The organism is Polaribacter sp. Z014 (assembly GCF_023555435.1).
Taxonomy (GTDB): Bacteria; Bacteroidota; Bacteroidia; order Flavobacteriales; family Flavobacteriaceae; genus Polaribacter.
The window spans coordinates 346,027-403,697 of the sequence record NZ_JALCZP010000001.1 but is presented as its reverse complement, the minus strand read 5'-3'; the positions used below and the strand labels follow the sequence as shown (position 1 = coordinate 403,697).

Here is a 57,671-nt window from a genome sequence, read left to right as displayed (position 1 = left end):
AGCAAAATGTTATGCTTTTATCAAAAGAAGAGGGTATGTAATTCCAGAAGATGTTAGAGCGGTTGTTTTTGATATTTTACGTCACAGAATAGGTATTACGTATGAAGCGGAAGCAGAAAATGTAACGTCTGTAGATATTATCAATTCAATTATTAATGAAATTGAAGTGCCATAGAAAAAAGTTGGCAGTAAAAACAGTTGCAGTTGGCAGTTGCTTACTCATGTTTTAAAAAAACCGATTCAATTACACGCTTCAACAATTAAACAATTACACGTTGCAAACTAAGGAGATACTTAAAAAAGTTCGTAAAATAGAAATTAAGACAAAACGTTTGTCTAATGATATTTTTGGAGGTGAATACCATTCATCTTTCAAAGGACGTGGTATGACTTTTTCTGAAGTAAGACAATACCAATTTGGCGATGATGTTAGAGCAATTGACTGGAATGTTACCGCCCGTTATAACGAACCTTATATAAAGGTTTTTGAGGAAGAACGCGAGTTAACCATGATGCTTTTAGTAGATGTTTCTGGTTCTGAATTATTTGGTACATCCACCCAGTTTAAAAAAGATACCGTAACAGAAATTGCTGCAACATTAGCTTTTTCTGCTACACAGAATAACGATAAAGTAGGTTTAATTTTATTTTCTGATGATGTAGAGCTTTTTATTCCTCCTAAAAAAGGAAAAGGGCATGTTTTAAGAATTATTAGAGAACTGATAGAATTTAAACCGAAAAGTAAAAAAACCAACATTGCTGCTGCTTTAAAATTTTTATCTAGTGTGATGAAAAAAAGAGCAATTGTTTTTATGTTATCCGATTTTATGGATGATGATTATGAAAAAACATTAAAAATTGCAGCTAATAAGCATGATTTAACAGGAATAAGAGTCTTTGACAAACATGATGAAGAAATTCCTAATTTAGGAATGGTACCTATGTTAGACTCAGAAACTGGCAATGTACAGTTGATAAATACGGCATCGAAATCTGTAAGAACAAGTTACAAAGCAAATGCTTTACGTTTAACTGATTATTATATAAACATGTTTAAAAGAAGTGGCGCAGGTACTGTTAACACCAGAGTTGATGAAAACTACGTAAAAAAATTATTAGGTTACTTTAAACATAAAGGAAGATAGTAACGCAGTTACCCTTAAAAATGAAAAAACAACTATTCTACATACTACTATTCGTTTCAACCATAAGTTTTGCACAAAAACCATTGGTAAGAGCAGAAATCGACACCACAAATATTAGAATTGGTGAGCAGTTTAAGTTAAAGATTACCGTGGATGACACACAGAATGTAATCATGCCTAAGTTGCATCTAAAAGGTCTAGAAATTATAGATTCTACCAAAGTAGACACTGTAAAAAACTCCTTAATAAGAAAGTATATTTTAACCGGTTTTGATAGTGGTGCATTTTACATTCCGCAACAACAGGTATTTATAAAAAACCAGGCTTTTTTAACAGATTCTTTATTAGTAAATGTAGCAACAATTGCCATTGACACCACCAAGGTGAAGAAATTCCCTATTAAATCTATTAAAAGTGAACCATATACTTTTGACGATTTCAGAATATATGTTTATATCCTTTTAGCCGCCTTAGCCATCATTGGTTTCTGGATTTATTGGTTTGTAATCAGAAAAAGAAAAGAAGAAATAGAAGAAGATACTTATAAAGCAATGCCGCCTTATGAAGAAGCTATTTTTAGACTAAATGAATTAGACGAAAAATTATTGTGGCAAAACAATAAAGTAAAAGAATATTATAGTGAATTAACAGAAATTGTTCGTGGTTACATAGAGCGAGAGCTACATGTGCCTGCCCTAGAAAAAACTACAGATCAGGTTATAGATATGTTAAAGGATTTTAAAGATGCAGAAACGATTCAAACATCAGAAGATACTATTAAAAAGTTAAAAGGTTTATTACAAGAAGCTGATTTAGTAAAATTTGCAAAATCGAAACCTTTAGCCTTAGAAATCGAAGAAGATAGAAAAGACGCACAAGATATTGTGAGTAATTTAAAACCTAAACCAATTATTGAAGAAAATGATGAATTGGAGTAATTTTGAATTTCATAGTCCCGAATTTTTATGGCTGCTCATATTAATTCCATTAGTAGCCGTTTGGCACTTTTTTATCCGTAAAAAAGATACCGCAGTCTTAACAATGCCAAGTATAAAAGGTTTTAATACAGATTCACTTTTATCTAAATTAAAACCCGTCTTATATCTTTTAAGATTACTAGCATTAGCTGCAATTATTGTTGCTTTAGCAAGACCTAGAAATGTTTCTGTTAGTAAAAAAACAAAGACCAATAAAGGGATAGATATTGTTATGGCAATTGATGTTTCTGCAAGTATGCTTGCCAGAGATTTAAAACCAAACAGACTAGAAGCTCTTAAAAAAGTAGCTATCGATTTTGTAGACAGAAGACCCAATGACAGAATAGGAATTGTAGTTTATGCAGGAGAAAGTTTTACCCAAACGCCAATTACAAGCGATAAAGGAATAGTAAAACGTACTATTTCTGAATTAAAATGGGGACAATTAGAAGGAGGAACTGCCATAGGAATGGGCTTAGGTTCTGCAGTAAACAGATTAAAAGAAAGCACTGCAAAAAGTAAGGTAATTATCTTATTAACGGATGGTGTAAATAACTCTGGAAATATAGATCCTAGAACAGCTACAGAATTAGCAAAAGAATTAGGAATTAAAACCTACACCATAGGAATCGGAACCAACGGAATGGCAGATTTTCCGTGGAGTAGAGATCCAAGAACCGGTCAATTAAACTTTAAAAAACAACAAGTAGAAATTGATGAAGATTTATTAAAAGAAATTGCCACAGAAACACAAGGAAAATATTTTAGAGCAACAGATAATGAATCTTTAAAAGAGATTTATGATGAAATTGACAAGCTCGAAAAAACGAAAATAGAGGAATTTAAGTATTACAATTATCAAGAAAAATATAGAATTTTTGTCTTTTTTGGATTAGGATTCTTATTACTAGAGTTTTTGTTGAGAAACACCATTTTTAAGTCGTTTATTTAAAATGTTGTGTAACTGATGAATTGTTTAATCGTGTAATTGTAAAAGACGTTATTAATTCATAAAACTAGGAAGTTTAAATTTAAAAAAAAATGGAAACATTTATGTATTTAAAAGTACAAATTAACAGTTACACTTTTAAACAATTAAACAAAAAAAGATGTATGTATTTTCATTTGAAAAACTAAAGGTTTGGCAAGAAGCTATAGACTTCTCTGTTGAGGTTTATAGTATCACTAAAAACTTTCCTACTGATGAAAAATACGGAATTACAAGTCAATTAAAAAGAGCGTCAAATTCAATTTCAGCAAATATAGCAGAAGGTACATCTAGAATTACAAATAAAGACAAAGCACATTTTTCAACAATAGCATTTAGCTCAACAATGGAAGTTTTAAATCATATTATTTTATGTCATAAACTTCAATTTATAAACGAAGAAATTTATAATGACTTGCGTAAGAGAATTTATAAAATATCTAACATGTTAAACGCTTTACGCAAAGCACAATTAAAACCTGTGTAAAAAGGTGTAATCGTGTAATAGTTTATTTGTGTAACCGTGCTCACTCAGGTTTTACAAGCAACAATTACACAATTCAACAGTTAAACAATTAAACAATGTATCGTATAGAAGAACCAATTTATTTTTCCCTTTTAATAATCATTCCAGCAATGATTGTTGTTTTCTTGTTGGTTTTATGGTGGAAAAAAAGAACGCAAAAGAAATTCGCTGATTTAGATTTAATACAAAAATTAGCGCCAAATTCATCCACATTTAAATCCGTTTTAAAACTGGTATTTTTACTGTTAGGAATCACTTTTTTAGTAATAGCTTTAGTAAACCCAAAAATGGGAACCAAACTAAAAACGGTAAAAAGAGAAGGTGTAGATATCGTTTTTGCTTTAGATGTTTCTAAAAGTATGTTAGCAGAAGATATTGCTCCAAACCGATTAGAAAAAGCAAAACAAATTATCTCTAAAACGATAGACAAATTAGGCTCAGATAGAGTTGGTATTATTATTTATGCAGGAAATGCGTATCCTCTTTTACCAATAACCACAGATCATGCGGCAGCAAATATGTTTTTGCAAAACGCCAATCCAGATATGGTTTCTAGCCAAGGAACCGATATCAACGGAGCATTAGAACTAGCAAAAACATATTATAATAATGATGACCAAACCAACCGTTTTTTAGTCATTATTTCCGATGGTGAAGATCATCAAGAAGAAACTAAACAAGTAGCACAAACATTAACAAACGAAGGTATTAAAATCTACACCATTGGTGTGGGTACAGAAAATGGAGGACCAATACCAATGCGCGTAAATGGCTCTATGATTGGCTATAAAAAAGACAATAAAGGAGAAACAGTAATTACCAAGCGCATGCCAGACATTTTAGAAGGTATTGCAGATGCTGCAGACGGACAGTATATTGATGGTAATATAACAGAAAAGCCAGTTTCAGTAATTGCAGATATTATTGCAAATGCAGAAAAAAGCGAATTCGAAACCAAACAATTTTCCGATTACAAGGACCAATTTCAATGGTTTTTAGCAATTGGCTTACTATTCTTGCTTATTGATATTTTCTTATTTGATAAGAAAACAAAATGGTTACGAAAAGTAGATTTGTTTGATGAAGAAAAAACGAAGAAATAATAAACTCTGTTATTCCGAGGTACGAAGTAACCACTTAATTTAAAAAGACTAATTTCTTAAATACTTACATCGTTTTACATAGAACTACTTTTATAAAGAGCCGATTAATATTTTAATCGGCTCTTTATTTTTATTTATTTCCTAAAAACAGTGTATTTTATATTCTAAAAAGGATACTTCTTACCCACTTAATGGGTAAAAAATACACACTTAAAACACCTTTAAAAAGGTAACTATCTGTAAACAAGTATTTACATCAACTGGTACATTAATTGATTTCATTTAGATACAAAAGATCTAAATAATATTCAACATGAAATCTGAAACCTTTAGTTTAAAATTACATAATAATAAATTTTCTATAGAAGATAAAAAAAAATCTCCTATTAATTTTAAAGCTATTGTTACACTAGCAGGCTCATTTGTTATTATGATAGGAGCTGCCTATGCTGTTTATCTGTTACAAGATGATTTTTCTAAATTTAATATCAACAGACTAAACAACAACTTTGGTTTCCTTTTTTTTATGCTGGCCGCCGCTCTTTTTGCATTTGGAGCAATGACTTTTCTATATGATATATACCTATACTTTAAATACAAACCAATACCATCTGTAAGTAATGAAGAATTACCTACCGTTACCGTAATTGTACCAGCTTACAACGAAGGAAAACAAGTTTGGGATACTTTAAAAAGCTTAGCTAAAAGTGATTATCCAAAAGAAAAATTACAATTATTATCTATAGATGATGGTAGTAAAGATGATACTTGGTATTGGATGCAAGAAGCTAAAAGAATTTTAGGAGACCAAGTAACCATTATGCAACAACCTAAAAACATGGGCAAAAGACATGCTTTATACCGTGGTTTTAATATGGGTAAAGGAGAAGTTTTTGTTACTGTTGATAGTGATTCTATCGTTAAAGAAGACACTCTTAGAAATCTAGTGAGTCCGTTAGTTACCAATAAAAAATGTGGAGCTGTTGCGGGTAATATTCAAGTACTGAATAATAAAAAAGCTTTATTACCAAAAATGCTAAATGTAAGTTTTGTAATGAGTTTCGAGTTTAAACGTTCTGCAGAAAGTAGTTTAAACTCCGTATTATGTACTCCTGGTGCTTTAGCCGCTTATAGATCAACTGCTGTTTTTGCTTGTTTACCAGAATGGATAGACCAAAAATTTATGGGAAAAGCTTCTGATATTGGAGAAGACAGAGCATTAACTAATATGATTTTAAAACAAGGTTACAGCGTGTTATTTCAAAAAAATGCATATGCCTATACCAATGTTCCTGAAGATTACACAGGCTTGTATAAAATGTTTATTAGATGGGGAAGAAGTAATGTTAGAGAAAACATAGCCATGTATAAATATGTATTTACAAACTTTAAAGAAGGTAGTAAATTCGGATCAAGATTGTTGTTTGTAACTCAGTCCATAAAAATGATTATGTCTTATCCCTTTTTATTTTTTATGATGTATTTTATTTTTATGCACCCTGTATTATTTATAAGCTCAACCTTATTAAGTATTTTAATTACATCAACATTTCCTGTATTATTTTATACTAAAAAATATGATTTAAAAGAAGCACTGTGGGCATATTCATACAGTATTTTATATACTTTTGGCTTATTCTGGATTACACCCTACGCAATTGCAACAGCTGGTAAAAGCGGATGGTTAACTCGTGAATTAGCTGCATAACTAAATTAAAAGCACAACATTTTCTTACTTTTTAGTTTGTAAAAAAAATTACGCAATCCATTAATTAACAGCACTATGTTAATTAATGGATTGCGTATTTGTTTATGTTGTAAATAAAAAGTTGCCTGTTTTTGAGTACTAAAAATACATTTCTATTAAAATGATAATATCTTTTTAAAAAACTCATTTTTAGAAAATCTACAAAAGATAAAAATTCTATTTTTTCAACAATTTAACCACTTCCAAATTCATCTAAACTACTCCTAATATTTTAGGATTTTTAAAACCTAAAAAAGCCTTTATTTCTAGGTATTAATAGTATTTTAGCAAAAAAAGAGTCTCTATTTTTTAGCTTATTATTTAATAAAAATAACAACTTCTTAACAAAATTCTTTTTTTGAATGACTTACTTTTGTATTGTTCTTTTGTAATTAAAAATTACAGTAAGAATGGGGGTCATAATTCCTAAAAACTAGTCTGCAAAAGTCTAGAACAGGAACCCATAAAGAAATAATCATGAAAAAATTAAAATACATACTAATTATCTTTGTGCTTTTATTTTCATCAAAAGAAATTTTAGCACAACAAGATTCTATTGCCTTGCAACGAAAAGCTAGAAAGTTATTAAGACAAGGAAACGAATTGTACAATAAAAATCAATTTACAGACGCTTCAGTTGCCTACCAAAAATCTTTAGGAGACAATGCTAACTATGATAAAGCATCTTACAACTTAGGAAATGCTTTTTATCAAAATAAAAATTTTAAAGAAGCCGTACCACAATACGAATTAACAGCAAAAACAGCTAAAGACAAATTTACAAAGGCAGAAGCGTACCATAATATTGGTAACTCCATGATGGAACAAAAACAATATCAACCTGCTGTAGATGCTTATAAAAATGCTCTTAGAAATAACCCTACTGATGATGAAACTCGTTATAATTTAGCCGTTGCTCAAAAATTATTAGAAAAAGAAAAGCAAGATAATAAAGATAAGAAAAACGATAAAAATAAGGACAAAAATAAAGATAACAAGGATAAAGACAAAGATAACAAGGACAAAAAGGATCAAAATAAAGACAAGAAGGACGGAGATAACAAGGATAAGAAAGACGATAAAGACAAAGACAGTAAAGGAGACAAGGACAAAAACCAAGATCCTAAAAAGGACGAGAAAAAAGACCAACAAAAACCGAAGCCACAACAAGGTAAAATGTCTCCGCAACAAATAAAACAATTGCTAGAAAGCTTAAATAACGAGGAAAAGAAAACTCAAAAGAAGATGAATGCTAAAAAAGCAAAAGGCAAAAAAGTAAAACAAGAAAAAGATTGGTAGTTTTAAAACTGTGTTATTGTTTATTCGTTTAATTGTTTAAGAGAATTCTATTTAAAATAAATGAAAAGTAAATTAATATTCATATTTCTATTTTTAGTAACCGTTTCTGTAGTAGCTCAAAAGGCAACTTTAACAGCAAAAGTGAGTAAAAATAAATTGGGTGTAAACCAACGTTTACGCATTGAGTTTACAATAAACAAACAAGGTGGAGACCATTTTTCTCCGCCAAATTTTACTAATTTTAAAGTAGTTGGTGGGCCTAGCCAGTCTGTAAGTCAGTCTTGGATAAACGGAAAATCTAGTTTTGCGCAATCATACACTTACATTATTAAACCCAATAGAAAAGGAGAATTAACTATTGGAACAGCAAGCATTAAAATTGATGGAAAAACAATAAAAACAGATCCTATAAAAATTATTGTTTTAGATGCAGTAGAAATACCAAAAGACCCCAATGATCCGAATTATATTGCACAACAAAACATTCATTTAGTAGCAGAAATTTCTAAATCTAGACCGTATGTTGGAGAAGGAATTTATGTTGAATACAGATTATATGTAAGTGAAAATGTTAGTGTTTATGATACAGGCGTTACAGAAGCACCACAATACAATGGTTTTTGGAACCAAGCCATTAAAATAAAGAGTTTTCCCGTAAAAATGGGAAAATACAACGGTGAAGACTATAGATATATTGTACTTCAAAAAGCCTTATTAATACCTACAAAAACAGGAAATTTAACGATAGACCCTATGAAAATGGACATTGTTATTGGGGTACCTACAGGAAGAGCTGATTTTTTTGGAAACGTAATTACAAAAAATGTTAAAAAAGAATTTGCATCAGCAAAAAAAATAATTAGCCCAAGAAGTCTTCCTTTAGAAGGAAAACCAACAAACTTTGCAGGTGCTGTTGGTGATTTTAATTTTGATGTTACTTTAAGTAAAGGAGTCTTAAAAGCAAATGAAAGTTCGCAAATAAAAGTAGCCGTTTCTGGTGATGGAAATTTAAAATTATTTGAATTACCAGAGATTACTACTCCGGTTGAGCTAGAAAAATATCAACCAGAAAGAAAAGAAAAAGTACAAGTAAGTCCTAACGGAATTTCGGGTACTGTTTCAGATTTATACACGATTGTTCCTCAGTATAAAGGAAAATATAAAATACCAAACGTTTCCTTTTCTTACTTTAATCCGGATGAAAAAAAATACCATACAATTACAACAGATGATTTCTATGTAGATGTATTAGAAGGTAAAGAATTAAAACCTGCTGTAGACACCAATGCTACGCAAAAACACGATGTAGTTTCTACAGGTAAAAACTTTAGATACATTGAAACAAAAAGCAGCTTAGAACGCTTAGATACAGATGACTTCTTTAAATCTAACTTGTTTTATATTTTATTATTATTACCATTAATTACAATTCCTATTGGTATTTTTATTGCTAAAAAGAATGAAGAAAGAAGTAATGATCTTATTGGAAATAAACTTAGAAAAGCAGAAAGATTAGCTAAGAAATATTTATCTGAAGCGCAAAAACAATTAGGTAAAAAAGAAGCTTTTTACGAAGCCCTAGAGCGTGCATTACACAATTACTTAAAAGCAAAGTTAGGTATTGAAACAGCGGATATTAGTACAGAAAAAATTACAGAAATATTAGAAAACAAAAAGATTGAACCAACAACAATTGATCAATTTATTGAAGTTTTAAAACATTCTGACATGGCGCGTTACTCTCAAATAACGAATACAGAAATGGAAGCAGAATTTGAGAGAGCAAAACAAGTTATTGTTCAATTAGATAAACAATTATAATAAAATGCCACTCACAGAGAGAACAGGTAAAATTTATTTACTCAAAAAATGAAAAGAATATTATTTTTATTATTGATAATTGCAAATTCGGTTACTGCACAAAGTGTAGATAGCTTATTTGTTTCTGCAAATAACTTTTATAAAGACGGCAAGTTTAATGAAGCTATTGCATTATACAAAAAGGTAGAAGCAAAAGAATTAGTATCATCAGAATTGTATTATAATTTAGGAAATTCTTACTATAAATTAAATAAAGTAGGTCCATCGATCTATTATTATGAAAAGGCTTTAAAATTAAATCCTTTAAATACGGATGTAAAAAATAATTTGGTGTTTGCAAAACGCTTAGCTTTAGATAATATTGAAGAATTACCAAAAACGGTATTGCAAAAATTTAATGCTAACTTTTTACAGCCACTCTCTTACAACCAATGGGCAATTGTTGCGGTTGTACTTTCTATTTTAGGTAGTTTCTTATTTTTATTATTTTATTTTGCTAAAGGTTCTTCTAAAAAACGGTTTTATTTTACCATAAGCATGATTAGTTTTATACTTTTAATTGCCGCTTTATTTATTACTTACAATCAATATAATTTTTCTAAAAAGAACATTGAAGCTATTGTTTTTGCAGAAAAAACAGCTGTTAGAAATGCACCCACTTTAAACTCTGAAGAAGTATTTACGTTGCATGAAGGAACAAAAGTATTTGTTTTAGATGGTGTAGATAATTGGAAAAAGATTAAAATTAAGGATGGTAAATTAGGTTGGATTATTGCTGACAAAATAAAAATAATAAATAATTTTTAATTAACACGTTTTTATATTTTGCTTTGTTATTTTAGCAATTCGAAAAAAATACATTTGAAAATAAAAATTGCCTTCTTTTTCTCTATCCTATTTATTGGTGTTCTTACGGCACCAACTATTATTAGTTTAGTAGATGAAAATCAAGATATTTCAATTTTCTTAAGTTTAAATGAAGAAGAAGAGGACAGTGAAGAAATAAAAACCTTTAAAGAATTAAAAGTTGTTCCAAATATTTATTTATCAGTATTCTTCAAAAAGATTCAAAAAAGAGAAATTGTAAGGTTTACTTCTAAGAACTACACCTCTTTATTTCCTAGAAAAACCACTCCACCACCCCAATTTGTGTTTTAACTTCCGCACAAAAAAAACAAAAATTTATAAAACTTAACAAAAACTCTATTTTAATCAAGAATAGAGGAAAAATATATTACATATGTTTAAAAACATTAAAAATGATTTACCTGCAAGTATTGTAGTGTTTTTCGTAGCATTACCTTTATGTCTAGGTATTGCATTAGCAAGTGGAGCACCATTATTTTCTGGAGTTATTGCAGGAATTATTGGTGGAGTTATAGTAGGTAGCCTTAGTGGCTCTAAACTTGGTGTTAGTGGTCCTGCAGCCGGATTAGCTGCAATTGTATTAACAGCCATTGGAACTTTAGGTAGTTATGAGAATTTTTTAGTAGCCGTTGTCTTAGCAGGAATTATCCAATTAATTTTCGGTTTTTTAAAAGCAGGAGTTATTGGTTACTATTTTCCATCCTCTGTAATTAAAGGAATGTTAACCGGTATTGGTATCATTATTATTTTAAAGCAAATCCCTCACTTTTTTGGGTATGATGCAGAACCAGAAGGAGCAGATAGTTTCTTAGAGGTTTCTGGAGAAAATACATTTTCTTCTCTTTTTAATATCTTTGATCACCTTATTTTAGGATCTGTTGTTATTGGTGTATTAGGATTGGCTGTAATCTTATTTTGGGATACCGTTTTAGCTAAAAAGGCTAAATTTTTCACAGTTATTCAAGGGCCATTAATTGCTGTGGTATTAGGTATTATTTTTTATCTATTAACAGGTTCTAATGAAACGTTGGCTATATCAACATCACATTTAGTAAGTGTGCCTATTCCAGAAGATCTTAACTCGTTTTTAGGTCAGTTTAGCTTCCCTAATTTCGCAGCCATTACAAACCCAGAAGTATGGATTGTAGCCTTTACAATTGCCTTAGTAGCAAGTTTAGAAACCTTATTAAGTGTTGAGGCTTGTGATAAATTAGATCCCAACAAAAACGTAACTCCAACAAACAGAGAATTGTTAGCGCAAGGAGCAGGAAACATTATTTCTGGTTTAGTTGGTGGGTTACCAATTACTCAAGTAATTGTAAGAAGTTCTGCAAATGTACAGTCTGGAGGAAAAACAAAGTTATCGACAATTTTACACGGTTTCTTTTTGTTAATTTCTGTAATTTTAATCCCAAGCTTACTTAACAAAATTCCATTATCTGTTCTTGCTGCTATTCTATTAGTTGTAGGTTATAAGTTAGCAAAACCAGCACTTTTTAAACAAATGTATAAATTAGGATGGAAACAATTTGTGCCTTTTGTTGTTACCGTGGTTGGTATTGTTTTTACCGATTTATTAGTAGGTATTGGGTTAGGTCTTGCTGTAGGAATCGTTGTTATCTTGTTAAAGAGTTATCAAAACTCTCACTTTCTTCACATTGAAGATAAAAGTAATGGTAAACATAAAATAAAAATGACTTTGGCAGAAGAGGTAACATTTTTTAACAAAGGTGCCATCTTAAAAGAGTTAGATAGTTTACCTAGAGATACATCTTTAGAAATAAACCTAATTAAAACAAGGTATTTAGACAATGATATTATCGAAATTCTAGAAGATTTCTTGCATAAAGCAAAAGAAAGAAATATTGATATAAAGTTAATCTCTAAACGTGGTATAGTAGAAAACCCAACTAGTTTTATTCATTTTTTTAACGATAGACCAAAATCAGATTTAAGTTTAAGTTAAGATCGATGAAAGAAGAAAAAAAATATAAAATTTTAGTATTATCAGATTTAAATAAATCTACAGGTAAAACTATAAAAAGCAGTATAAGTATTGCCAAAATAGTAAATGCAGATATTAACTTTTTCTATGTAAAAAAACCAACAGAAGTTGTAGAAAAAGAAAGTCAATTATCTGCAATGAGAACATTTAACAAAGAATATTTTTCTATAGATAAAACCATTAAAGGTTTAATAACACCAATTGCTAAAGAGTATCAGATAAATATAAATTATTCTTTTACCATTGGAAATTTAAAAAATGAAATAGAAAACCATATTAATGAAAACAAACCAGACATTATTGTTTTAGGAAAAAGAAAAACTAAAATAGTAAATTTTATGCGTGATAATATTACTCAGTTTATCCTTAAAAAATACAAAGGAACAATTGTTATTACTGATGATACTAATCCTTTAGAACCAAATAAAGAACTATCTTTAGGTTCATTGAATCAGACAAAATCTAAAAACGTAATTATTGAGAATATTTTAAGTTCATCTAAAAAACCTTTAACATCTTTTAAAATTTTAGACAGTTCTAGCAATTTAAAAGATGAATCGTTCTCAAAAGATAAAAATACAACTGAGTACGTTTTTGAAAAAGGAGATAATGTGGTAAAGAACATATCTACTTACTTATCAAAAAGTAGTATTAATTTACTTTTAGTAAATAGAAATCATAGCAATATGACAAAATCAAATATTAAAGAGGTAATTAACAATCTTAATTGCTCACTTATTTTAACAACATAAAACAAAATATTATGAAAGCACATACAAGAGAAACGCAAGCTACAATGACGCCTAAAAAAGCGTTAGATTTTTTAAAAGAAGGAAACCAAAGGTTTCAAAATAACCTAAAAGTAAACAGAAATCTTTTAGAGCAGGTAAACGATACTAGTGATGGTCAATTTCCTTTTGCTACTATTTTAAGCTGTATAGACTCTAGAGTATCTGCCGAATTAATTTTTGATCAAGGTTTCGGAGATGTTTTTAGTGTAAGAATTGCAGGTAATTTTGTAAATGAAGATATTTTAGGTAGTATGGAATTTGCCTGTAAACTAGCAGGAACCAAAGTAATTGTTGTTTTAGGACATACTGCTTGTGGTGCCATAAAGGGTGCTTGCGATAACGCAAAACTAGGAAACTTAACAGCACTGATTAACAAAATAAAACCCGCCGTTAATGCGGTAATAGAACCAAAAGACCCAAGCTTAAGAAACTCTAGTAATCTAGAGTTTGTAAATGAGGTTTCAGATAAAAATGTTCATATGACAATTGATAATATCCGTAGTCAAAGTCCTGTTTTAAAGGAAATGGAAGATGATGGAGAAATTACTATTGTAGGTGCTATGTATGATATTAAGGATGGTTTAGTAACATTCTACTAATTTAAAAATTAGTTCTTTAAAAAAGCCAATCCTTTAAAAGGATTGGCTTTTTTTGAAAAAATAAGTATTAAATTGTGCAACAATTATCAAACTGAATCTAAAAATTTATGAAAAAATTATTCTCAAACATAAAAGGTGATGCATTTGGTGGAATAACTGCAGGTATTGTTGCCCTACCATTGGCACTAGCTTTTGGGGTTTCTTCTGGTTTAGGCCCAAGTGCAGGTTTATATGGCGCTATTTTTATCAGTTTTTTTGCCGCCCTTTTTGGTGGAACAAGTACACAAATTTCTGGCCCCACTGCCCCAATGACAGCAGTAAGTATGGTAGTTGTAGCGGGTATAATTGCTGCAAATGATGGAGATATTACCAAAGCTTTACCCGCAATTTTAACGGTTTTTTTATTAGCCGGATTATTCCAAGTAGGATTAGGTTTAATTGGATTAGGTAAATATATTAGATACATTCCGTACCCTGTTGTATCTGGATTTATGACCGCCATTGGATTGATCATTTTACTTACACAAATATTACCAACAGTTGGCTATTACCCAAAAGAAGACATAGAATTTGTATCTCAATTTAAAGCGCAAGCAAACGAAGTAATTCTCGAAAATATCTTAAAGGAAGAGGCGGGAAAAGGTGTTTTAGTTTTAGAAAACTTTAAAGAAACTATTTCTAAAGCAGAAGTAATTACACCTATAGAAATAGAAAACGAATCTAAAATACTAGCCGCAAAAGAAACTTCTGGTGCATTAGGCGCTATTAAGGCTATTCCTAGAGCGCTACAAAATATTAATTGGCTAGAACTTATATTGGCATTAGGAACCATTTTTATAATCTATGGTTTTAAACGGATTACCACTAAAATTCCGAGTACGTTGGTTGCTTTAATTGTAATGTCTGGAATTGCAGTAGCCTTTAATTTAGATTATAAAAAAATTCAAGAAATTCCTAGTGGAATACCTTCCATTAAATGGGAAGTTTTTTCAGGCTTTTCTATCGATAATATTACTCCGTATATTTTTACAGCTTTAACATTAGCACTGTTGGGTGCCATAGATTCGCTTTTAACAAGTGTTGTTGCAGATAACATGACCAAAACAAAACATAAGCCAAATAGAGAGTTAATTGGTCAAGGAATAGGAAATAGTATTGCCGCATTATTTGGTGGAATTCCTGGTGCCGGAGCAACAATTAGAACTGTTGTAAACATTAATGCAGGAGGAAAAACTAAACTTTCAGGAATGATAGCTGGAGTTATGTTGTTAATTATTATGCTTGGTTTAGGCCCTATAGCCTCTAAAATTCCTGCTGCTGTTTTAGCAGGGATCTTAATAACAGTTGGTATTGGAGTTATGGATTATAAAGGCCTAAAAGCCATCCCTTTTTTACCAAGAGATATTAAATTTGGACCTATTCAATTAAGTTCTGAAGTATTAATAATGATTATAGTTTTACTGCTGTCAACATTCTGGAATTTAGTGTACGCTGTAGGTATTGGTTTAGTAATAGCTTCTTTAATGTTTATGAAAAAAATTGGAGATTTAACAGCAGAAAGATCTGATGTTAAGACTCTTAAAGAAGAAGCTTGGGATGATGAAATTAGTTTTCCTGAAAATTTAAAAGAAGAAGTTTTTATAAAACATATAAAAGGACCTTTATTTTTTGGATCAACTAGCGATTTTCAAGCACTTTATCTTCAAATTCCCGAAACTGCAAAAACTGTAATTTTACGTTTAGGTAGAATGCAATATATGGATCAATCTGGGTTATATGCTATGGAAGATATGCTACAAGATTTAAAGAAAAAAAACATTGAAGTTTTATTCGTAGAATTGTTACCACAACCAAAATACATGATGGAAAGGATTGATATTATTCCAGATTTTATTCCTAAAGAACACATTTTCGAAACTTTTGAAGCATCGGTAAATTGGATTAAAAAAAATATATAAAATAATATTTAAAGCTTAAAAAATATGGATTTAGATAAGGTATTCCAAAACAATGAGGATTGGGTAAAAAAGAAATTATCTGTTAATGAAAATTACTTTGAAGAATTAGGAAAAGGACAAAATCCTGAATTATTATATATTGGCTGTTCAGACAGTAGAGTTCCTGTAGGAGAGCTAATGGGAGCAAAACCCGGAGAAGTTTTTGTGCACCGTAATATAGCCAATATGGTTATTAGTATAGATTTAAATGTAATGTCTGTTTTAAATTATGCAATAGATCATTTAAAAGTGAAACATGTTATTGTATGTGGGCATTATGGTTGTGGTGGTGTTAAAGCTGCTATGCAATCTTCTGATCTGGGTATATTAAACCCCTGGTTAAGAAACATTAGAGATGTATATAGAATTCATTCTAAAGAACTTAATTCTATAAAGGATGAAAAAACAAAATACGAACGATTAGTAGAGTTAAATGTAAAAGAACAGTGCGTAAACTTAATTAAGACTGCTGCAGTACAAAAAGCATTTAGAGATCGTGGTTTAAAGGTACATGGCTGGGTTTTAGATATTCATACAGGGAAATTAATAGATCTCAAAATCAATTTTGAAAAATATTTAGAAGACATAATGCAAATTTATCATTTAGATTAAAAATAACCCCCAAGGGAAATTCCTTGGGGGTTATTTTTAACTTTACTTTACTATATGTAATAACCGAAAAACTTTTATACAGGTTTTTCTTCCTTAATTATTGAAGGGAAAATAGTTGGTGCCACTTTTTTTACTGGGCCATATAAAATAGATTCTTTTAATGTTTCCTTTTCTATAAAAGGGATTGTATCATTCATTTTTCCGAAGAAAATAAAAACAACGCTCAATATTAATCCTATTTTTAGTGCTCCAAAGACACCTCCTAATATTTTATTTATAATTCCTAGAGAAGCAAAATCTGCTATTTTAGTCAATGCTTTTCCAAGAAGTGCAATTACCACAATTATAATTACAAAAGTAATAGCAAAAGAGGCTAAAGAAATATATTCTGGTTTCCAAGAAACATACTCTTTTAAAAAATCGGAAGCAAAATAAGAAAAATGGATTGCTCCATACACACCCACTATTAGCGCTACCAAAGAGGCTATTTCTACAAACAAGCCTTTTAATAATCCTCTTACAAAACCAAAAAGCAACAAAGATGCTATTATAATATCAAAAATATTCATTAAATTAATTTCCCCAAACCTACATAATTTTTTGTCAATTTAAAAATGTCGGTTGTATCTTTACCACTTATAAAATAATAAGATGCCAAAAATAATGACCTTAAAAGAAAAGTGGGATTTGTTAGTTAGCAAATTAACCAATCAATTTGCAGATGGAGATGAATTAAATATGGATGGAATTATCTATCTAATTGGCGTACAAGAATTAGGGCAAGGAAAAATAGAATTTAAAAAAGACGAAAAAGTAAACTTAATGCATATTGCTATTTGTAAGCTTCTTGAACCTTATGGCTATTACGAATTTGAATTTTTTGATGATGATGGTTGGCCACATTACAAAACACTTACAGAGCTGCCAAACTTAAAACCTGGAGAACAAACGGTTTTAATGAAAGAGGCTGTAATTAACTATTTTGATGCCTTAAAATATTAATAGTCCTTTATTCTTACACACTATTAAAAAGAAGGGGTTTCTCCTAAAGTCGGATGATAAAACTGGGTAGTAAAAAAATTAGAAATAGTAATAGAAAACACCTAAAACAGTACAATTGTCATCTCTTCGAAAGGAGAAATCTCATAACAGTGAAATCTCATCAACGAGCATTTTTCAATGCCTTCCCTATTCCGGATGAAGCGCCAATTAACTAAGCAACTTTATTATTAAAAGGCATAATTTAGATTTTTTAAGATACAATATACCTAATTTAATAGAGAAATAGTACTTTTGGTACGCTTCTTGAAAATAGCTTATAAAGAACAAATCAACCGTAAAAAAAAATGAAAAAAATACTCGCTCTTATATTCTTAATTTCTTCATTCGCACACGCACAATATACAGTTAATGCCACCATGTCTCCAACAATAGATACAGATTGGGTTATATTGTACAAAATAGAAGGTGCATCACAAAGATTTATTCAAAACTCTAAAATTAAGATAGATACTATTAGTGTTCAAGGCAAAAAACAAGCCTTAGGCAGCTTTAGTTTTACATTACCAGAAAACACAAAAATAGGTTCTTATAGAATAACCTATAATTTAGAAAATGCAGGTTTTGTAGATTTTATTTTTAATAAAGAAGATGTAAGTTTTGGATTTAATCCAAAATATGCAAACCAAACGGTAACTTTTACAACCTCTAAAGAAAATATGGTATATAAAAGTTATTTAGACAAAAATTCTAAAGCGCAAGAAACATTAGATTCTATACAAGTTGCAGCCTTACAAAGCCCCGATTTAAATCTAAAAAAGAAATACAAAAAGGCTTTAAATAAAGTAAATGATATTCAAAAAAATTATTTAGAAGCATCAAATGGCATGTATGTTCAGCCATTTATAAAAGCTTCCTTAAGAAATAACCCACCAGAAATCCTAGAGACTCCAGAAAAGTATATGTCTAATATGATCGATACTTTTTTTGACAATATTGACTTTAATAACAAAACATTACTAAACTCTTCTTTTTTAACTAGTAGAATAACAGATTATGTCTTTTATATTAACTATTCTGAAGATAAGGAAACACAACAAAATTTATTTAAAAAATCTGTAGATACAGTGCTTTCTAAAATTAATAATGTCACTTATAAAAAAGATGTAATTGAATTTTTAGTTACGCAGTTTGAAACATCAATGAACTTAGAATTAATAGACTATTTATTTGAAACTCATTACAACAAATTACCAGCTAACCTACAAGATAAAAAATTTAAAGAGGGAAAAAAAGCTTTATTTGCAGCAGAAATAGGTAGAATAGCTCCAGATTTCTCTTGGAAAGAAGACGGTAAAGTACTCACGCTTTCTAAATTAAAAGATGCAGAAAATTATTTATTGATATTTTGGAGTACTACTTGCTCTCATTGTTTACACGAAATTCCACTAGTATATAAATATTTAAAAGAAAATAAAAAAGTAAAAGTAATTGCGTTTTCTTTAGAAAAAGATGCTTTTGGTTGGAATAGCTACAAAAAAACTTTACCTAATTGGCATCATGTGTTAGGTTTAAATAAATGGCAAAATAAAACTGCCAGAACCTATAATATTGTTTCTACACCAAGTTATTTTATTTTAGATGCAAACAAAAAAATTATAGCAAAACCAGAGCTATTAAAAGATGTAAAACAATTTTTTACTGAAAAGTAATGCTAAAAAACATACTATTTTCATGTACTTTGTTTATCAGTCTATCCGTTTTGAGTCAGCAAAATTTTAAATTAAAAGATACTGCTCCAAATTTTAAATTATGGCTTATAGATGGTTCTAAATTAACCAATGAAGACACTAAAGGAAAAGTAGTTGTTTTAAAATTTTGGTTTACCTCTTGCATGCCATGTTTAACCGATATTCCTACATTAAATAGCCTTGTAAAAGAGTTTGAAAAAAGAGATGATATTTTATTTATTGCACCTGCATTAGACAGAAAACCTGTTATAGAAAAATTATTAGAAGTACATCCTTTTCACTTTAAAATTGCTTATTCTGCTATGGATGTTAGCCGAAAATTTAACAAACAACAGGTTTATCCATCGTATTTTATCATCAATAAAAAAGGAGAAATTACTTATATAGATAGTGGCAGCAAAAAATCTGATGTTAAAAATCTAAGAGAAGCAATTATAAAATCTTTAAAGTAAATAGATCACTTCTTATTCTTTGCCTGTTTTAAAGAGGTGATAACAATACCAATTATCACCAAAAATGTACCAAAAAATTGAAGTAACGTTAATCTCTCGCCTAAGAAAAAAGACGCTAATACAATTGTAGATATTGGCCCAACACCCGCAACAATTGCAAAATTAGAAGAGCTAATCATTTTTATGGAAGTACTTACTAAAAAAGAAGGAATTACCGTTGCAAAGATTGCAATTACAAATCCATAACCATAGACTTGCCAAGGTAAATTAAACAAGTCTGTTTCTCCCATAAAACTAAAGTGTACAAACACACACAAACAAGAAACTAACATGGCATAAGCCGTAAATTTAACCACTCCGAATTTAGGAATTAACCAACCACTTCCAACCAAATAAGAGGCATAGGTTATGGCACTTAAAAGCACAAAAAAGCCTCCTAAATACACGTTGTTTCCAGAAATGTCTACTTCATCAGAAAAAGCAATTACAATTCCTAAATAAGATAAAAAGATAGCAAGTGCTTGAAATTTGGTAATAGGTTGTTTAAATAAGAGCCTATTTAATAAAATTACAATGGTAGGATAAACAAATAAAATGATACGTTCTAAACTTGCTTTAATATAGCTTAAACCTTCAAAATCGAAATAGCTTGCTAGATAATAACCTACTACCCCAAAAAATACCACCCAATAATAATCACTTTTGGTAGTTTTAATCTCGTTATTTTTATTTCGGTATAAATAGGCAATCACTACGTAAAACGGAAAGGAAAATAACATTCTTAGTAACAACATGGTAATTGCATCTACATTATAATTGTATGCAAGCTTCACCATTACTGCTTTAGAAGAAAAAAGCACAATGCCCAAAACACCTAAGAAAACACCCAACCAAAAGTTTTTTTTCATCATAAGACGAAACTAAAACTTAGGGTTTTAAAAAAATGTTTTCAAATTAAACGAATACGATGTTCAGAAAGGTATCTATGCTATTAATTCTGAGATTTAGGTTTACCTAAATACGTTTAGCTCTAAAAAATATCGGTTGTCAAAAACTGAATCAACAACCTCGATCTACTGGCAAGGAGTATGCTTCCGAGACTAATACTTTTCATTTGTAGGAAAGCCAATAGGGAATTAAATACTTGGCTATCGCCCTGCGATTAAAAATGAAGAAAAGCATCTTCTAAATGCTCAATTTTTGTTTTATTTTTTTGATGAATAATGGCAATAATATCAAACCGAACCTCAACATCTAAATCTTTTTCTACCACATAATAATCTATTGCAGAAACTAATAATTTAATTTTTTTTTCTTTTACAGCATCTTGTGGTTCTTCAAAATAATCTGAACTTCTTGTTTTTACTTCAACAGCAGCTAATATTTCTCCTTTTTGAGCAATAATATCTACCTCTGCTTTTAAATAACGATAGTTTGTTTCTAGGATTTTATAATCGCTTTTTAATAAAAAATCGATGGCTAACTTTTCTCCTATTTTACCAAGTTCATTGTGTTCTGCCATAGTAATAGTTTAAAGTATTCAGTGGCAGTTTTCAGTCATCAAATTGCCAATGTGTTAATTTACAAAATAATTGACTAACCAAACCTCAAAGATTTTAAAAACCCTTGAGGTTTACTTTATAAAAACACATTAATTTATTCTGTAAAAACAACAGAACTCTGTCCAAATCCAACGGTTAATTCAATATTTCTTCCTAAAATCAAAGCTCGGTTATCTGGTTTATGTCCGGCAGGAAAATCAAATAAAACAGGAAAATCGTATTCTTTTACAACATCTAAAACTAGTTCTTCAATAGTATGTCCCCATTTGGTAGAATTGTATTTAATTTTAGAAATATCACCAATTATTAAACCTTTACAATTATTAAAATAACCCGCTCTTTTTAAGCTTTGTAACATTCTGTCGATGCTATATTTATATTCTCCAATTTCTTCAACAAAAAGTATTTTTCCTTTAGTATCCGTCTGACTATTTGAGCCCAACATAGAAGATAATAATGCCAAGTTTCCACCAACTATTTGTCCGTTAGCAGTGCCTTTTCTATTGCATTTAGAAGAAGGAATAGTGTACTTTAATTGTTTTCCGAAAAGTGCTTTTTTAAACGATGCTAGAGTTTTTACAATTAATTCTGGTTTATCATCTACACTAGTGCCCATCATTGCGTGCATGGTTTCTACACCTAAATTATGAATATGACTGTGAAAAGCAGTAATATCTGAGTAACCAATTATCCATTTTGGATGTTTTAAAAATGCCGTATAATCTAATCTATCTAAAACCCTTACAGAACCATAACCACCACGTCCTGCCCAAATTGCTTTTATATTTGGGTTGTCTAAAGCTTTTTGAAAATCTGCCGTTCTTTCTTCATCAGAACCTGCAAAATGACCGTTCTGATTAAAAATATGTTTTCCTAAAACTACTTTTAAGCCCCAACTTTCTGCTAATTTTTTTGCTTTAAAAATAGTTTCTTGCCTATTTTTTAAAATTCCTGCAGGCGCTACAATAGCAATCGTGTCTCCCTTTTGTAAATAAGGTGGCGTAATTAATTTATCTTGGGCATTTACGGATGAGAAAATCATCAAAACTAAGGCGGTAAAAATCGTTTTTTTATTCAAAATGGGTCTTGTTTCTTGGTTGGAATACTCTAAAAATGTATTTACTGTAAATGTATTAATTTTCAATGGTTTTTAAAACTCCCTTTTTCGTACTTTTGCACTTCAAAATTCAGTCCAAAATTAATACATAGAACACATGAGTGCTCCAAAAAGATATACAATTACTGCCGCTTTACCATATACAAACGGTCCCATACATATTGGTCATTTAGCAGGCGTTTACGTTCCTGCAGATATTTATGCGCGTTATTTACGTTTAACGGGTAATGATGTTGCCTACATTTCTGGTTCGGATGAGCACGGTGCTGCCATACCAATGAAAGCAAAAAAAGAAGGTGTTTCTCCGCAAGTGATTATTGATAAATACCACGGAATTATTAAAAAATCTTTTGAAGATTTCGGAATTTCTTTTGATAACTACTCTAGAACCTCCTCTAAAATTCATCATGAAACTGCTTCTGATTTTTTTACAAAATTGTATAATGATGGCGAATTTATAGAAGAAGTTTCTGCTCAATTGTATGATGAAGAAGCAAATCAGTTTTTAGCAGATAGATTTGTGGTTGGAACGTGCCCAAAATGTGGTTTCGAAGAAAGTTATGGAGACCAATGTGAAAACTGCGGAACAAGCCATAATGCAACTGATTTAATAAACCCAAAATCTTCTATTACAGGAAACACACCAAGTTTAAAAGAAACAAAACACTGGTTTTTACCTTTAGATAAACACGAAGCTTTTTTACGTGAGTGGATTTTAGAAGGGCATAAAAAAGATTGGAAACCTAATGTTTACGGACAAGTAAAAAGTTGGGTAGAAGATGGTTTAAGACCAAGAGCCGTAACGAGAGATTTAGATTGGGGAATTCCGGTTCCTTTAAAAGATGCCGAAGGAAAAGTGCTATATGTTTGGTTTGATGCTCCAATTGGATACATTTCATCTACCAAAGAATGGGCAGCAAGAGAAGGCAAAAATTGGGAAGATTACTGGAAAAAAGACGATACTAAATTGGTGCATTTTATAGGGAAAGACAATATTGTTTTTCACTGTATTATTTTCCCTGCCATGTTAAAAGCACACGGAGATTATATTTTACCAGATAATGTACCTGCAAATGAGTTCTTAAATTTAGAAGGAAATAAATTATCAACGTCTAAAAATTGGGCTGTTTGGTTACACGAATATTTAGAAGAATTTCCAAATCAGCAAGATGTTTTACGTTACACCTTAACGGCAAACGCACCAGAAAGTAAAGACAACGATTTTACTTGGAAAGATTTTCAGGCTAAAAACAACAACGAATTGGTTGCTATTTTTGGTAATTTTATTAACAGAGTAGTGGTTTTAACCAATAAATATTATGAAGGGATTGTTCCTGCTCCAAATGATTTTACAGAAGTAGATGAAGATGTTTTAGCTGCTGTAAAAGAGTTTCCGAATATTATTGGAAAGTCTATTGAAAGATATCGTTTTAGAGAAGCAAGCCAAGAATTAATGAACTTAGCTAGACTTGGTAACAAGTATTTAGCAGATGAAGAGCCTTGGAAAGTTATAAAAGTAGATGCAGAACGCGTACAAACAATTATGTATATTGCTTTGCAAATTTCTGCTGCTTTAGCCGTAGTTTCTAAACCATTTTTACCGTTTACTTCAGATAAATTAAAAGGGATTTTAAATATTGATGATGCTCTTTCTTGGGAAGATGTTACAGAAAAGGATGTTTTATTACCAGCAGCTCACCAAATAAACAAAGCAGAATTGTTGTTTTCTAAAATTGAAGATAAAACGATAGAAGCTCAAGTAGAAAAATTAGAAGCGACTAAAATTGCCAACGAACAAGAAAATAAAGTGGTAGAACCACAAAAAGAAACCATAGAATTTGATGACTTTACCAAATTAGATATTAGAATTGGTACCATTTTAGAAGCTGAAAAAGTAGCTAAAACAAAGAAGCTTTTAAAGTTAAAAGTTGATGTTGGTATAGACACAAGAACTATTGTTTCTGGTATTGCAGAAAGCTTTTCTCCAGAAGATATTATTGGCCAACAAGTGTCTGTATTAGTAAATTTAGCACCAAGAAAAATTAGAGGTGTAGAAAGCCAAGGAATGATTTTAATGACAGATACTCCTGATGGAAAACTAGCTTTTGTAGAACCTACAAAGGCAGTTAAAAATGGGCAACAGGTTAGTTAATACAAACTTATTTATATAAAAGAAAGTCGCTAAAAGCGACTTTCTTTTATGTTTTCACAGAAGTATTTCTGCATATAGTTTTATCTTTTTTGATATAAAGAGAAATCACATAAAGTTACGCAGTATTGTACAATCTGGTTTGTGAGACTTCTCCTTTATTCAAAGCAATAAGTTTTTAGGGGATAGCGTTTTTAAATAAAAACAACTATTATTCAATATTTAAAAGAAAATTACAATTTTTTACAAGAAATAAATTATTATTCATAAATTACAACACATAATATAACTTTATATCGAGAATTATAAACGATTCACAGATCATTTTATTCACTTTAACGAAATAAATCACTAGACATCAAATAATTAAATAATTTAGCACCAAGGAAATATAATCCCTATAAAGTATTTAGAGAAGTAATTTGTTAGAAATCCCTAAATTTATAACAAACTAAAGTTACTCTCCCTATGCTAAATCGCTAAAACATTCATTTGTTTTTAGCGATTTTCATTTTACTCAAAATTCATTTTAAATTTAATACTTCTAGTAGATCAACCTAAAACACTACTCTTTTTGAATTCGTTAATAAACGGTTGTTTGTAAATTCTTTTTCCTAATGCAGCGTTAATTGCGTTTGCAACGGCACCTCCTGCAGGCGGTAAACCTGGTTCTCCTAATCCTGTTGGCGATAAATCATTTTCTACAAAATGCACTTCCACTTTTGGAGTTTCTTGCATTCTAATTAAACGATACGTATCAAAGTTTTTAGAATTTGGTTTTCCGTCCTTAAAAGAGAAATCTGCATACATGGCATGCCCAATTCCGTCTAAAACGCCACCTTCTAACTGGTTTCTTGCTCCTGTTGGATTTACAACAATACCACAATCTACGGCAACAGTTACTTTTTTTATTACCGGAAGACCGTCTTTTAATACAATATCTGCAATTTCTGCAACGTGTGTATTATGACTATAATATGCAGAAAAACCTTGAAAAACTCCTTTTTCTGTTTTTCCCCAATTTCCTTTATCTTTCACTAGTTTAATAGTGTCTTCCATTCTTTGTCCAGAATATTGTATCTTTTTATCTGTAGTACCTTTTACATTCTGCAATAAATCTAAACGTAATTGAATGGTATCTACATTTAATTCTGATGCTAATTCATCAAAAAAACTTTGCTCTGCAAATGCCAAAAAGTTGGTATAAGGAGCTCTCCATGCACCAGTTGTAATATTACTATTATAACTGCCCGTTTCTATTTTATAATTAGGAATACATCCTGCTGGAAAAAAATTAGCAATTATGCCATACATATTACCACCTACTGCTGCTTCTTTTAAATGATAACCGGTTACTTGTCCGTTTTTTAGAGCTGCCTTTATTCTATATTTTACAGCAGGTTTATAAACGCCTGTTGTCATATCATCTTCTCTAGTAGAAACCAATTTTACAGGTTTTTTAATTGTATTAGATATTTCTGCAGCTTCATACACAAAATCTCCGTACAATCTTCTACCAAAGCCACCGCCCATTCTGGTCATTTCTAAAGAGATTTTATCAATATCAAAACCCAACAAATCTGAAACCACATTTGCTGCAAATTCTGGTGTTTGCACAGGCCCTGCTAAATGAATTTTTTCTGATGTAACATCAGCATAAAAATTCATGGGTTCCATACAATTGTGTGGTAAAAAAGACGAATGATATGTTTTTTCTATCACTTTATCTGCTGTTGCAAAAGCCTTTTTTATATCTCCATCCTCTCTTCTTGTTTTTAATTTTTTGCCTTCTAAAATTTCAGTTAAAACTGTATCATGGTTTTCTGTAGATTCTAATTTACTGTCTTTTTTCCAAACTGCTGTAAGTGCTTTTTTACCTTTAATTGCTGCCCAAGTATTTTCTGCAATCACTACTACTTTATCTGTTTCAGACATTTGAAATGTCCAATTTTTCTTACCAGATGCTACATACTTTCTTACTTTATCGCCTATGGTAATAACATCAATTACACCTTTTACTTTCTTTGCTTCTGTTGCATCAAAACTTTCTAATATTTGACCAAAAGCTGGTGGCCTTAAAACAGAAGCAATCACCATTCCGTCTGTTTTATAGTCTAATCCAAAAAGAGGTTTTCCAGTGATAATTTTATCGATATCTACATTTATAATTTCCTGACCAATAATTGTAAAATCTTTTGCCTCTTTTAACTTTACATTTTCTGGAACTTCTAATACTGCAGCTTCTTTTACAACATCTCCATAGCCTAATGTATTACCACTTGAGTTTGTAATAATTCCTTTAGAAGCCTTACATGTATTAGCATCTACATTCCATTTTGCAGCTGCAGCATTTATCAACATTTGTTTGGTGGTTGCTCCTGTTTGTCTTAAAGCATCCCAACTAAAACGAATAGACTGACTTCCACCGGCTATTTGTCTGGTAAAATTATTAGTATCTAAATTTCCTTGTACCACGTTTACCTTACTCCACTCAACATCTAATTCTTCTGCAATAAGCATTGGCATTGCTGTTTTTACACCTTGCCCAATTTCTGGATTTGGCGAAAAAATAGTAACATAACCATCATCAGAAATTTTAATAAATGCATTAAAATCATTGAAATTTAATTTTGTAATATCTACAGGCATTACTGCCTCTGGTTTACAAGCCGTTAATAAATTAAACCCAATTAAAATACCACCACCTGCTAAAACTGATGCCTTTAAAAAGTTTCTTCTGCTAAAATTATTCTTTGTAATAGATTCCATTTTGTGAAGTAGTTTTATGATTAAGACATTTTATTTGCAGCAACTTTTACCGCTTTTTCAATTCTATTATAAGAAGCACATCTACAAATATTACCGTGCATGGCTTCTCTAATTTCTTCTTCTGAAGGGTTTTTATTTTCCGCTAAAAATGCAGAAGCAGTCATAATTTGTCCTGCTTGGCAATACCCACATTGAGGCACATCAATCTCTTTCCAGGCTTCTTGCACTGGGTGTTTTCCATCATCAGACAATCCTTCTATGGTAGTGATTTTTACATCATCTAAAATAGAAACTTGCATTTGACAACTTCTTGTTGCAACGCCGTCTATATGTACTGTACATGCGCCACATTGCGCAATACCGCAACCAAATTTTGTACCCACTAAATTGAGTTCATCTCTTAAAATCCATAACAATGGCGTATCTGCATCGGCAGTTACTTTACGCGCTGTTCCGTTAATATGAAGTGTGTAATTTGGCATAGAAAATAAGTTTTAAATTAAAGTTGGAAGTTACAAAAAATTGCTTTCGTTATTTTAACTAGACGTTTAATGAGTATGTTTTTGGTTTTTTTTAACAAAAAAAAGATTTAATCAACTGAACGAAAAACAAATACAAAACAGGACAGTTGTATATAAATAAAAAAGAATCCACCCAAAAAATGGGCGGATTCCTCTTTTTCAATACAATTTTACGCAGCCTTATCTTCCTGTTTTTATTCTGTTTCTTATTTCCTTAAAAGTTCTTCTTCTAAAGCAAAAACTAATAAATTTACATAAGCATCTACCGTTTCTTTTATAGAAGATGAATCAATAATATCAATTGCACCTTTCTATATTAGTTCTCTTTCTTTTAAAAAACAGATACAGTGTAACGAAGTTCCTGTATTGAAAATATTTAAATTTTTATAATATTCTAGATTGTAATAAATTTATTGATGCACATAATAGTCATCCTTAAAACTTATATCTAAATGTTTTCGTGTACACGGTTTTGTTTTCTATACCTATAGTTCTTGTAAATAAAATAGCGTTAACATAACTACTAGCCTAAATTTGTTCCACAATTCTTAACCCTTCTTTAAGTCATTTTTTCAGCTTGTGGTCATTTTATTCTACATCTATTATTCTTTTTTGTTTTTCTGTTTTATTGATTTTTTTAAAAATATTGTATAAATTTCGTTTCAATTCTCTGTGCTCTTTTAAATGATTTTTAAACAAAACAATTAAAGTTTTATGCTTGTTTTTATAACCTTGTTCTTTTTTAGGTTCATCTATTCCGTCTACTAAAACTTGCAGATTATTTTCATGTTCTTTCACCAATTTAATTAAGTCGTCATTGGTCTTTTTAGAGCTACTTAAAATTTCTATAATTTCTTTACTTTTAGCATAAGATTGAAAATCGATTAATTGAAGAGTATTCCATTTTACTAAATCTTCAAAAAAAAGATATTCATCATTTAAAAATTCTAATTCTAAAAGCCATTCTTTAGAGTCATTATGCATTTCCTCTGCACTTAACCACTCTATGAAACTAGTATTTACTTGTTTTATTTTCATGATAAAAAGTATTAAATTCAGATTTAAAATAGATTAGTGCTACTAAGTTACATTGAAAACAAAAAATATAAAATGATATACATCAGAGCGCTGCAAAATTACTAGTACTTATTGCTTTAAGGTACTTTCTAAATATTCGAATATTTTAATTTTAAAATTTGTACATTGAATAAAGAATTGATAGGTTTTCTTTTCTAAATCATCATGCGTTTTTATAAAAAAATTATCACAAAATAAATCTTCACATTCAAGTTTATTTGTAATTGAATTTGAATGTATTTCAATTTCTTTTAACAATGCTAAAGCTTCATTTTCTGTACTAGTTATATCTTTCTTAAACATCTCTAAATTTTCGAATAAATTTCTAGTATCTACTTTAAAGATAGAGGCTTCTAAAAGGTTTTTATAAAATTTATATTCTATAATTTCTTCTTTTAATCTCGTTTTATATTGCAGCATATTGTACTTCAATTCTTCTATAGATTTGTTTTCATTAAAACTTTTATAAATATTCTCTACGTCCATTTTATTTGAATTTAATTATATTACAATCTCTTCTACATTTTCTAATTTTGGAATAACTGCATTCCAATTATAAGTGTCTTTTATTTTCACTCTAAAAGCATCTAAAACCGTAGGTTCACCATGAATTAAAAATACCTTTTCTGGAACATTTTTAATGTTTTTCATCCAGTTTAATAAGTCTTGCTGATCTGCATGCGCAGACAAACTTTCTATGGTTTTAACAGCTGCTTTTACAGGATAATATTTGCCATAAAAACGAATTTCGTGCGCACCTTCTAACAGTTGTCTACCACGGGTTCCTTCTGCCTGATAGCCTACTAATAAAACAGTTGTAGAAGATTCATCTATCATTTGTTGCAAATAGGTTAGCACTCTACCGCCAGTTACCATGCCGCTTCCTGCAATTATAATTTTAGACCTTTTATCATCTATAGTTTTCCATGTTTCTTTATAAGATTGTATAATATTTATATGATTACACATGGCATTATATTCTTCCATTGGTAATTTATGCCATTTAGGAAAACGTTTAAAAACATCTAGAACTCTGTTGCCCATTGGGCTATCTACAAATATTGGAATATTAGGAATCTTGTTTTCTTTGTATAACTTCCATAAGATATACATAAGGGTTTGTAGGCGTTCTACAGCAAAACTAGGAATGATCAAGTTTCCTTTCTTTTGAATAGTATCTTTAATAATGCCCGTTAATTTTTTTTCTACATCTTCTACCGGATGTAATTTATTACCATACGTGCTTTCTATAAATAAAAAATCTGCCCATTCTGGAGTTTTGGGTTCATCTAATAGATAATCATTACTTCTACCAATATCTCCAGAAAAGACAAAACGTTTTCCATTAATATCTAACTCTATAAAAGTGGCGCCAATAATATGACCATTATATTGAAAACGATAGGTAATATTTTCTGATAAAACAATCCACTTATTTTCAACTCCTACTTCAAATTGATGTATCGTTTTTTCGGCATCTCTAATCGTGTAAAACGGTAAAGCTGGTTTGTGAGAAGAATACTTCTCTTTGTTTGCTTTTTCTGCTTCTTCTTCATTAATTTTAGCACTGTCTTTTAATATAATTTCTGCAATAGACAAAGTAGGTGCTGTTCCAATAATTTTACCTGTAAAGCCCTGTTTTACCAATCTTGGTAAATAACCTACATGATCTAAATGACCATGTGTTAAAAGCACTACATCAATTTTACTTACATCTACAGGTAAATCTTTCCAGTTCAGTTCTCTTAGTTCTTTTAAACCTTGAAACATACCACAATCTATGAGTATATTTTTTTCTGAAGTTTCAATTAAAAATTTTGAGCCAGTGACTACACCTGCAGCTCCCAAAAAATTTATTTTAGCAAAATGTTCCATCTTTTAGTGATTTTTACTGTTACACAATTGCTTAATTTCATTTAGTATTCTATCTTTTCTAATCGTAGAAATACCTAAATGATCTAAGTAAAAAACGTCTTCTATTATTTCTCTACATAACACTATATTTCTATTTAATAAAAACTCTTTTTCTTTCTTGGTAAGCAATGTAGAAACGGTTATTGGATATAAACCTAAACGGTCTATTCTGTCTTTTAAACCATTTCCTTTAGGATAATCCCAACTTAATAAATACAAACCGCAACAGCTACCAAATTTTAATGCATCTTCTGTAAACCTTGTGTTTGTAACCACCCAACCTTCTGTTAATTTATGCCCTGTTTTGTTGTTTGCATTCCAATAGGCTTTTACATCTAAATACCTAGAATTAATATATAACGGAATCTTTACATTGCAATTAAAACCTTGTTGCCCATGAAACTTGCATTCTACAATAGTAGTTTCATTATTTTTATTGGCAATTACATCTATTTCATGGGTAACACATTTACCGTTTAATATGGTACCTACTTCTACACTATAGCCTGCATATTTTAAAACTGCTGCTACAAATCTTTCAAAGGGAAAACCTGTTGGGCCTAATTCGTAAATTGCTTTTTTTAATTTGTATTTAGATGCTAAACAACTTTTCTTCTTTTTAAGCAATGCAAATGCTCTATTGTAAATTTCTTTAGTTGAAATTCCTTGATACAATTCATCTCTTACTTTGTTTATAATCTGATTTACAACAGCATCTTCTGCACCTGTTCTTTTTAAAGAGGCACGTAGCTTATGAATAGAAAATTTTACTTTTTTACCAGAATACTTTATGATATTTATGTCTGTATCATCCATCTTGTGAGCCTTCTTTAAAACGTATTCCAAATCCTCCAGAAATATTAAAATGTTCTATGTATTTGTTTTAAATACTTATGTTTCTTTTGTAATTTTATAAACAAGTGCTTTCCGTTTGTCTAACTAGACTCCCGTAGTTTTTATATTACATCTATTTAAGATTACTTTTTAAAGCTAGCTTAAAACCCTGAATTATACTATGATATATATCAGAATTAAAAAGTTGTCTTTTCTAAAGTTTAGAAAACTCTTTTTAATTCTGATATATCTTTTTTAATGGTGTTTCCTATTTAGTTTAGTGCTTCTTTTTTCCGGATGGTATTACTAAGAAAGGTACATTTAAATGAAAACCTATTTGACTAATTGTTGATTTAAAAAATAAATTTTCGAAAAAAGAATGCTTGTTGTTAATCATTACTAACAGGTTAATTCTCGTTTTTAATTGAAATTCAGAAATTGCTCCCGTTACACTTTGGTTGCTTACACTATGAAATATATGGGTAACATTTTTAAATAATTCGTCTAATTTTTGTTTATTTTCTTCTTGATTTTTAGATAAATCATCGCCATAAGTTGTGTTTAAAATATTAACTTTAGCAGTATTAGAAACCGCAATATCTACAATTTGTTTTACCTGTTTTTTATTAAAAGAAACTTCATAATCAGAAGGAAATAAAATTTCATCTGGAGCTTCAAAAGCAAAATTACTTGGTATTGCCAACACTGGGCATTTTGCATTTTTAATGATATGTACAGTATTAGATCCAAATAAAATTTCTGATAAACCCGTTGCTCCTTTGGTTCCCATTACAATAAGGTCCATTACATGTTTGTCATGCAACTCTTCTATTTCACTTGTTAAAGTATTAAAAGAGGAAATTTTATGATATGTGTGATTGGGGTTTTTAAATTGACTTTCAATTTTTTTCTGAAGTTTATCAACCCCTTTCTCTGATGTATTTCTTACTACATCAATTAAATTAAACCTATCTACACCTGGGTTCATATACTCTACATCATAAATTATTGGTGTATAAGTATTCATTATAAAAAAATTACATTTTTCATCCTTAAATAATTGAATTGCATATTTAATTGCATTCCATGCATTATCGGAAAAATCTGTTGGTAAAAGTATATTTTTCATGATGTTTATTTTTAATAAAATTCTAAATTATGCATACTATTTTGTAACCCCAAAGAAGGGCTTTTTGTAGATAAACTTATTTATCTACATGGTTTTAAAATAGAATATGTTGCTTTTTAAGTATAAAATGAACCTCTAATTTTCTTAAGTTTTCCTTAGTAAAGGATTAATTATCAAAAGAAATATAGAGCACATCTATTGCAGAATTATTATCAGACTAAAAACAAGTCTTTATTAGTCTGATAATAATTTAACGGTACATTTATCTGACCTTACAGATAAGGTTTTGTAATTGCCTTTCTCTTTAGTAATTGCTTTTCTAAATCTGAAATGGTGTTTTTAACAGCAAGTTCATAATTTTTTTCATTAGAAGAAGCAAACAATCTTGGTCCTGGAACACTTAACTCCATTTCGCAAATAACGCCTTTATCTTTAGAGTCGTTTTCTTTTTTAAAAGACACATTTACTTTTATAATTTTATCAAATTTTCTAACCAAACCATCTAGCTTTTTTTCGGTATAAGCTTCCATAGTTTCACTTGTAGACATGTTAACAAATTGAATATTTATTTTCATCTTTATGGTGTTTAAGTTAATAATAAAAATCTTGAAACAATCTATCCATAAGGCAAGAGGCCCTTTAGATAAATTAAATTATTATAATAGCGTACGCTATATTTAATAGATATAAACCTATTAGAAAAAGTAGTGTATATATTACTTGTACAAATTTAATGTTTACAAATTTTAACCAATTTATGGTTCGCTTCGGAAAAATAAAAAGAAACAACCCAATAAGTAATGAAGCCCATCCAATAAAAGTAATTATGAATTTCCAATTAGGCTCCCAAATATTATGAAGTAAAATATTTATCAATCCTATTATAATTGATAAAAAAGATAGAATAATCAAAAATTTTTGATCTTCTAAATCGTTAAAAATTTGTCTTATCCTTTTCGGATTAAAACTTAGTATAACGAAAAAAATAAGTAAGTAATACCCCCAAAACTTTGCTAAAAAAATTGAATTATCCATAACATATTGTTTTTATTCATGAAGTACTAAAAAAGGAACATCTGTATGATAACTTATTTCGGCTACCTTAGTATGAAATAATATTTGTTGAAAATAATTAAGATTTTTTGCTACCATAGCAATCATATCTATATTTCTACTATTTACAAAACATTGTACAGCATCTTCCACTTTTTTATTTGTTAAAAAATGAAAACTGTGTTTATAATTATAAAAATAATCTTCTAATAATTCTTTGCTTTTTTGTTGATCATCATTTAAAGCGGTAACTTTTTTACTAATATTTAAAACTCGTAAAGATGCTTTTTTCTCTTCTAAAATATCTATTATGGGTTGTAATAATTGTAAATCGTTAGATAATGAAAAATCTGTGGGAAACGCAATTTCTTCTATTTTATTAAATTTAGCATTTTCGGGTACCACTAAAGTTGTACATTTTACTTTTGTAATAACATCTCCTGTATTGCTACCTGTAATAAACCCAGCAAAACCACTGGCTCCTTTTGTTCCCATAACAATTACATCTACCTTTTTCTCTTGTACATGCTGTCTAATAGATTCAATAAAAAAGTTAGAATCTGTTACGGTGTAAAATTTATGGTGTTTATTCTTAAAGTTTAACGTTATTTTTTTTTGAAGGTCTTTTAATTGTTTTTTTGAACTTTCTACATTTACATCTACAAGAAGATCTTGGGCATTTTTATAAAGATAATCTTCCATTACAACGTCATTTAATCGATTAACATGTAATAGGTAAAAATTGCACATTGAGTGCTTATAAAAATTTAAAGCGTACTCAATTGCATTCCAAGAATTGTCTGAAAAATCTGTAGGGAGTAAAATAGTTTTCATTTAAATTCATCTTTTATCTAAAAGACAAATTTATCGCTAGAATGCATTTTAAAAAATGATATTGGTCATATAGACGCTAATTCATTTAACATCAACAAATATCTCTTAATTTTTCTAAGTCTAAAATTCTAATAGTTCTACCTTCAATTTCTATTAAACCTTGTTTTTTAAAGCTAGACATTGTTCTTATTAATGTTTCGGTAGCAATACCTGCAACACTTGCCAAATCGTTTCTAGAAATTTTAATTTGATCTTCTGGTTTTCTATTTAATTTTTCTGCAAACATTAAAATTGTCTTTGCCGTTTTTTTACTTACAGAGCTATACGCCATTTGCAAAAGTTGGTCTTTTACAACGGCTAAATCTTCTGTTAACAATTCTATTAACTCTAAAGTTACTTTATGGTTTTTATTTAAAACGCTGGTTAATGTTTTTTTAGAAAGCCCAACCAGTTCTGTTTCTTTAATTGCCGTGGCAGATTCTTGATACGCTAAATTTTGAGAAAAAGAGGTATACCCAAACAAATCATCTTCTTTATACAGCGCTGTTGTAAGTTGTTTACCTTGCTCATCTAGCTTATGACATTTTATAAGTCCGCTATTTATTAAGTAAATGTAATTAGAGTTATTACCTTCTTTATAAATTGTTGCATCTTTAGCAAAAAGAAAGGTTTCTCCATTATCTTCAAAATAATTTTTTAAATCATTAAGGCTTCTAATGTCATCTTTTTCCTCTTTTACTGCTAGTTTTGTTTCTCTACGATCTTTTAAAATAGCCGCTTTTGCAAGTCTACTTTCTATTGCATTTATAAGTTCATCTTCACTAAAAGGCTTGGTTATATAATCATCTGCACCTAAATCCATTCCTTTTCTTACATCTATTCTTTCTGTTTTTGCAGATAAAAATATAAAAGGGATGTGTTGTGTTTTTTCGTTATTGGTTAAAGCTTCTAATACACCATAACCATCTAGTTCTGGCATCATAATATCACAAACAACAATGTCTGGCACTATTTTTTTTGCTAGTTGTACCCCTATTTTACCATTAGAAGCATTTATAACTTCATAGTTAGATAATTCTAAAAGTTCTGACGTGTTTTCTCTTAAAACTACATCATCTTCAATTAATAGTATTTTTCTCATATTGCCTTATTAATAATCTTCATTGTAAAAGTAGATCCAATATTTTCTTCACTTTCAAAAGTTATAGTTCCTCCTAAATTGTTTAAATGACTTTTAATAATATTTAATCCAATTCCTGTTCCTTCTGTAAGTAAAGCGTTTTCTGCCCTAAAATAACGATTAAATATATTTTTCTGATCTGCTTTTGGAATGCCAATACCATTGTCTATAATTTTAATAGTGGTAGTGGTTTTATCTTGCCTTATTTCTATATTTATTTCTGTATTTTCTGGAGAATATTTAATAGCATTGTTTATTAAATTAGTCAACGCTAATGCCACTGTTTTTTCATCTTGAGTTAAAGATATTTCATCTATATCTTCTGGATATTTAATTCTTTGCCCTTCTTTTAAAAGCATATTTGCATTATAAATTACCTCATCTACTACCTTACTTAGTTTAAAAGTATGAAATTTGTAATTTATTTTACCTGAATCTAATATTTCTATTGATAAAAAATCATTTAAAATATTATTTAAATAATGAACTTTATTGGTTATGGTTTCTAAATGCTTGTCTCTTTTTTCTTGTTGTTCTGCTAATTTGTATTTACCCAACAACATGGTAGAGGTTAAAATACCACTTAAAGGTGTTTTAAATTCATGAGAAACTAACGATAAAAATTTGGTTTTTAATTCGTTCAGCTCTTTTTCCTTTTTTAAAGCAGCCTTAATTTGGTTTTCGGCTTCTATTCTCTTATGGTTTTCGGCATCTAATTCAATATTTACCTCCTTTAATTCATGAACCGTTTTACTTAATTCTTTGGTTCTTTCACAAACCTTTTTTTCTAGCTCTTCATTTAATTTATAGATTTCTTCTTCTTGCTGTTTTCTCACAGAAATATCTATAACTAAAGCCATAACAAATGTTTCTCCATAAATTTCAAACGGATTTAAACCTGCTTCTAACGGAAATACATCTCCATTTTTTCTAACGCCATACAAATCTCTCCCATTACCCATCTGCCTTTTTTCTTTATTATTCATAAAACCCTTAAAATGAGCCCCATGACCAGCATGATAATTACGTGGTATTAAAATATTTAAGGCCTTTCCTACAAGTTCTCTAGGGTTGTAGCCAAACATTTTTTCTACAGATGTATTTACAGAAACTATATTTTGTTTATCATTTACAACTACAACCCCCTCAGAGACGGCTTCAAAAAGTACATTAAAAATATCTTGCTCTTTATTTAGCATTTTAGTAATAAATTATCAAATTAAACAAAAAATAAAAATACTAAATTTTAGATTGAAATTATAGCATTTACTGACTATTATCATAATTTTATGACACATAATTCTATAATTTTACTTTTATTCATAAATTACTGATTATGAAACCTTCACAAAACACTATTATTTCTTTTTATGAAAACCTTGGAAAATTATTCTTTGCAATTGCTGCGGCTGATAATGTTGTAGAAGAAGTAGAGTTTAATGTTTTAAAAGAAATTGTAAAAAAGAAATGGACAAAAGTAGACCCAGTTGATGATGATTTTCATTCTGATGCTGCCTATCAAATTGAAACTGTTTTCGATTGGTTAAACAATGAAAGTTTTTTGAATTCTGAAACTTGTTATAATGAGTTTATCGACTTTAAAAAAGAACATCCTTCTTTGTTTACAAAAGAGATTAACAGTCTTATACTGAAAACAGCAAGTAAAATAGCTGCTTCTGTTGCAGATATAAATAAATCGGAATTAATGTTGGTTGCAAGACTAAGTATTGAATTAAAAAAAACATAAAAATAGATGTGAAAAAATTAACTCTTATATTTTGGCTTATAGTAGCTATTACTTCATGCACTAGTAAAGAAGAAAAAATAGTGCCAGTATATAAAAGTATTACAGAATCTGTTTATACTTCTGTTACTATTCAGCCAGATAGTTTATATCAAGTTTACGCATCTGTAGCTGGTATTTTAGAAAAAAACTTAGTAGAAGAAAATCAGGTAATATCTAAAGGAACCGCTATTGTACAAGTAGTTAATAACGCACCTAAACTAAATACCGAAAATGCTAAATTATCTTTAACATTAGCAAAAGAAAATTACAACGGAAATGCAGCAATTCTAAAAGGTCTTAAAGATGAAATTGTTGCGGCTAAAATTAAATTTAGAAATGATTCTATCAATTTTGTAAGACAACAAAATCTATGGAATCAAAAAATAGGTTCTAAAGTAGCATACGATACAAAAAGACTAAATTATGAGTTATCTTTAAATGATTTACAACTCATAAAAAACAACTACAACAGAACAGAAAGTCAATTATTAAATACTGTAAAACAAGCAGAAAACAATTATAAATCTTCCTTAATTAACACCAAAGATTTTAGAGTAAAAAGTAGCATAACCGGAAAAGTATACGCACTTTTTAAAGAACCAGGAGAAACTATAACTACTACAGCACCTGTGGCTACCATTGGTAGTGCAACTAATTTTATAATAGAAATGTTGGTAGATGAAGTAGATATAGTAAAAATAAGCAAAAACCAAAAAGTAATTATTAGTTTAGATGCTTATAATGGGCGCATTTTTACAGGGAAAGTCTCTAAAATTTACCCTCTAAAAGACACCAGAAACCAAACTTTTAAGGTAGAAGCATTGTTTGATAAAGCTCCTGAAAAATTGTATCCAGGTCTTTCTGGTGAAGCAAATATTATTATCAATAAAAAAGATTCTGTACTTACCATACCTAAGGAATATCTTGCAGATTTTAACAAAGTAAAAACAGACGATGGCTTGGTAGATATTAGTATAGGTCTGCAAAATATGGAGTTTATAGAGGTGCTTTCTGGAATCTCAAAAAACACCACAATTTACAAACCAGAATAATGGTAAAATGGCCCATCATACTAAATATTGCAAAAACACATTTGCTCTCTAAATTTAAGCAATCTACTATTGCTGCTTTGGGAGTTACTTTTGGCATAGCATCCTACATTACTTTGGTTAGTTTTATGACGGGTTTAAATAATGTTTTAGATGATTTAATTCTAAATCAAACACCTCATATTCATATTTATAATGAAATAGAACCCTCTAAACAACAACCTATTTCTTTATTTGATAGTTATAAGAATAGTTTTAATGTTGTACACTCTATTAAACCAAAATTAAATCAGAAAAAAATACATAATGCATTGCCTATTATTAAGTATTTAAATAACCTTAAAGATGTTAAAGGAGCCATTTCTCAAATAAAAACAAATATATTCTACATCTCAGGATCTATAGAGCTTGGTGGAAACATAACGGGAATAAATCCATTAGAAGAAGCAAGGCTTTTTAATTTTAAAGATTATGTAATTAAAGGTTCTCCAAAGGATTTAAAAAATACAGAAAACAGTATTATAATTGGCTCTGGAGTTGCCAAAAAGATGTCATTATCCATTGGAGAAAGAGTTCAAATTAGTACCATAAAAGGCGATGTTTTTCCTTTAAAAATTGTTGGTATTTATCAAAGTGGAAATACAGAGATAGACGCTATACAAAGCTTTACAAATATTAAAACAGTACAAACCATTTTAGGAGAAGCTAAAAACTATGTTACAGATATTAATGTAAAATTATACAATATAGAAAAGGCACTCCCTCTTGCTAAAAATATTGAACAACAATTTAACCTAAAAGCAGTAGATATTAATACTGCCAACGCACAATTTGAAACAGGTACTTCTATAAGAAATTTAATAACCTATGCGGTTTCTTTTACGTTGTTAATTGTAGCTGGTTTTGGAATTTATAACATTTTAAATATGCTTATTTATGAAAAAATGAATGACATTGCTATTCTAAAAGCAGTTGGTTTCTCGGGTAAAGATGTACAAATGATTTTTATGAGTCAGGCAATGATTATAGGAATCGTAGGTGGTGTTCTTGGGTTACTTTTAGGACTTCTATTCACTAATATTATTCATACAATTCCCTATAAAACAGCAGCTTTACCAAGGCTAAAAACATATCCAATAGATTTTAATATTTGGTATTACTTTATAGGAATTGTATTTGCCATCGTATCCACTTTTTTTGCAGGTTACTTACCTTCTCAAAAAGCAAAAAAAATAGATCCCGTTAAAATTATAAGAGGCCAGTAAAATGAATACAATTTTAGAAGCAAAAAATATTAATAAATTTTTTAAAAAGCCTGTATCTTTTCATGTATTAAAAGATATTAATTTTAAAATTAAAAAAGGCGAGTTTGCTTCTATAGTAGGGAAATCTGGTTGTGGTAAATCTACATTATTGTATATTTTATCTACGATGGATACAGATTATGAAGGAGAATTATATATAGACAACCAATTAATTTCTGGAGATAAAAAAGACAAATTAGCACATATTAGAAACAAACATATTGGTTTTGTTTTTCAATTTCATTATTTATTATCAGAATTTTCTGTGCTAGAAAATGTAATGCTTCCTGCTAAAAAATTAGGAGAAAAATCTTTTCAAGAAATAGCGCAGGATGCAATGTTAAAATTAAAGATGTTAAACATAGAGCATCTAGCTCAAAAAAAAGCATCACAAATATCTGGAGGTGAAAAACAACGAGTTGCCATTGCAAGGGCTCTAATTAATAACCCTTCTATAATTATGGGAGATGAGCCAACCGGAAATTTAGATAGTCATAACTCTGATAATGTTTTTAACATTTTTAGACGATTAAGTAACGAACAAGGTTTGTCTTTACTTATTGTAACACATGATGAGGATTTTGCAAAAAAAACAGATAGAATTATTACCATGGAAGATGGCAGAATAATAAGTTAATTTTTTTAAGAACTGACAATTCTCATTTTATTTTAAATTTAATTTTAATATCTTTATTGATGCTCTTATAACATAAAAAAACTAACAAATGGCCTTTGTAGATTATTACAAAATATTAGGAATTACTAAAAGTGCTTCTGAAGCTGATATTAAAAAAGCCTACAGAAAATTAGCACGAAAACACCATCCAGATTTAAATCCGAATGATAAAACTGCCGAGAAAAACTTTAAAGACATTAATGAAGCCAATGAAGTTTTAAGCAACAAAGAAAATCGTAAGAAATACGACACCTATGGAGAACATTGGCAAAACGGAGAGGCTTACGAACAAGAAAAACAAAGACAACAAGAGCATCAAAGAAGATCTCAAAGTAGTCAAGGTGGGTATTCTCAAGAAGATTTTTCTGATATTTTTGGAGACATGTTTGGCGGTGGTGGGGCTTCTGGAAGAAGAACAAATGCAAAATATAGAGGACAAGATTATAATTCTGAAATTCAATTAAACTTAAAAGATGTTTACAAAACCCAAAAACAAGTAATTACTGTTAACGGTAAAAACATTAGAATTACAATTCCGGCTGGTGTAGAAAACGGTCAGAACATCAAAATAAAAGGACACGGAGGAAAAGGTGTAAATGGTGGCCCAAATGGAGATTTATACATTCAGTTTTCTATTCTAAATAACACCAAATTTAAACGAGACAAAGACAATCTTTATATTGATGTTGATTTAGATTTATACACCGCATTACTAGGTGGTGATTTAATGGTTGATACTTTTGATGGTAAAGTAAAATTAACCATTAAACCAGAAACAGCAAACGGAACCAAAGTAAAACTGAAAGGAAAAGGATTTCCTAAATATAGAAAAGAAGGTCAGTTTGGAGATCTATACATTACCTATCAACTTAAAATACCTACTAAATTAAACGAAAAAGAAATAGAATTAATTAAAGAATTACAAAAACAACGCTAAATATGGAAACTCAAAATTTAATATCTATTCAGCAATTTTGTGAGCATTACAGCATACCTACAGCTTTTATAAACGAATTAAAAGAGTATGAATTAATAGAGGTTATTGCAGAAAATGATGATAACTATATTAAAATTACGCAAATAACAGAAGTAGAAAAAATGATTCGGTTGCATTATGATTTAAACATAAATCTAGAAGGGGTTGATGCAATTTATAACTTATTAAACCAAGTAGATTCTTTAAAAAAAGAAATAAATAATTTGCAAAACAAACTTAACTTTTATGAAAATGAATAAAATGCTAAAATAATTTCTGGTAAAAAAATTGATTATTTATACTTTTAGGCTTAGTTATTTTAGGCTATCAAAAGATTATAGTACTTCTAATTTAAAATAAGAAATAACACAAATCATGGAAAACTGATTTATATCATGTTTTATATATCTGATTTTAACTAGCTTAGTTATCTGTTTTAACCAAAACTTAGCATCATGATAACAAATTTAAACGATTCTGAATGTAAAAACCTATTAGCAAATAATTATATAGGTCAATTAGGATATATTTATATCGATAGACCTTTTGTTGTACCAATGACCTATTTTTTTGAAAAGGAAGATATTATTATTGGTTATTCTGAAGATGGACATAAAACAAAATCAATGAGAGATAATAGAAAAGTTTCTCTATTAGTTTCAGAAAAAGCAGACAGCAACGTTTGTAATTCTGTATTAGTTCACGGATTTTATGAAGAGTTATCTGGTTCTGAGGCAAAGAAAGATTTACATGAGTTTTCAGCAGGAATTAAAGAGCTTATTTTAAAAAAAGAACATAAAGAAGTAAATTGTATTGGAGATTTTTCACACAAAAAAGAAACCAAAAATACAACCATCGTATTTAGAATAAGAATAGATGATCTGACAGGAAAAAAGATTACAGACTAGATTATTTATGTTGAAAACCTAATTCGGTTTTATAAGATGGTACCTCCCATTTTATCATCTCTTTTAAAAATTCATCAACTTTTTCTATAATAAGTTTTGCTGTAATTTCTGTTGGGTTATAAATTCCTAGTTCTATATTATTGTTTTCTATTGGTAGTTGCTCTACATAAGGCAAAAGAACCATTATATATACATCTCCACTATAAGATTGTGAAAAAACCAAGGCTCCTCCTTGTATAAATTGATAAGCAGGAATCTTATTTGTACAATCAATAAGATCAGACGGAAAAGAATCAAATATAATATTTACAGCTTCATTGTTATGAATCCAATTAAGTTCTTGAACCTTCCAACCAATATTATAGCTTTTAGCAGTATTCCTTAAGGTGTTTAAGATTAACTTTTTAGTAGTACTTTCCCATAGCGTTTTTTTATCAACAACCGTTTTAATAGATGCTTTATAATCATTAACGCGCTCTTCTAAATGTTCTATTTTCATAATAATCCATTTTAAATTCTTAAGTAAAAGAAGTTAAAAATATATCAAATTACAATGATATTCATCAGCAAGTTTTATGTATGATAAATATCATTTCATTTCCTTATAATAAATATTAACTTAGTATCATAGTGATTCTAAATCATTGAAAATGAAACATAAAATAAATTTTCAGATCCTTTTATTGCTACTAATATACTTTCATATTGGCAATATAAATGCAGTTCCTTTTTTACAAATAAGAGCTAGTTTCTCAAATAATATTGCTCCTAAAAAAATAACTATCAAAAAAAATATCACTGTAGAAAACTACTTTCAATTTATAGATTCTCTTGTCATAAAATACGATACTTTAACCACATATAAACTAACAGAACACTTGTTGGTAAGAGCAAATCCTTGGATAATTAATACTCTAAAAAACACGGATTACTATCTAATGAAAGTAAAAGATTCTTTTGTTTACAATCAAAAGAAAATGGTTGTTTTAAAAAAGGGAAATCAACTAATAATACCAGATTCTATAAAGGCCAAAGAGATATACAATTCATTTACCAACACAAGGATAGATATAAACATCCCCGAGTATAAGCTTAGAATTTTTGAAAACGATAAAGAGCTTTATAGTTTTCCCGTTCGGGTTGGTAGAAATGAAAAAAAATATCTAAAAATGGCTGGTAGAATTTTAGATTTAAGAACAAAAACAGGCAAAGGAAAAATAGTGGGGTATGAACGGTTTCCTGATTTCTACAACCCTGCTAATGGACATAGATATTATGTAACCAACAGAGATGACAAAAAGGTTACAAAATTGCCTCAAATACCTTTTATAGAAACTGAAATTAATGGTTTACGCTACGGACAATTAATACACACAACAACCAACCCAAAAACGTTGGGTAAAGCCTATTCTAACGGTTGTATTGGCGCTAAAGAAGCAGATGTTTGGGTTATTTATTATTATACTCCCATAAATACTAAAATTACCATTAGATATAATTTAAACATAAAAGATTCTATCAGCGGAAAAAATATAATATTAAAAGACATTTACGGCTATTCTAAAAAATAAAAAAAGCATTGATAACTAAATCAATGCTTTTTTTATATAAAATTTACTGAATTTATTTAGCTCCTAAAAGCAATAATTCATTCACCATAATTTCTGTAATATATCTTTTTTCTCCTTCTTTGGTATCATAAGATCTGTTTGTTAGTTTTCCTTCAACCGCTATTTCTTTTCCTTTGCTTACATAGTTTTCTACCACATTAACCAAACCACCAGTAATAACAATATTGTGCCAATAAGCACGCTCTATTTTATTACCTGCTTTGTCTTTGTAACTATCGTCTGTAGCCATAGAAAATTTGGCCATTTTGTTACCATCTTTAAAAGTTACTATTTCTGGGTCTTGACCCAATCTACCAATTAATTGTACTTTGTTTCTTAACGTATTCATAAGATAAGTTTTTAAACACCTCGACCATGCTCAGTGCAAGTTTATAATTTGTTTTTGTCAATTCGTTTTGACTCTGCAAAGTTGCGACACCATTGCAATTTTATTCGGTTACAAAACAATTACTTTCGGTTGTAATTATTTGTAGTCGTTTGTAAACGGATAAATATCACTACATTTACCTTATGAAATTTCATTTAGAAACAGAAAGATTACTTCTTAGAGAGCTTAGAGCAACCGATTTAGAGGGAATGTTTGAATTAGATTCTAATCCAAGTGTTCATAAATATTTAGGAAACAAGCCTATTAACACTAGAGAAGAAGCACAAAGAAGAATTCAATTTGTTAAAGAACAATATATAGAAAACGGTATTGGCAGGTTTGCTGCAATAGAAAAATCTTCAGGTAATTTTATAGGCTGGTCTGGTTTAAAATTAAATAAAGGAGAAAAAGAAAGTTTAAATGGTTTTCAAGATTTTATTGATATTGGCTATCGATTCATTCCTAAATATTGGCGAAAAGGATATGGTTTGGAATCTGCAATTGCTTGTTTAGAATATGGTTTTAACACCCTAAATTTAGACATTATTTATGGTGCTGCAGAAACAGGAAATATTGGTTCTAACAAAATTTTACAAAGTATTGGTTTGCAATTTGTAAATGAATTTGAAGAACATAATGAGCAAGTAAATTGGTACGAACTAAAGAAAGTTAATTATGGAAAGTAGAAAGTGTTTAGAATGTAATGAAATTGTAAAAGGTAGAATTGATAAAAAATTCTGTTCAGATTATTGTAGAAATGCATACAACAATCGCGTAAATAAAGACAGTAAAAATCTTATCAGAAATATAAACAATCGACTAAGAAAAAATTACAAAATTTTATCTGAATTAAATACAACCGGTAAAACAAAAGTTACTAGAACCAAATTATATGATAAAGGTTTCGATTTTCAGTTCTTTACCTCTATTTACAAAACCAAAACAGGGAATACGTATTTTTATATTTATAATGAAGGCTATTTGCCTTTAGAAAATGAAACGTTTTTATTGATTAGAAAAGAATAAAACTTCGTGATAATTGCAACTTATACTTATCTAAAATAATATAAAAATGGCATTAGCTACAGATTTCGACTCCTTTATAATTCCGCTTATATTTGTTGTATTAGTTGGTTTTATTATCTTTATAACGTATTTTTTTAGTACAAAACAAAAAATTATAAGAACCCTTTCTAAACTACCTATTAAACAAATTGGAAGTTTAAAAAATAACCAATTCACAAGATTTACAGGCAAAGCGTTACATGTAAAAGAACCTTTAATTGCTCCTTTTAGCAAAAGAAAATGTGTGTTTTATGTCATAAAAATTGAATATAAAAAAAGTAGTGGAAAAAATAACCATTGGAGAACGATTGTAAATGAAGAAAAAGTTCAAGATTTTTTCATAGAAAAAAACAGTGATTTTGCCATGGTAAGACTACATCAAAACCCCAAAAACTATACGTGTCATTTAGTAGTTGATAAAAAAATAAATTCAGGTATTTTTAATGCACCAACTTCAGAGTTTAACGCATTATTAAAACAGTATGATATTAAAAGTGAAAACTTTTTTGGATTCAATAAATCTTTAAGATATTCTGAAGCAATTATAGAAATAGGAGAAGAAATTACCGTTGCAGGTATCGCAAAATGGAAAAGTTTAAAAGAACCTATAGCAGGCTATTCGTATTCTAAAATAGCCGAACTAGAAAGTTCTGATAAACAAAAATTAATTATTACAGATTTACCAAATATTAAATCTAAAAAAAGAGTTTAACTATTCCAAGTATTTCCTTTTACACTTATTGCAGCTTTTAACACATCAGTCTGACTAATTTGCCCAATTAATTTACCATTTTCTACCACAGGAAACCTTCTTCTGTGAGAACTAATAAACTTAAAAGCAGCATCAAAAATATTCATATCTTTATCAATGGTATCAACATCTGTAACCATATATTTCCCTACTGTATTATTAACATCAGATGGCATGTTGTAATATTTACTTTCAGAGATATGCTTAATACAATCTGTTTCAGAAATAATACCAATTAAGTCGTTTTTGTCATTAACAACAGGACCTCCAGAGATTTTATAGGTAATTAATTGAGTAATTACATGATCTAAAGTATCCTCAGCTTTAAAAGTTATCAATTTTTTAGTCATATAATCAGATACCAAAATTTGAGATTCTTCTTTTCCTTGACTTGTATCTCTTTTTCCTTGAAAGCTTTTAATTGCCATAATAGTGTAGTTTTTAGTTTTATTTAAATGTACTATTTTTTCTGTTTTATGCAACATTTACACCAAGTTTTTTTTTATTTCTTACATTTATAGAAACATATTTATCAAATAATCAAATGAAAGCCTTTTCTTCTCTTGTTTCTGTTCTTATAATTCTTGGAGTTATTGTTTGGAGTTTTTCTGATTTAAAACCCACTTTTTCTCCAGAAAAAATCGAGTCTAAAACTGAATTCTCTATAAATAATGCACTTTATCATTTAAAGAATATTAGTAAAGAAACTCATTATACGGGTTCTAAAAATCATAAAGAAGTTCAGCATTATATTGTAAATGAACTACAGAAAATGGGATTGGAAACTGAAATTCAAACCCAAACAGCCATAAATAAAAAATGGTTTGCAGCAACTACTGCAGAAAATATATTGGCAAGAATTAAAGGATCTGAAAACGGTAAAGCCTTAATGCTTTTAACGCATTACGATTCTAATCCGCATTCCTCTTTGGGTGCAAGTGATGCGGGTTCTGGCGTAGTTACTATTTTAGAGGGAATTAGAGTATTCTTAGAAAAAAAGAAACAACACAAAAACGATATTATTATTCTTATTTCTGATGCTGAAGAACTAGGTTTATTAGGTGCACAGGCTTTTGTTGATACACATCCTTGGACCAAAGATATTGGTTTGGTGTTAAATTTTGAAGCACGCGGAAGTGGTGGCCCAAGCTATATGTTGATGGAAACCAATGGAAAAAACAGCAAGTTATTGTCAGAATTCATGGCTGCAAAACCAAATTATCCTGCAGCAAATTCTTTAATGTACAGCATCTATAAAAAATTACCAAACGATACCGATTTAACCGTTTTTAGAGAAAATGCAGATATAAATGGATTCAATTTTGCCTTTATAGGCGATCATTTCGATTATCATACAGCACAAGATTCTTATGAGCGTTTAGACAGAGAAACACTTTTACATCAAGCAGATTATTTTACATCTACTGTAAATTATTTTTCAAATTCAGATTTAACCGATCTAAATTCTGATGAAGATTTTGTCTATGTAAATTTTCCGTTTGTAAAATTAGCATCCTACCCTTTCTCCTGGGGTTCTAACATGTTAATCGGTGCAATTCTCATTTTTTTACTTTTACTTTTCTTCGGATTTAAAAAAAGAAAACTCTCTTTAAAAGGAATTTTAAAAGGTTTTGGAATCTTTATTTTGGCTGTTATCCTGTGCGGAGGGATTTCTTTTGGTCTATGGAAGTTATTATTAATCATTCACCCTCAATATAAAGACATTTTACACGGTTTTACCTATAATGGATATCAATACATCACTGCGTTTGTGTTTTTGAATTTATGGGTCTTATTTAAAGTCAATAAATTTATTTATAAACACGAAAAGTCAACAGATTTAATAATTGGTCCAATTGTAATTTGGCTCGTTATTAATTGCTTTATCAATGCCTATTTAAAAGGTGCAGGTTTTTTTATCATTCCGGTGTTTGCTGCATTGGTTATTTTGGCAATTGCTATTTTTATGAATTTGGAAGAAAAAGCAAAACGTATATTATTCACTATTATATCAATTCCTACTATTTATATTTTTGCGCCATTAATTAAAATGTTTCCGGTTGGCTTAGGGTTAAAAATATTGTTTGTTTCCGGAGTTTTAATCGCCTTAGTTTTTGGGTTGATGATTTTTACCTTTCATCAAAAGAAAACTTTTTGGATGCAGAAAGCAGTTGGTTTATGCGCTATTATTTTCTTTGGACTCGCAACCTATAATAGTGGTTTTTCTGTTGATAAAAAGAAACCGAATAGCCTTGTTTACATTCAGAATTCTGATGATAAAACTGCCTTTTTTGCCTCGTATGATACAAACTTAGATTCATACACAAAACAAATTTTCGACAAAAATGCCACAGAAGGAAGTATTGCCAATGCAGAAACCAAAAGTAAATACAATACACGCTTTACATATCATAAAAAAACCGAATTCAAAAATATTCCTTCAGCTTATGTAGAAACAGAGTTAGATACTGTTATTGGCAATAAACGTTTTGTAGAAATCACAATATCATCTAATAGAAAAGTGAATAAATTTGAGTTTATCACTAAAAATAAATTGAAGTTACATCAGTTTAAAGTAAACGATGTTTTGGTGAATGACGGGAAAATTTATGAAATAAAAAACGGTACTTTTTTAATTTACCATTTAGCAAATCAAAATAAACAAGTTACGTTGTCTTTTAGTGTTTTAAACGAGGATAAATTAGATATTATTCTAAATGAAATTTCTTACGATTTATTAGAAAACGATCATTTTACTATTATACCAAGAACAGAAGAAATGATGCCAATGCCTTTTGTAACGAATGATGCTATTATTATTTCTAAAAAATTGAAGTTGTAAGAGATTATTGCAAAGGCGTAAAGTATTGTGTATGCCATTATTTTAATGAATTACAAATAGCTGACAAACAAGTTTAGCCCTGATTGAAACGGCATCCTTTTTAATGCCTATTAAACAAGTAAAGTCTATTCTAATAAAGAGATTGCCTCAGTTTACAAAAAAGTAAACTTCGCAATGACTCATTAAAAAGATATAGTGAAAAGCAGGAATAGCTTCTAAAAAACATTCTTACCCTTTCATTTTATGCAAAAAAAAGCATCTTGAAAATATCAAGATGCTTTTTTTATATATAAAATAATACTATTTAGTCTATTTCAGAAACTCTTAATGTATTTACCATTCCTTTAGCCTCCACTGGCATAGAAGTTAAGTTAATCATTAAATCTCCTACTGAAACGATACCACTTTCTTTCGTTATTTTGTTAATATCTACAACAGTATCATCTGTACTTAAATGTTTATCGTAAAAGAACGCTCTAACACCCCAAAGTAAATTAACTTTTGATAAAATTCTTCTTTCTGAAGAAAATACCAATATTTCTGCTTTCGGTCTCCAAGCTGAAATTTGAAAAGCAGTATATCCACTTCTTGTTAAAGTAGAAATAGCTTTTGCATCTATATTATCTGCCATTAATGCTGCATGATGACAAACAGATTTTGTTATAAATCTATTTGTTCTAATATGTGGTGCTTCATGTGGTACTTTAATCATGCTAGAGTTTTCTACTGCTCTAATGATTTCAGACATTTTCTGAATTACTTTTAAAGGATGTTTCCCTACAGAAGTTTCACCAGATAACATTACAGCATCTGCTCCGTCCATAATTGAATTGGCAACATCATTTACTTCTGCTCTTGTTGGAACAGGATTATCAATCATTGTTTCCATCATTTGAGTTGCAATAATTACAGGAATTCTTGCTCTCTTAGCACGTCTTACTAATTTTTTCTGAATTAATGGAACGTCTTGCATAGGAATTTCTACTCCTAAATCTCCACGAGCAACCATTAAACCATCACAATAAGGAATTAATGCGTCTATATTTGCAACTGCTTCTGGTTTTTCTATTTTAGCAATAACTGGTACTCTATAATCTGAATGTTCATCAATTAAATCGCGTAACATTCTTAAATCTTCTGGAGTTCTTACAAAAGAAAGTGCCATCCAATCTACCTTTAAGCCTAAAGCAAAAACGGCATCTTCTTTATCTTTTTCTGTTAAAGCAGGTAAAGAAATAGCTGTGTTTGGTAAGTTTACTCCTTTTTTAGAATTTAAAGGTCCCCCAACTATAACTTTTACAACAACTTCTTTGTCTTTATCTGTAGAAACTACTTCAAAACGTAATTTACCATCATCTACCATAATGTTTTCTCCAACTTTTACGTCTTTAGGAAAACGTTGGTAGGTCATAAATGCTTTTTTGTTGTTACCAATACACTTTTCTGTAGTAAAGGTAAAAAGGTCTCCATCATTTAAAATTACACCATCTTCCATAACTCCTACACGAAGTTTTGGCCCTTGTAAATCTGCTAAAATAGCAACATTGAATCCTTCTTCTTTATTAATTTCTCTAATTCTTTTTACATTCAGTTTTACAACATCATAATCTGCGTGCGAAAAATTAATTCTAAAGACATTGACACCTGCAATTGCCAACTCTTTCATCTTTTCTTTGGTGTCTATTGCTGGACCTAAGGTTGCAACTATTTTTGTTTTTTTGTATTCTATCATGTTTAAAATATTAAAAAGTCTTTAGACTTTAGGGTGTTTTTATCAATTGAAAATGCTGTAATTACATTGTCAATATTTTTTATACTATTTATTGTTTTCAAAACAAATTCATATTCTAAATCTCCACAAATTTTTAAAAAGAAATCTACTTTTTTCTTTTCCGGAATTAAATATGTTTTTGTTTCTAATGTTAGTAATAACTGATTAGCTGCTGTTTGGTTTTCTCGTCTATAACTATTTGCTATTAAAAACCAATCGTAATCATATTCTTTATTTTCATAATTATATATAGAAAAAGAGGCTTTCTTTTCTTCTATCACAAACTCTAAATTCTCTTTTGCTTTATAAAACCTAGTATTTAGGTTTTTATTTAATAAGTAGGCAAGTTTATAATCTTCTAAAGTAGAATGGATTCCTATTAAAGAATATTCTTCTTCGCAAAAATCGTCCATTTCTAAAGCGTGTACTTGCATAGATTATAAGTAATACTTGTATTATGAAAGGGCTAAATTACTAATTGTTTAGGACATTACCTTTAATTTTAACGAAAACGTTATCGTGGGCTAACTTAAATCAATTTGGTTTTGAAACGCAAAATACACTCTTTTAGCGGCTTGCTCTTCTGCTTTTTTCTTAGAAGTGGCTCTTCCTTTAGCTATTTGCTCTCCGTCTATACTTATCTTTACACTAAAGTGCTTAATAGCTTCGTTACCAGAATCTTCATAAGTATCAAAAGTATACTTTTTCTTTTGTTTTTGGCACCACTCTATAATAAGACCTTTGTAGCTCGTTATTTTTCCTTCTAGTTTTTCAATATCAACATAAGGAACAATTACATTTTCGAAAATAAATTTTTGACAAGTATTGTAGTTTTTATCTAAATAAATAGCACCTACTAATGCTTCAAAAATATTACCATGAATATTATCACCAACGTTAGATTGGTCTATATTACTTTTTACGAAACGTATTAAGTTTAGGTCTTTACCTAATTCATTTAAATGCTCTCTACTTACAATTTTAGAGCGCATTTGTGTAAGATAACCTTCACTTCCTGAAGGTACTTTTTTATATAAATAAGATGCAATTACAGAGCCCAATATAGAATCTCCTAAAAATTCTAAACGTTCGTAATTAATAGGCAATCCTTTACCGTCTAGCATTTGCACAGATCTATGTGTAAATGCTTTTTTGTATGTATTTATTCTTCTAGGTGAAAAATTGAGTAATTTTTTTAATTCGTAGTACAATTGTGTATCCTCTTCGTTGAGAGGCTTTACTATTTTACGAATAAAATTCATAGGGTATTATTATTCATCTAATTTTCTAAATGCAACGCATGCATTATGTCCACCAAAACCAAAGGTATTACTCATAGAAACTTTAATGTCTCTCTTTTGAGCTTTATTTAAGGTTAAGTTTAATTCTGGATTGATATTTTCATCTACATTAACATGATTAATTGTTGGCGGCACAATACTATGTTTCATTGCTAAAATTGCAGCAATAGACTCTATAGCTCCTGCAGCACCTAACAAGTGACCTGTCATAGATTTTGTAGAATTAATATTAATATTTTTGGCATGATCACCAAAAACCTCCGAAATTGCTTTTAATTCTGCAACATCTCCTAAAGGTGTAGAAGTACCATGGGTATTAATATGGTCTACATCTTCTGGTTTAATTCCTGAATTTTCTAAACAATTATTCATAACAGCAATTACCCCAATTCCTTCTGGGTGAGGTGCAGTCATGTGATACGCATCAGAAGACATTCCGCCTCCAATAACCTCAGCATAAATTTTTGCTCCTCTTGCTTTTGCGTGTTCGTAGCTTTCTAAAACCAAAGCACCTGCTCCTTCACCTAATACAAAACCATCACGTTCTGCATCAAAAGGTCTAGACGCTGTTTCTGGGCTTTCATTTCTTGTAGATAAGGCGTGCATGGCATTAAAACCACCAACACCAGAAATTACAACTGCAGCTTCAGAGCCACCAGTTACAATTACATCACAAGTTCCTAAACGAATATAATTTAAAGCATCTATCATTGCGTTAGCAGATGATGCACATGCAGAAACTGTAGTATAATTTGGCCCCATAAATCCATTCTTAATAGAAATGTTTCCTGGTGCAATATCTGCAATCATTTTTGGAATAAAGAAAGGATTAAACCTTGGTGTACCGTCTCCAGCTCCAAAATTTATAGCTTCGTTTTGAAAAGTTTCTAAGCCTCCAATTCCTGCTCCCCAAATTACACCAACGCGTAATTTGTTTAATTTTTCTAAATCAAAATTTGCATCTGCAATTGCTTCGTCTGAAGCTACCATTGCATACTGCGTAAATCGATCCATTTTACGTGCGTCCTTTCTATTAATAAAGTCCGTTACCTCGAAATTCTTTAATTCACATGCAAAACGAGTTTTGAACTTGGCAGCATCAAAACCTTTAATAGGTGCCGCCCCGCTAACTCCGTTAACTAAAGCATTCCAATATTCTTCAATATTATTACCAATTGGCGTTAGTGCGCCAAGTCCAGTGACTACAACTCGTTTTAACTGCATATAAATTTACTTTTTTGCTTCTTCAATATAGCTAACTGCTTGACCTACTGTTCCGATGTTCTCTGCTTGATCATCTGGTATTTGAATATCAAATTCTTTTTCGAATTCCATGATTAATTCAACAGTATCTAAAGAATCTGCTCCTAAATCGTTTGTGAAGCTAGCTTCTGTTGTTACTTCGTTATCGTCTACTCCTAATTTGTCTACGATAATAGCTTTTACTCTTGATGCAATGTCTGACATAATTTTGTGTTTTTTAAAATTTTAATCGTGGCAAAAATACGAATCTTAACAATTAAAACTAATTTTTGCCGCAAAAATGATTCTTAAAAGTAAAGAAAAATATTTAATCTTCACTTAAAATAATCTATTTGTTAATAATTATTCTTTTTTTTGTAGCTTAGAAATGAAGTTATGAAGCGTATTGTTATTTTTGCATCTGGTTCTGGAACGAACGCAGAAAACATTATTAAATTTTTTAATCATACTAAAACCGCTAAGGTTACTACTGTGCTATGTAACAATGAGCATGCCAAAGTGTTTGATAGATGTAAAAATTTAAACATCAAATGTTTACATTTTAAAAAAGAAGTTTTTTTTACTTCGGATGAAATACTAAATCTCTTAAAAGAGCAGGCAGATTACATTATTTTAGCAGGCTTTTTATGGAAAATTCCAACTAAAATTATTGATGCTTTTCCGAATAAAATCATCAATATTCATCCTGCATTATTGCCAAAATATGGAGGAAAAGGAATGTATGGTATGAACGTTCATAAGGCAGTAAAAGAAAATAAAGAAATAGAAACTGGCATAACAATTCACTATGTAAATGCCAATTATGACGAAGGTGCTATCCTTTTTCAGGCAAAAACAGCTCTTTTAGAAGATGATTCTCCTGAAATTATTGCAGAAAAGATCCATATTTTAGAACAACGTTACTTTCCAAGAGTTATTGAAGACGTAATTTTAGCCATAAATGAGTAAAAAAAAGTTTTATGTGGTTTGGAACGGGCGCAGAAAAGGGGTTTTTACTTCTTGGAAAGTCTGTAAAAAGCAAATTGATGGTTTTGAAGGTGCGCAATACAAATCTTTCGCAGATTTAAATGAGGCAGAAATAGCTGCAACCAAAAATTATGCAGACTATGTAGGTAAAGACACTAAAAAAGTTACTTTGTCTTCAACTGAAAAAGAAAAAATTGGTAGACCTAATTTAGAAAGTATTTCTGTGGATGCAGCTTGTTCTGGAAATCCGGGTAAAATGGAATATAGAGGTGTTTTAACGCATAACAAACAACAACTTTTCTTAAAAGGTCCATTTGCTAAGGGAACTAATAATATTGGCGAATTTCTGGCGCTAGTGCACGGAATTGCTTTATTAAAGAGTAAGAACAAAGAAAATATTCCTATTTATTCTGATTCTAAAATTGCCATGAGTTGGGTAAAACAAAAAAGGTGCAAAACTAATCTGCATTTTGATGCTTCTAATAAAGATTTATTAGAGTTGATAAAAAGAGCAGAAACTTGGCTTAAAAATAATACGTACAAAAATCCTATTCTTAAATGGGAAACCAAAGCTTGGGGAGAAATTCCTGCAGATTTTGGAAGGAAGTAGTTATCAGTTATCAGTTATCAGTTATCAGTTATCAGTTATCAGAATTTAAAAAATCTATGAGTTATATTCAATAGAAAACATCGCAATTGTTGTTAATGCATACAATTTGTCACTTAAAAGTATTGAGAAATCGCATAACAGTGATAACGTAGCAATAGCTAAAACATTAAAACAAGACAAGAATTATGGCTCTCTCAAAACAGATCTAGCTATTCAATTAAGCATGAACACATGTGGATATTTTAAAATAGAACAGGAGATTCTATTATTTTTATCATAAAGAAAAACCCCAAAACTAATTATTAGTTTTGGGGTTTTTACTTTATAAAACTTGTTAATATTTAATAGATACTAATAATTATTTTGCACCAAAACTCCTTGTGATAAGGATATTTGAGACAATGGAATGGGCATTATTTCATGTTTATTTTTTTGAAATCCTAAAGGAGCTAAAATTGTTTCTGCTCTATTTGTTCTAACCAAATCATGAAATCTAAAACCTTCTCCTGCAAGTTCTACACGTCTTTCGTGATAAATAGCATCTAATAAAGGTTGTCCGCTAAGTGCTGCTGGTAAGTCTGGCACAACTGTAATTGCATTTGCACCCCTAGCACGTTTTCTAACTTTATTTACATATTCTACAGCAGTTCCAGGATCTGTATTATAAATAGCTTCTGCATACATTAAATAAGCATCTGACAATCTTATAATTCTAATATTATTAGCATTATTCCCTTTTCCACCTACTGATGGTTTTGAATAATCTGTATAAGGAGCCCATGCATATTTTTTTACAAACCATTCGGTTCCATAACCTCCTGTTACATTGTAAAAAGAAGCATCTAGTCTGGGATCGTTTGTCTCAAACTCATTTCTTAAATCATCTTTTACTTGTCCAAGACCGATTCCACCTTTACTTCTTGGCGACATCATATGAGGCATTCTTCCTCCTAAATTATCTGAGTTTGTAGAATAGTTTACTTCAAAAATAGAACCTGATCCCCATTCTCCTACAGAATTAAATATAGAACCATAATCATCTTCTAATTTATAAGACAACATAAACAACTGATCTCCGTACGTTTTTACTTGTTCCATTTTATTTTGATACAAAGACACACGCATCATTAAACCCAAAGCAGCTCCTTTATCAGCATGCCCTAAATAATCAGTTCCTTTATCAAATCTTGAAGGTAAAGAAAGAATTGCAGCTTTTAAATCATCTTCTATCAATGTGTAAATAGCTTCTTGTGTTGTTCTAGGTACGTTAAATTCTCCTACCTCTAAAGGTTCTGTAATTAAAGGTACTCCTCCAAACGTATTTACCAAATCAAAATAATAATACGCTCTTAAAAAATAAGCTTCTGCTATAATTTCTTTTTTTCTAGCTTCATTTTCAAAAGTAATCGTTGGAACTTTTTCTAACACTAGGTTTGCAAAATAGACTCCTTTAAAATTAACTTTCCAAAGACTTTCTACTGATGCGTTTGATGATGTTAAGTTGTACTGTTCTTTTTCGAACAACTGAGCACCATCACCAGCTCTTGCCCCACCTTTTAAAAGATCGTCAGTACCAATGTCTCCAAACAATAAGTCATTAGACCTAGAAGTTTCAAAATTTTCTCTCCCATACATTTCTCGCATTGGAGTATAAGCAGCAATAACCGCTCTTTCTGCATCTTCAGGAGTTTTGTAAAAACTTTCTAAAAATGGTTCTCCATATATATTTGTATCTAAATAATCACTACATGACACCAAGATTAAGGCAAGTAATAAACAGCTATTTTTAATATATTTTATTATTTTATTATCTACTATCATTATCTTATTTTTTAAAAGTTAATATTAGCTCCTACAGAAATTGTTCTAGTAGAAGGGTAACGTCCTCTATCAATTCCAATATCTAAAGGATCGTTAGATGCTCCATCTACTCCTACTTCTGGGTCTAAACCATTATACTTGGTAAATGTAAATACATTTTGAGCGGCAACGTATAACCTTAATCTACTAACTGATATTTTTTCTGTTATGTTTTTTGGAATGGTGTATCCTAGTTCTATATTCTTTAATCTTAAATAAGAACCGTCTTGCACATATCTACTTGATGATAAAGGCATATTTACACCAAAATTTTTAAAGGTTGCTCTAGGTATAGAATTAGAAGTTCCTTCTCCTGTCCATCTGTTTAACATATTTGTAGTCATGTTAGAATCTAAACCTCCTTCTAACCAATAAATACTTCTGTTAAAAATTTTGTTTCCTTCACTTCCTTGAAAAAATGCAGAAAAATCAAACTGCTTAAAAGACATGTCTAAATTTAATCCGTAGGTAAAATCTGCAAAAGGAGAACCAATGTATTTTCTATCATCATCATTAATAACTCCATCTTCATTAATATCTCTATATTGTACATCTCCAGGTTGTGTATTAGGAAGTGTAGCATTGTTATCTACCTCATCTTGATTTTGGAAAATTCCAATCATTTCAAAACCATAAAAAGAAGCGATAGGTTGCCCTACCTCTGTACGGTTAAAATCTTTAGCTTGTTTCCCTGATGTTAAAATGCCATCGTTGGCTAGTTTAAGAA

The 57,671-nt window shown here is 29.7% G+C and carries 59 protein-coding genes (2 of these 59 only partly in view); 34 read left to right on the top strand and 25 right to left on the bottom strand.

The window, feature by feature from the left end; all coding sequences use genetic code 11:
- The 16 genes from MPF19_RS01875 to MPF19_RS01800 all read left to right on the top strand — a co-directional run.
- Positions 1-175, top strand: partial view of an AAA family ATPase gene (locus MPF19_RS01875; RefSeq protein ID WP_203392767.1) — the 3' end only. Its footprint begins 815 nt before the window's first position; 175 of the gene's 990 nt are visible here — the last part of the coding sequence; its start codon lies beyond the left edge, outside the window; the stop codon is at positions 173-175.
- 100 nt (positions 176-275) lie between these two features.
- Entirely contained in the window at positions 276-1,145 is an 870-nt protein-coding gene (locus MPF19_RS01870; protein WP_203392768.1) for a DUF58 domain-containing protein, read from the top strand.
- A 20-nt stretch (positions 1,146-1,165) separates the two neighbouring features.
- Positions 1,166-2,083, top strand: coding sequence for a BatD family protein (locus MPF19_RS01865; protein ID WP_203392769.1), 918 nt, complete (start codon positions 1,166-1,168; stop codon positions 2,081-2,083).
- Positions 2,070-3,074, top strand: coding sequence for a vWA domain-containing protein (locus tag MPF19_RS01860; RefSeq protein WP_249986803.1), 1,005 nt, complete (start codon positions 2,070-2,072; stop codon positions 3,072-3,074). The genes MPF19_RS01865 and MPF19_RS01860 overlap by 14 nt, the downstream gene beginning before the upstream one ends.
- A 157-nt stretch (positions 3,075-3,231) precedes the next feature.
- Positions 3,232-3,597 carry a four helix bundle protein gene (locus tag MPF19_RS01855; RefSeq protein WP_249986535.1) on the top strand — a complete coding sequence of 122 codons (366 nt, stop codon included), beginning with the start codon at positions 3,232-3,234 and terminating at the stop codon, positions 3,595-3,597.
- 95 nt (positions 3,598-3,692) lie between these two features.
- Positions 3,693-4,739 carry a VWA domain-containing protein gene (locus tag MPF19_RS01850; RefSeq protein ID WP_203392771.1) on the top strand — a complete coding sequence of 349 codons (1,047 nt, stop codon included), beginning with the start codon at positions 3,693-3,695 and terminating at the stop codon, positions 4,737-4,739.
- 313 nt (positions 4,740-5,052) lie between these two features.
- A complete protein-coding gene (locus MPF19_RS01845; protein WP_249986534.1) occupies positions 5,053-6,447 on the top strand; it encodes a glycosyltransferase family 2 protein in 1,395 nt (464 codons plus the stop codon).
- A 516-nt stretch (positions 6,448-6,963) separates the two neighbouring features.
- Positions 6,964-7,785: a tetratricopeptide repeat protein gene (locus MPF19_RS01840; protein ID WP_249986533.1), complete on the top strand. Its 822-nt coding sequence runs from the start codon at positions 6,964-6,966 to the stop codon at positions 7,783-7,785.
- Positions 7,786-7,845: 60 nt separating this feature from the next.
- A complete protein-coding gene (locus MPF19_RS01835) occupies positions 7,846-9,606 on the top strand; it encodes a BatD family protein (protein WP_249986531.1) in 1,761 nt (586 codons plus the stop codon).
- A 48-nt stretch (positions 9,607-9,654) separates the two neighbouring features.
- Positions 9,655-10,413 carry a tetratricopeptide repeat protein gene (locus tag MPF19_RS01830; RefSeq protein WP_249986530.1) on the top strand — a complete coding sequence of 253 codons (759 nt, stop codon included), beginning with the start codon at positions 9,655-9,657 and terminating at the stop codon, positions 10,411-10,413.
- Positions 10,414-10,467: 54 nt separating this feature from the next.
- The gene (locus tag MPF19_RS01825; protein WP_203392776.1) at positions 10,468-10,764 is read left to right on the top strand and encodes a hypothetical protein; all 297 of its coding nucleotides are present in this window, start codon (positions 10,468-10,470) and stop codon (positions 10,762-10,764) included.
- 82 nt (positions 10,765-10,846) lie between these two features.
- Positions 10,847-12,439, top strand: a complete 1,593-nt coding sequence (locus tag MPF19_RS01820) for a SulP family inorganic anion transporter (RefSeq protein ID WP_249986528.1) — start codon at positions 10,847-10,849, stop codon at positions 12,437-12,439.
- A 5-nt stretch (positions 12,440-12,444) separates the two neighbouring features.
- A complete protein-coding gene (locus tag MPF19_RS01815) occupies positions 12,445-13,230 on the top strand; it encodes a putative universal stress family protein (RefSeq protein ID WP_249986526.1) in 786 nt (261 codons plus the stop codon).
- 11 nt (positions 13,231-13,241) lie between these two features.
- The gene (locus tag MPF19_RS01810) at positions 13,242-13,868 is read left to right on the top strand and encodes a carbonic anhydrase family protein (protein ID WP_203392779.1); all 627 of its coding nucleotides are present in this window, start codon (positions 13,242-13,244) and stop codon (positions 13,866-13,868) included.
- A gap of 107 nt (positions 13,869-13,975) precedes the next feature.
- The gene (locus MPF19_RS01805) at positions 13,976-15,826 is read left to right on the top strand and encodes a SulP family inorganic anion transporter (protein ID WP_203392780.1); all 1,851 of its coding nucleotides are present in this window, start codon (positions 13,976-13,978) and stop codon (positions 15,824-15,826) included.
- A gap of 24 nt (positions 15,827-15,850) precedes the next feature.
- Positions 15,851-16,477 (top strand): carbonic anhydrase, encoded by a 627-nt coding sequence (locus MPF19_RS01800; protein ID WP_203392781.1) that lies wholly within the window; start codon positions 15,851-15,853, stop codon positions 16,475-16,477.
- 74 nt (positions 16,478-16,551) lie between these two features.
- Here MPF19_RS01800 and MPF19_RS01795 read toward each other — a convergent pair whose 3' ends face one another.
- A complete protein-coding gene (locus MPF19_RS01795; protein WP_249986525.1) occupies positions 16,552-17,046 on the bottom strand; it encodes a CvpA family protein in 495 nt (164 codons plus the stop codon).
- An 82-nt stretch (positions 17,047-17,128) separates the two neighbouring features.
- Between MPF19_RS01795 and MPF19_RS01790 the strand changes: the two genes are divergently transcribed.
- The 3 genes from MPF19_RS01790 to MPF19_RS01780 all read left to right on the top strand — a co-directional run bounded on the left by MPF19_RS01790 (position 17,129) and on the right by MPF19_RS01780 (position 19,679).
- Entirely contained in the window at positions 17,129-17,479 is a 351-nt protein-coding gene (locus MPF19_RS01790) for a hypothetical protein (protein WP_203392783.1), read from the top strand.
- A gap of 344 nt (positions 17,480-17,823) precedes the next feature.
- Positions 17,824-19,188 (top strand): TlpA family protein disulfide reductase, encoded by a 1,365-nt coding sequence (locus tag MPF19_RS01785; RefSeq protein WP_249986524.1) that lies wholly within the window; start codon positions 17,824-17,826, stop codon positions 19,186-19,188.
- Positions 19,188-19,679 carry a TlpA family protein disulfide reductase gene (locus tag MPF19_RS01780; RefSeq protein WP_203392785.1) on the top strand — a complete coding sequence of 164 codons (492 nt, stop codon included), beginning with the start codon at positions 19,188-19,190 and terminating at the stop codon, positions 19,677-19,679. The genes MPF19_RS01785 and MPF19_RS01780 overlap by 1 nt, the downstream gene beginning before the upstream one ends.
- A 5-nt stretch (positions 19,680-19,684) precedes the next feature.
- On the opposite strand, the gene MPF19_RS01775 is transcribed toward MPF19_RS01780, so the two are convergent.
- The 3 genes from MPF19_RS01775 to MPF19_RS01765 form a co-directional block, all read right to left on the bottom strand.
- The gene (locus MPF19_RS01775) at positions 19,685-20,590 is read right to left on the bottom strand and encodes a DMT family transporter (RefSeq protein ID WP_249986522.1); all 906 of its coding nucleotides are present in this window, start codon (positions 20,588-20,590) and stop codon (positions 19,685-19,687) included.
- 251 nt (positions 20,591-20,841) lie between these two features.
- On the bottom strand, positions 20,842-21,201 hold the full coding sequence (locus tag MPF19_RS01770) for a YraN family protein (protein ID WP_203392787.1): 360 nt from the start codon (positions 21,199-21,201) through the stop codon (positions 20,842-20,844).
- Between the two features lie 134 nt (positions 21,202-21,335).
- Positions 21,336-22,385, bottom strand: a complete 1,050-nt coding sequence (locus MPF19_RS01765) for a S66 peptidase family protein (protein WP_349666052.1) — start codon at positions 22,383-22,385, stop codon at positions 21,336-21,338.
- Positions 22,386-22,455: 70 nt separating this feature from the next.
- On the opposite strand from MPF19_RS01765, the gene metG reads away from it, so the two are divergent.
- Positions 22,456-24,510 (top strand): methionine--tRNA ligase, encoded by a 2,055-nt coding sequence (gene metG, locus MPF19_RS01760; protein ID WP_249986521.1) that lies wholly within the window; start codon positions 22,456-22,458, stop codon positions 24,508-24,510.
- 549 nt (positions 24,511-25,059) lie between these two features.
- On the opposite strand, the gene MPF19_RS01755 is transcribed toward metG, so the two are convergent.
- The 11 genes from MPF19_RS01755 to MPF19_RS01705 all read right to left on the bottom strand — a co-directional run bounded on the left by MPF19_RS01755 (position 25,060) and on the right by MPF19_RS01705 (position 37,017).
- Complete coding sequence (locus MPF19_RS01755; protein ID WP_249986520.1) at positions 25,060-27,276, bottom strand: xanthine dehydrogenase family protein molybdopterin-binding subunit; 2,217 nt, start codon at positions 27,274-27,276, stop codon at positions 25,060-25,062.
- Positions 27,277-27,296: 20 nt separating this feature from the next.
- Positions 27,297-27,758 (bottom strand): (2Fe-2S)-binding protein, encoded by a 462-nt coding sequence (locus MPF19_RS01750; protein WP_249986519.1) that lies wholly within the window; start codon positions 27,756-27,758, stop codon positions 27,297-27,299.
- A 627-nt stretch (positions 27,759-28,385) separates the two neighbouring features.
- A complete protein-coding gene (locus MPF19_RS01745) occupies positions 28,386-28,835 on the bottom strand; it encodes a hypothetical protein (RefSeq protein WP_249986518.1) in 450 nt (149 codons plus the stop codon).
- 108 nt (positions 28,836-28,943) lie between these two features.
- Positions 28,944-29,360 carry a hypothetical protein gene (locus MPF19_RS01740; RefSeq protein WP_249986517.1) on the bottom strand — a complete coding sequence of 139 codons (417 nt, stop codon included), beginning with the start codon at positions 29,358-29,360 and terminating at the stop codon, positions 28,944-28,946.
- Between the two features lie 15 nt (positions 29,361-29,375).
- Positions 29,376-30,749, bottom strand: coding sequence for an MBL fold metallo-hydrolase RNA specificity domain-containing protein (locus MPF19_RS01735; RefSeq protein WP_249986516.1), 1,374 nt, complete (start codon positions 30,747-30,749; stop codon positions 29,376-29,378).
- Positions 30,750-30,752: 3 nt separating this feature from the next.
- The gene (locus tag MPF19_RS01730) at positions 30,753-31,604 is read right to left on the bottom strand and encodes a restriction endonuclease (RefSeq protein ID WP_203392794.1); all 852 of its coding nucleotides are present in this window, start codon (positions 31,602-31,604) and stop codon (positions 30,753-30,755) included.
- A gap of 295 nt (positions 31,605-31,899) precedes the next feature.
- The gene (locus MPF19_RS01725) at positions 31,900-32,751 is read right to left on the bottom strand and encodes a universal stress protein (protein WP_249986515.1); all 852 of its coding nucleotides are present in this window, start codon (positions 32,749-32,751) and stop codon (positions 31,900-31,902) included.
- Positions 32,752-33,023: 272 nt separating this feature from the next.
- Positions 33,024-33,326: a ribosome hibernation-promoting factor, HPF/YfiA family gene (hpf, locus tag MPF19_RS01720; RefSeq protein WP_249986514.1), complete on the bottom strand. Its 303-nt coding sequence runs from the start codon at positions 33,324-33,326 to the stop codon at positions 33,024-33,026.
- Positions 33,327-33,798: 472 nt separating this feature from the next.
- Positions 33,799-34,638, bottom strand: a complete 840-nt coding sequence (locus MPF19_RS01715; protein WP_249986513.1) for a universal stress protein — start codon at positions 34,636-34,638, stop codon at positions 33,799-33,801.
- Between the two features lie 91 nt (positions 34,639-34,729).
- Positions 34,730-35,779 carry a response regulator gene (locus tag MPF19_RS01710; protein WP_249986512.1) on the bottom strand — a complete coding sequence of 350 codons (1,050 nt, stop codon included), beginning with the start codon at positions 35,777-35,779 and terminating at the stop codon, positions 34,730-34,732.
- Complete coding sequence (locus tag MPF19_RS01705; RefSeq protein ID WP_203392799.1) at positions 35,776-37,017, bottom strand: PAS domain-containing sensor histidine kinase; 1,242 nt, start codon at positions 37,015-37,017, stop codon at positions 35,776-35,778. The genes MPF19_RS01710 and MPF19_RS01705 overlap by 4 nt, the downstream gene beginning before the upstream one ends.
- Positions 37,018-37,154: 137 nt before the next feature.
- Here MPF19_RS01705 and MPF19_RS01700 point away from each other — a divergent pair, with 137 nt between their 5' ends.
- From MPF19_RS01700 to MPF19_RS01670, 7 genes are all read left to right on the top strand, one after another.
- Entirely contained in the window at positions 37,155-37,565 is a 411-nt protein-coding gene (locus MPF19_RS01700) for a hypothetical protein (protein ID WP_249986511.1), read from the top strand.
- 8 nt (positions 37,566-37,573) lie between these two features.
- Positions 37,574-38,656 (top strand): efflux RND transporter periplasmic adaptor subunit, encoded by a 1,083-nt coding sequence (locus tag MPF19_RS01695; protein WP_249986509.1) that lies wholly within the window; start codon positions 37,574-37,576, stop codon positions 38,654-38,656.
- Entirely contained in the window at positions 38,656-39,918 is a 1,263-nt protein-coding gene (locus MPF19_RS01690; RefSeq protein ID WP_249986507.1) for an ABC transporter permease, read from the top strand. Before MPF19_RS01695 ends, MPF19_RS01690 begins: the two co-directional genes overlap by 1 nt.
- A gap of 1 nt (position 39,919) precedes the next feature.
- Positions 39,920-40,594: an ABC transporter ATP-binding protein gene (locus MPF19_RS01685; RefSeq protein ID WP_249986505.1), complete on the top strand. Its 675-nt coding sequence runs from the start codon at positions 39,920-39,922 to the stop codon at positions 40,592-40,594.
- Between the two features lie 88 nt (positions 40,595-40,682).
- Entirely contained in the window at positions 40,683-41,570 is an 888-nt protein-coding gene (locus MPF19_RS01680) for a DnaJ C-terminal domain-containing protein (protein ID WP_249986504.1), read from the top strand.
- Positions 41,571-41,572: 2 nt separating this feature from the next.
- Positions 41,573-41,869, top strand: a complete 297-nt coding sequence (locus MPF19_RS01675) for a chaperone modulator CbpM (protein WP_203392805.1) — start codon at positions 41,573-41,575, stop codon at positions 41,867-41,869.
- A 195-nt stretch (positions 41,870-42,064) separates the two neighbouring features.
- Complete coding sequence (locus tag MPF19_RS01670) at positions 42,065-42,517, top strand: pyridoxamine 5'-phosphate oxidase family protein (protein WP_249986503.1); 453 nt, start codon at positions 42,065-42,067, stop codon at positions 42,515-42,517.
- A 1-nt stretch (position 42,518) separates the two neighbouring features.
- Here MPF19_RS01670 and MPF19_RS01665 read toward each other — a convergent pair whose 3' ends face one another.
- Positions 42,519-43,016, bottom strand: a complete 498-nt coding sequence (locus MPF19_RS01665) for a hypothetical protein (RefSeq protein WP_249986502.1) — start codon at positions 43,014-43,016, stop codon at positions 42,519-42,521.
- 151 nt (positions 43,017-43,167) lie between these two features.
- On the opposite strand from MPF19_RS01665, the gene MPF19_RS01660 reads away from it, so the two are divergent.
- Positions 43,168-44,088 carry a L,D-transpeptidase gene (locus MPF19_RS01660; protein WP_249986501.1) on the top strand — a complete coding sequence of 307 codons (921 nt, stop codon included), beginning with the start codon at positions 43,168-43,170 and terminating at the stop codon, positions 44,086-44,088.
- Positions 44,089-44,140: 52 nt separating this feature from the next.
- On the opposite strand, the gene MPF19_RS01655 is transcribed toward MPF19_RS01660, so the two are convergent.
- Entirely contained in the window at positions 44,141-44,476 is a 336-nt protein-coding gene (locus MPF19_RS01655; protein WP_203392809.1) for a single-stranded DNA-binding protein, read from the bottom strand.
- 182 nt (positions 44,477-44,658) lie between these two features.
- Here MPF19_RS01655 and MPF19_RS01650 point away from each other — a divergent pair, with 182 nt between their 5' ends.
- Genes MPF19_RS01650 through MPF19_RS01640 form a run of 3 tightly spaced genes read left to right on the top strand, consistent with a single transcriptional unit; the run spans position 44,659 to position 46,292 of the window.
- Positions 44,659-45,201, top strand: coding sequence for a GNAT family N-acetyltransferase (locus MPF19_RS01650; protein ID WP_249986500.1), 543 nt, complete (start codon positions 44,659-44,661; stop codon positions 45,199-45,201).
- Positions 45,191-45,541, top strand: coding sequence for a hypothetical protein (locus tag MPF19_RS01645; RefSeq protein ID WP_249986499.1), 351 nt, complete (start codon positions 45,191-45,193; stop codon positions 45,539-45,541). The genes MPF19_RS01650 and MPF19_RS01645 overlap by 11 nt, the downstream gene beginning before the upstream one ends.
- Before the next feature lie 46 nt (positions 45,542-45,587).
- Entirely contained in the window at positions 45,588-46,292 is a 705-nt protein-coding gene (locus tag MPF19_RS01640; protein WP_249986498.1) for a hypothetical protein, read from the top strand.
- Here the strand turns inward: MPF19_RS01640 and MPF19_RS01635 are convergent.
- Complete coding sequence (locus tag MPF19_RS01635) at positions 46,289-46,759, bottom strand: CBS domain-containing protein (RefSeq protein ID WP_203392813.1); 471 nt, start codon at positions 46,757-46,759, stop codon at positions 46,289-46,291. The genes MPF19_RS01640 and MPF19_RS01635 overlap by 4 nt on opposite strands.
- A gap of 116 nt (positions 46,760-46,875) precedes the next feature.
- Here MPF19_RS01635 and MPF19_RS01630 point away from each other — a divergent pair, with 116 nt between their 5' ends.
- A complete protein-coding gene (locus MPF19_RS01630) occupies positions 46,876-49,173 on the top strand; it encodes a M28 family peptidase (protein ID WP_249986497.1) in 2,298 nt (765 codons plus the stop codon).
- A gap of 304 nt (positions 49,174-49,477) precedes the next feature.
- Here the strand turns inward: MPF19_RS01630 and pyk are convergent, their stop codons facing one another.
- From pyk to MPF19_RS01605, 5 genes are all read right to left on the bottom strand, one after another.
- Entirely contained in the window at positions 49,478-50,905 is a 1,428-nt protein-coding gene (gene pyk / locus MPF19_RS01625; protein WP_203392815.1) for a pyruvate kinase, read from the bottom strand.
- Positions 50,906-50,907: 2 nt separating this feature from the next.
- Complete coding sequence (locus tag MPF19_RS01620; protein WP_203392816.1) at positions 50,908-51,378, bottom strand: IPExxxVDY family protein; 471 nt, start codon at positions 51,376-51,378, stop codon at positions 50,908-50,910.
- 90 nt (positions 51,379-51,468) lie between these two features.
- Positions 51,469-52,206, bottom strand: a complete 738-nt coding sequence (gene rnc, locus MPF19_RS01615) for a ribonuclease III (RefSeq protein ID WP_203392817.1) — start codon at positions 52,204-52,206, stop codon at positions 51,469-51,471.
- Between the two features lie 9 nt (positions 52,207-52,215).
- Positions 52,216-53,469, bottom strand: coding sequence for a beta-ketoacyl-ACP synthase II (fabF, locus tag MPF19_RS01610; RefSeq protein ID WP_203392818.1), 1,254 nt, complete (start codon positions 53,467-53,469; stop codon positions 52,216-52,218).
- Between the two features lie 6 nt (positions 53,470-53,475).
- A complete protein-coding gene (locus MPF19_RS01605) occupies positions 53,476-53,712 on the bottom strand; it encodes an acyl carrier protein (protein ID WP_004569249.1) in 237 nt (78 codons plus the stop codon).
- A gap of 171 nt (positions 53,713-53,883) precedes the next feature.
- On the opposite strand from MPF19_RS01605, the gene purN reads away from it, so the two are divergent.
- Positions 53,884-54,456, top strand: coding sequence for a phosphoribosylglycinamide formyltransferase (purN, locus tag MPF19_RS01600; RefSeq protein WP_249986496.1), 573 nt, complete (start codon positions 53,884-53,886; stop codon positions 54,454-54,456).
- Entirely contained in the window at positions 54,449-55,084 is a 636-nt protein-coding gene (locus MPF19_RS01595; RefSeq protein WP_249986495.1) for a ribonuclease H1 domain-containing protein, read from the top strand. The genes purN and MPF19_RS01595 overlap by 8 nt, the downstream gene beginning before the upstream one ends.
- Positions 55,085-55,435: 351 nt before the next feature.
- Here the strand turns inward: MPF19_RS01595 and MPF19_RS01590 are convergent, their stop codons facing one another.
- Together MPF19_RS01590 and MPF19_RS01585 are read right to left on the bottom strand one after the other, a co-directional pair.
- Entirely contained in the window at positions 55,436-56,905 is a 1,470-nt protein-coding gene (locus tag MPF19_RS01590) for a RagB/SusD family nutrient uptake outer membrane protein (RefSeq protein WP_249986494.1), read from the bottom strand.
- An 11-nt stretch (positions 56,906-56,916) separates the two neighbouring features.
- A protein-coding gene (locus MPF19_RS01585; protein WP_249986493.1) for a SusC/RagA family TonB-linked outer membrane protein crosses the window boundary here: on the bottom strand, positions 56,917-57,671 show its 3' portion. 2,536 nt of this gene lie beyond the right edge of the window; only the last 755 of its 3,291 coding nucleotides appear in the window; its start codon lies beyond the right edge, outside the window; its stop codon occupies positions 56,917-56,919.

Excerpts from the sequence above, each read along its gene's own strand:
- MPF19_RS01840 (WP_249986533.1), top strand. The coding sequence starts at position 6,964 with ATGAAAAAATTAAAATACATACTAATTATCTTTGTGCTTTTATTTTCA.
- MPF19_RS01590 (WP_249986494.1), bottom strand. The coding sequence starts at position 56,905 with ATGATAGTAGATAATAAAATAATAAAATATATTAAAAATAGCTGTTTA.
- MPF19_RS01850 (WP_203392771.1), top strand. The coding sequence starts at position 3,693 with ATGTATCGTATAGAAGAACCAATTTATTTTTCCCTTTTAATAATCATT.
- MPF19_RS01690 (WP_249986507.1), top strand. The coding sequence starts at position 38,656 with ATGGTAAAATGGCCCATCATACTAAATATTGCAAAAACACATTTGCTC.
- pyk (WP_203392815.1), bottom strand. The coding sequence starts at position 50,905 with ATGATAGAATACAAAAAAACAAAAATAGTTGCAACCTTAGGTCCAGCA.
- MPF19_RS01740 (WP_249986517.1), bottom strand. The coding sequence starts at position 29,360 with ATGGACGTAGAGAATATTTATAAAAGTTTTAATGAAAACAAATCTATA.
- MPF19_RS01835 (WP_249986531.1), top strand. The coding sequence starts at position 7,846 with ATGAAAAGTAAATTAATATTCATATTTCTATTTTTAGTAACCGTTTCT.
- MPF19_RS01595 (WP_249986495.1), top strand. The coding sequence starts at position 54,449 with ATGAGTAAAAAAAAGTTTTATGTGGTTTGGAACGGGCGCAGAAAAGGG.
- MPF19_RS01700 (WP_249986511.1), top strand. The coding sequence starts at position 37,155 with ATGAAACCTTCACAAAACACTATTATTTCTTTTTATGAAAACCTTGGA.
- MPF19_RS01805 (WP_203392780.1), top strand. The coding sequence starts at position 13,976 with ATGAAAAAATTATTCTCAAACATAAAAGGTGATGCATTTGGTGGAATA.
- MPF19_RS01660 (WP_249986501.1), top strand. The coding sequence starts at position 43,168 with ATGAAACATAAAATAAATTTTCAGATCCTTTTATTGCTACTAATATAC.
- MPF19_RS01680 (WP_249986504.1), top strand. The coding sequence starts at position 40,683 with ATGGCCTTTGTAGATTATTACAAAATATTAGGAATTACTAAAAGTGCT.
- MPF19_RS01685 (WP_249986505.1), top strand. The coding sequence starts at position 39,920 with ATGAATACAATTTTAGAAGCAAAAAATATTAATAAATTTTTTAAAAAG.
- MPF19_RS01620 (WP_203392816.1), bottom strand. The coding sequence starts at position 51,378 with ATGCAAGTACACGCTTTAGAAATGGACGATTTTTGCGAAGAAGAATAT.
- MPF19_RS01710 (WP_249986512.1), bottom strand. The coding sequence starts at position 35,779 with ATGAGAAAAATACTATTAATTGAAGATGATGTAGTTTTAAGAGAAAAC.
- MPF19_RS01645 (WP_249986499.1), top strand. The coding sequence starts at position 45,191 with ATGGAAAGTAGAAAGTGTTTAGAATGTAATGAAATTGTAAAAGGTAGA.
- MPF19_RS01655 (WP_203392809.1), bottom strand. The coding sequence starts at position 44,476 with ATGAATACGTTAAGAAACAAAGTACAATTAATTGGTAGATTGGGTCAA.
- MPF19_RS01780 (WP_203392785.1), top strand. The coding sequence starts at position 19,188 with ATGCTAAAAAACATACTATTTTCATGTACTTTGTTTATCAGTCTATCC.
- MPF19_RS01830 (WP_249986530.1), top strand. The coding sequence starts at position 9,655 with ATGAAAAGAATATTATTTTTATTATTGATAATTGCAAATTCGGTTACT.
- MPF19_RS01650 (WP_249986500.1), top strand. The coding sequence starts at position 44,659 with ATGAAATTTCATTTAGAAACAGAAAGATTACTTCTTAGAGAGCTTAGA.
- MPF19_RS01820 (WP_249986528.1), top strand. The coding sequence starts at position 10,847 with ATGTTTAAAAACATTAAAAATGATTTACCTGCAAGTATTGTAGTGTTT.
- MPF19_RS01675 (WP_203392805.1), top strand. The coding sequence starts at position 41,573 with ATGGAAACTCAAAATTTAATATCTATTCAGCAATTTTGTGAGCATTAC.
- MPF19_RS01800 (WP_203392781.1), top strand. The coding sequence starts at position 15,851 with ATGGATTTAGATAAGGTATTCCAAAACAATGAGGATTGGGTAAAAAAG.
- MPF19_RS01635 (WP_203392813.1), bottom strand. The coding sequence starts at position 46,759 with ATGGCAATTAAAAGCTTTCAAGGAAAAAGAGATACAAGTCAAGGAAAA.
- rnc (WP_203392817.1), bottom strand. The coding sequence starts at position 52,206 with ATGAATTTTATTCGTAAAATAGTAAAGCCTCTCAACGAAGAGGATACA.
- MPF19_RS01785 (WP_249986524.1), top strand. The coding sequence starts at position 17,824 with ATGAAAAAAATACTCGCTCTTATATTCTTAATTTCTTCATTCGCACAC.
- MPF19_RS01855 (WP_249986535.1), top strand. The coding sequence starts at position 3,232 with ATGTATGTATTTTCATTTGAAAAACTAAAGGTTTGGCAAGAAGCTATA.
- MPF19_RS01630 (WP_249986497.1), top strand. The coding sequence starts at position 46,876 with ATGAAAGCCTTTTCTTCTCTTGTTTCTGTTCTTATAATTCTTGGAGTT.
- MPF19_RS01815 (WP_249986526.1), top strand. The coding sequence starts at position 12,445 with ATGAAAGAAGAAAAAAAATATAAAATTTTAGTATTATCAGATTTAAAT.
- MPF19_RS01845 (WP_249986534.1), top strand. The coding sequence starts at position 5,053 with ATGAAATCTGAAACCTTTAGTTTAAAATTACATAATAATAAATTTTCT.
- MPF19_RS01865 (WP_203392769.1), top strand. The coding sequence starts at position 1,166 with ATGAAAAAACAACTATTCTACATACTACTATTCGTTTCAACCATAAGT.
- MPF19_RS01725 (WP_249986515.1), bottom strand. The coding sequence starts at position 32,751 with ATGAAAAATATACTTTTACCAACAGATTTTTCCGATAATGCATGGAAT.
- MPF19_RS01715 (WP_249986513.1), bottom strand. The coding sequence starts at position 34,638 with ATGAAAACTATTTTACTCCCTACAGATTTTTCAGACAATTCTTGGAAT.
- MPF19_RS01745 (WP_249986518.1), bottom strand. The coding sequence starts at position 28,835 with ATGAAAATAAAACAAGTAAATACTAGTTTCATAGAGTGGTTAAGTGCA.
- MPF19_RS01775 (WP_249986522.1), bottom strand. The coding sequence starts at position 20,590 with ATGATGAAAAAAAACTTTTGGTTGGGTGTTTTCTTAGGTGTTTTGGGC.
- MPF19_RS01705 (WP_203392799.1), bottom strand. The coding sequence starts at position 37,017 with ATGCTAAATAAAGAGCAAGATATTTTTAATGTACTTTTTGAAGCCGTC.
- MPF19_RS01665 (WP_249986502.1), bottom strand. The coding sequence starts at position 43,016 with ATGAAAATAGAACATTTAGAAGAGCGCGTTAATGATTATAAAGCATCT.
- MPF19_RS01795 (WP_249986525.1), bottom strand. The coding sequence starts at position 17,046 with ATGAATATTTTTGATATTATAATAGCATCTTTGTTGCTTTTTGGTTTT.
- purN (WP_249986496.1), top strand. The coding sequence starts at position 53,884 with ATGAAGCGTATTGTTATTTTTGCATCTGGTTCTGGAACGAACGCAGAA.
- metG (WP_249986521.1), top strand. The coding sequence starts at position 22,456 with ATGAGTGCTCCAAAAAGATATACAATTACTGCCGCTTTACCATATACA.
- MPF19_RS01790 (WP_203392783.1), top strand. The coding sequence starts at position 17,129 with ATGCCAAAAATAATGACCTTAAAAGAAAAGTGGGATTTGTTAGTTAGC.
- MPF19_RS01755 (WP_249986520.1), bottom strand. The coding sequence starts at position 27,276 with ATGGAATCTATTACAAAGAATAATTTTAGCAGAAGAAACTTTTTAAAG.
- MPF19_RS01730 (WP_203392794.1), bottom strand. The coding sequence starts at position 31,604 with ATGGATGATACAGACATAAATATCATAAAGTATTCTGGTAAAAAAGTA.
- MPF19_RS01810 (WP_203392779.1), top strand. The coding sequence starts at position 13,242 with ATGAAAGCACATACAAGAGAAACGCAAGCTACAATGACGCCTAAAAAA.
- MPF19_RS01670 (WP_249986503.1), top strand. The coding sequence starts at position 42,065 with ATGATAACAAATTTAAACGATTCTGAATGTAAAAACCTATTAGCAAAT.
- MPF19_RS01735 (WP_249986516.1), bottom strand. The coding sequence starts at position 30,749 with ATGGAACATTTTGCTAAAATAAATTTTTTGGGAGCTGCAGGTGTAGTC.
- MPF19_RS01640 (WP_249986498.1), top strand. The coding sequence starts at position 45,588 with ATGGCATTAGCTACAGATTTCGACTCCTTTATAATTCCGCTTATATTT.
- MPF19_RS01750 (WP_249986519.1), bottom strand. The coding sequence starts at position 27,758 with ATGCCAAATTACACACTTCATATTAACGGAACAGCGCGTAAAGTAACT.
- MPF19_RS01860 (WP_249986803.1), top strand. The coding sequence starts at position 2,070 with ATGAATTGGAGTAATTTTGAATTTCATAGTCCCGAATTTTTATGGCTG.
- MPF19_RS01605 (WP_004569249.1), bottom strand. The coding sequence starts at position 53,712 with ATGTCAGACATTGCATCAAGAGTAAAAGCTATTATCGTAGACAAATTA.
- hpf (WP_249986514.1), bottom strand. The coding sequence starts at position 33,326 with ATGAAAATAAATATTCAATTTGTTAACATGTCTACAAGTGAAACTATG.
- fabF (WP_203392818.1), bottom strand. The coding sequence starts at position 53,469 with ATGCAGTTAAAACGAGTTGTAGTCACTGGACTTGGCGCACTAACGCCA.
- MPF19_RS01770 (WP_203392787.1), bottom strand. The coding sequence starts at position 21,201 with ATGGCAGAACACAATGAACTTGGTAAAATAGGAGAAAAGTTAGCCATC.